The sequence below is a fragment of the Synechococcus sp. Cruz-7E5 genome (assembly GCF_024345995.1).
Classification (GTDB): Bacteria; Cyanobacteriota; Cyanobacteriia; order PCC-6307; family Cyanobiaceae; genus Regnicoccus_A.
The window spans coordinates 1-56,919 of sequence record NZ_JAGQCE010000010.1 but is presented as its reverse complement, the minus strand read 5'-3'; the positions used below and the strand labels follow the sequence as shown (position 1 = coordinate 56,919).

The 56,919-nt window shown below is 64.4% G+C and carries 52 protein-coding genes and 1 tRNA gene; 38 read left to right on the top strand and 15 right to left on the bottom strand.

Features of this window, described 5'->3' with window-relative positions:
- Positions 1-857: 857 nt before the first annotated feature.
- The 6 genes from KBY77_RS11565 to KBY77_RS11540 all read left to right on the top strand — a co-directional run bounded on the left by KBY77_RS11565 (position 858) and on the right by KBY77_RS11540 (position 5,854).
- Positions 858-1,880: a collagen-like protein gene (locus tag KBY77_RS11565; RefSeq protein WP_255104532.1), complete on the top strand. Its 1,023-nt coding sequence runs from the start codon at positions 858-860 to the stop codon at positions 1,878-1,880.
- Positions 1,880-2,296, top strand: coding sequence for a hypothetical protein (locus KBY77_RS11560; protein WP_255104530.1), 417 nt, complete (start codon positions 1,880-1,882; stop codon positions 2,294-2,296). Before KBY77_RS11565 ends, KBY77_RS11560 begins: the two co-directional genes overlap by 1 nt.
- Positions 2,296-3,204 carry a hypothetical protein gene (locus tag KBY77_RS11555; RefSeq protein WP_255104528.1) on the top strand — a complete coding sequence of 303 codons (909 nt, stop codon included), beginning with the start codon at positions 2,296-2,298 and terminating at the stop codon, positions 3,202-3,204. Before KBY77_RS11560 ends, KBY77_RS11555 begins: the two co-directional genes overlap by 1 nt.
- A complete protein-coding gene (locus KBY77_RS11550) occupies positions 3,201-4,442 on the top strand; it encodes a hypothetical protein (RefSeq protein WP_255104525.1) in 1,242 nt (413 codons plus the stop codon). Before KBY77_RS11555 ends, KBY77_RS11550 begins: the two co-directional genes overlap by 4 nt.
- Positions 4,439-5,707, top strand: coding sequence for a hypothetical protein (locus KBY77_RS11545; RefSeq protein WP_255104523.1), 1,269 nt, complete (start codon positions 4,439-4,441; stop codon positions 5,705-5,707). The genes KBY77_RS11550 and KBY77_RS11545 overlap by 4 nt, the downstream gene beginning before the upstream one ends.
- An 84-nt stretch (positions 5,708-5,791) precedes the next feature.
- Positions 5,792-5,854, top strand: a tRNA-Ile gene (locus tag KBY77_RS11540).
- Positions 5,855-5,866: 12 nt separating this feature from the next.
- On the opposite strand, the gene KBY77_RS11535 is transcribed toward KBY77_RS11540, so the two are convergent.
- Complete coding sequence (locus KBY77_RS11535) at positions 5,867-6,343, bottom strand: redox protein (RefSeq protein ID WP_255104521.1); 477 nt, start codon at positions 6,341-6,343, stop codon at positions 5,867-5,869.
- 269 nt (positions 6,344-6,612) lie between these two features.
- On the opposite strand from KBY77_RS11535, the gene KBY77_RS11530 reads away from it, so the two are divergent.
- Positions 6,613-7,467, top strand: coding sequence for a CsgG/HfaB family protein (locus KBY77_RS11530; RefSeq protein WP_255104519.1), 855 nt, complete (start codon positions 6,613-6,615; stop codon positions 7,465-7,467).
- Between the two features lie 28 nt (positions 7,468-7,495).
- Here the strand turns inward: KBY77_RS11530 and KBY77_RS11525 are convergent, their stop codons facing one another.
- From KBY77_RS11525 to KBY77_RS11515, 3 genes are all read right to left on the bottom strand, one after another.
- On the bottom strand, positions 7,496-7,672 hold the full coding sequence (locus tag KBY77_RS11525) for a hypothetical protein (protein WP_198949737.1): 177 nt from the start codon (positions 7,670-7,672) through the stop codon (positions 7,496-7,498).
- A gap of 100 nt (positions 7,673-7,772) precedes the next feature.
- Positions 7,773-8,588 (bottom strand): uroporphyrinogen-III C-methyltransferase, encoded by an 816-nt coding sequence (cobA, locus tag KBY77_RS11520; protein ID WP_255104516.1) that lies wholly within the window; start codon positions 8,586-8,588, stop codon positions 7,773-7,775.
- Positions 8,585-9,883, bottom strand: a complete 1,299-nt coding sequence (locus KBY77_RS11515; protein ID WP_255104514.1) for a CbiX/SirB N-terminal domain-containing protein — start codon at positions 9,881-9,883, stop codon at positions 8,585-8,587. The genes cobA and KBY77_RS11515 overlap by 4 nt, the downstream gene beginning before the upstream one ends.
- A gap of 118 nt (positions 9,884-10,001) precedes the next feature.
- On the opposite strand from KBY77_RS11515, the gene KBY77_RS11510 reads away from it, so the two are divergent.
- Positions 10,002-10,481 (top strand): hypothetical protein, encoded by a 480-nt coding sequence (locus KBY77_RS11510; RefSeq protein ID WP_255104513.1) that lies wholly within the window; start codon positions 10,002-10,004, stop codon positions 10,479-10,481.
- On the opposite strand, the gene KBY77_RS11505 is transcribed toward KBY77_RS11510, so the two are convergent.
- On the bottom strand, positions 10,405-11,985 hold the full coding sequence (locus tag KBY77_RS11505) for a ferredoxin--nitrite reductase (protein WP_255104511.1): 1,581 nt from the start codon (positions 11,983-11,985) through the stop codon (positions 10,405-10,407). The two genes, KBY77_RS11510 and KBY77_RS11505, sit on opposite strands and share 77 nt — an antisense overlap.
- A gap of 124 nt (positions 11,986-12,109) precedes the next feature.
- On the opposite strand from KBY77_RS11505, the gene KBY77_RS11500 reads away from it, so the two are divergent.
- The 7 genes from KBY77_RS11500 (at position 12,110) to KBY77_RS11470 (ending at position 19,448) form a co-directional block, all read left to right on the top strand.
- Positions 12,110-13,138, top strand: a complete 1,029-nt coding sequence (locus KBY77_RS11500; RefSeq protein ID WP_255104644.1) for an anthranilate phosphoribosyltransferase — start codon at positions 12,110-12,112, stop codon at positions 13,136-13,138.
- A complete protein-coding gene (locus KBY77_RS11495) occupies positions 13,135-13,590 on the top strand; it encodes a nitrate reductase associated protein (protein WP_255104509.1) in 456 nt (151 codons plus the stop codon). The genes KBY77_RS11500 and KBY77_RS11495 overlap by 4 nt, the downstream gene beginning before the upstream one ends.
- 194 nt (positions 13,591-13,784) lie before the next feature.
- Complete coding sequence (locus KBY77_RS11490; protein ID WP_255104507.1) at positions 13,785-15,095, top strand: CmpA/NrtA family ABC transporter substrate-binding protein; 1,311 nt, start codon at positions 13,785-13,787, stop codon at positions 15,093-15,095.
- 39 nt (positions 15,096-15,134) lie between these two features.
- Positions 15,135-15,965, top strand: a complete 831-nt coding sequence (gene ntrB, locus KBY77_RS11485) for a nitrate ABC transporter permease (protein ID WP_255104505.1) — start codon at positions 15,135-15,137, stop codon at positions 15,963-15,965.
- Between the two features lie 2 nt (positions 15,966-15,967).
- Entirely contained in the window at positions 15,968-17,995 is a 2,028-nt protein-coding gene (locus KBY77_RS11480; RefSeq protein ID WP_255104503.1) for a nitrate ABC transporter ATP-binding protein, read from the top strand.
- A 20-nt stretch (positions 17,996-18,015) separates the two neighbouring features.
- Positions 18,016-18,849: a nitrate ABC transporter ATP-binding protein gene (locus KBY77_RS11475; RefSeq protein WP_255104500.1), complete on the top strand. Its 834-nt coding sequence runs from the start codon at positions 18,016-18,018 to the stop codon at positions 18,847-18,849.
- 41 nt (positions 18,850-18,890) lie between these two features.
- A complete protein-coding gene (locus tag KBY77_RS11470) occupies positions 18,891-19,448 on the top strand; it encodes a Crp/Fnr family transcriptional regulator (RefSeq protein WP_255104498.1) in 558 nt (185 codons plus the stop codon).
- 3 nt (positions 19,449-19,451) lie between these two features.
- On the opposite strand, the gene KBY77_RS11465 is transcribed toward KBY77_RS11470, so the two are convergent.
- Complete coding sequence (locus tag KBY77_RS11465; protein ID WP_255104496.1) at positions 19,452-21,650, bottom strand: molybdopterin oxidoreductase family protein; 2,199 nt, start codon at positions 21,648-21,650, stop codon at positions 19,452-19,454.
- 154 nt (positions 21,651-21,804) lie between these two features.
- Between KBY77_RS11465 and KBY77_RS11460 the strand changes: the two genes are divergently transcribed.
- From KBY77_RS11460 to KBY77_RS11445, 4 genes are read left to right on the top strand one after another with little or no spacing between them, the layout of a single operon-like run.
- Positions 21,805-22,347 carry a phosphate-starvation-inducible PsiE family protein gene (locus tag KBY77_RS11460; RefSeq protein WP_399212748.1) on the top strand — a complete coding sequence of 181 codons (543 nt, stop codon included), beginning with the start codon at positions 21,805-21,807 and terminating at the stop codon, positions 22,345-22,347.
- Positions 22,344-23,117, top strand: a complete 774-nt coding sequence (locus KBY77_RS11455) for an alpha/beta fold hydrolase (protein ID WP_255104494.1) — start codon at positions 22,344-22,346, stop codon at positions 23,115-23,117. The genes KBY77_RS11460 and KBY77_RS11455 overlap by 4 nt, the downstream gene beginning before the upstream one ends.
- The gene (locus KBY77_RS11450; RefSeq protein ID WP_255104492.1) at positions 23,083-23,763 is read left to right on the top strand and encodes a molybdenum cofactor guanylyltransferase; all 681 of its coding nucleotides are present in this window, start codon (positions 23,083-23,085) and stop codon (positions 23,761-23,763) included. The genes KBY77_RS11455 and KBY77_RS11450 overlap by 35 nt, the downstream gene beginning before the upstream one ends.
- 34 nt (positions 23,764-23,797) lie before the next feature.
- Positions 23,798-24,874, top strand: a complete 1,077-nt coding sequence (locus tag KBY77_RS11445; protein WP_255104490.1) for a GTP 3',8-cyclase MoaA — start codon at positions 23,798-23,800, stop codon at positions 24,872-24,874.
- Between the two features lie 13 nt (positions 24,875-24,887).
- Here KBY77_RS11445 and KBY77_RS11440 read toward each other — a convergent pair whose 3' ends face one another.
- Complete coding sequence (locus KBY77_RS11440) at positions 24,888-25,541, bottom strand: cysteine hydrolase family protein (RefSeq protein WP_255104487.1); 654 nt, start codon at positions 25,539-25,541, stop codon at positions 24,888-24,890.
- Between KBY77_RS11440 and KBY77_RS11435 the strand changes: the two genes are divergently transcribed.
- The 4 genes from KBY77_RS11435 to KBY77_RS11420 all read left to right on the top strand — a co-directional run bounded on the left by KBY77_RS11435 (position 25,540) and on the right by KBY77_RS11420 (position 29,023).
- A complete protein-coding gene (locus KBY77_RS11435) occupies positions 25,540-26,952 on the top strand; it encodes a glutamine synthetase (RefSeq protein ID WP_255104485.1) in 1,413 nt (470 codons plus the stop codon). The two genes, KBY77_RS11440 and KBY77_RS11435, sit on opposite strands and share 2 nt — an antisense overlap.
- Positions 26,953-26,981: 29 nt before the next feature.
- Positions 26,982-27,170, top strand: coding sequence for a hypothetical protein (locus KBY77_RS11430; RefSeq protein ID WP_255104483.1), 189 nt, complete (start codon positions 26,982-26,984; stop codon positions 27,168-27,170).
- On the top strand, positions 27,133-27,495 hold the full coding sequence (locus KBY77_RS11425) for a transglutaminase family protein (protein WP_255104481.1): 363 nt from the start codon (positions 27,133-27,135) through the stop codon (positions 27,493-27,495). Before KBY77_RS11430 ends, KBY77_RS11425 begins: the two co-directional genes overlap by 38 nt.
- Positions 27,496-27,637: 142 nt before the next feature.
- Positions 27,638-29,023 carry an APC family permease gene (locus KBY77_RS11420; RefSeq protein ID WP_255104479.1) on the top strand — a complete coding sequence of 462 codons (1,386 nt, stop codon included), beginning with the start codon at positions 27,638-27,640 and terminating at the stop codon, positions 29,021-29,023.
- Here KBY77_RS11420 and KBY77_RS11415 read toward each other — a convergent pair.
- On the bottom strand, positions 28,968-31,286 hold the full coding sequence (locus tag KBY77_RS11415; protein ID WP_399212743.1) for an FdhF/YdeP family oxidoreductase: 2,319 nt from the start codon (positions 31,284-31,286) through the stop codon (positions 28,968-28,970). The genes KBY77_RS11420 and KBY77_RS11415 overlap by 56 nt on opposite strands.
- A gap of 9 nt (positions 31,287-31,295) precedes the next feature.
- Here KBY77_RS11415 and KBY77_RS11410 point away from each other — a divergent pair, with 9 nt between their 5' ends.
- The 8 genes from KBY77_RS11410 to KBY77_RS11375 all read left to right on the top strand — a co-directional run bounded on the left by KBY77_RS11410 (position 31,296) and on the right by KBY77_RS11375 (position 43,391).
- Complete coding sequence (locus KBY77_RS11410) at positions 31,296-32,585, top strand: MFS transporter (RefSeq protein ID WP_255104477.1); 1,290 nt, start codon at positions 31,296-31,298, stop codon at positions 32,583-32,585.
- A 718-nt stretch (positions 32,586-33,303) separates the two neighbouring features.
- Positions 33,304-34,344, top strand: a complete 1,041-nt coding sequence (locus KBY77_RS11405) for a hypothetical protein (protein ID WP_255104476.1) — start codon at positions 33,304-33,306, stop codon at positions 34,342-34,344.
- A 528-nt stretch (positions 34,345-34,872) separates the two neighbouring features.
- Entirely contained in the window at positions 34,873-36,120 is a 1,248-nt protein-coding gene (locus KBY77_RS16640; protein WP_255104474.1) for a cytochrome P450, read from the top strand.
- Positions 36,121-36,250: 130 nt separating this feature from the next.
- Positions 36,251-36,910 carry an EF-hand domain-containing protein gene (locus tag KBY77_RS11395; RefSeq protein WP_255104472.1) on the top strand — a complete coding sequence of 220 codons (660 nt, stop codon included), beginning with the start codon at positions 36,251-36,253 and terminating at the stop codon, positions 36,908-36,910.
- Between the two features lie 132 nt (positions 36,911-37,042).
- Positions 37,043-37,708, top strand: a complete 666-nt coding sequence (locus KBY77_RS11390; protein ID WP_255104470.1) for a hypothetical protein — start codon at positions 37,043-37,045, stop codon at positions 37,706-37,708.
- A 50-nt stretch (positions 37,709-37,758) separates the two neighbouring features.
- Complete coding sequence (locus KBY77_RS11385; RefSeq protein ID WP_255104468.1) at positions 37,759-37,977, top strand: hypothetical protein; 219 nt, start codon at positions 37,759-37,761, stop codon at positions 37,975-37,977.
- A gap of 146 nt (positions 37,978-38,123) precedes the next feature.
- Positions 38,124-41,453 (top strand): adenylate/guanylate cyclase domain-containing protein, encoded by a 3,330-nt coding sequence (locus tag KBY77_RS11380; protein WP_255104466.1) that lies wholly within the window; start codon positions 38,124-38,126, stop codon positions 41,451-41,453.
- 3 nt (positions 41,454-41,456) lie between these two features.
- A complete protein-coding gene (locus KBY77_RS11375) occupies positions 41,457-43,391 on the top strand; it encodes a hypothetical protein (RefSeq protein ID WP_255104464.1) in 1,935 nt (644 codons plus the stop codon).
- Between the two features lie 24 nt (positions 43,392-43,415).
- Here the strand turns inward: KBY77_RS11375 and KBY77_RS11370 are convergent, their stop codons facing one another.
- From KBY77_RS11370 to KBY77_RS11345, 6 genes are all read right to left on the bottom strand, one after another.
- On the bottom strand, positions 43,416-44,003 hold the full coding sequence (locus KBY77_RS11370) for an MOSC domain-containing protein (protein WP_255104462.1): 588 nt from the start codon (positions 44,001-44,003) through the stop codon (positions 43,416-43,418).
- Between the two features lie 15 nt (positions 44,004-44,018).
- Entirely contained in the window at positions 44,019-44,177 is a 159-nt protein-coding gene (locus tag KBY77_RS11365; RefSeq protein WP_255104452.1) for an MOSC N-terminal beta barrel domain-containing protein, read from the bottom strand.
- Positions 44,178-44,271: 94 nt separating this feature from the next.
- Complete coding sequence (locus KBY77_RS11360; protein WP_255104450.1) at positions 44,272-45,027, bottom strand: sulfite exporter TauE/SafE family protein; 756 nt, start codon at positions 45,025-45,027, stop codon at positions 44,272-44,274.
- A 3-nt stretch (positions 45,028-45,030) separates the two neighbouring features.
- Entirely contained in the window at positions 45,031-45,579 is a 549-nt protein-coding gene (gene moaB / locus KBY77_RS11355) for a molybdenum cofactor biosynthesis protein B (protein WP_255104447.1), read from the bottom strand.
- Between the two features lie 74 nt (positions 45,580-45,653).
- On the bottom strand, positions 45,654-47,231 hold the full coding sequence (locus KBY77_RS11350; protein WP_255104438.1) for a metallophosphoesterase: 1,578 nt from the start codon (positions 47,229-47,231) through the stop codon (positions 45,654-45,656).
- Positions 47,228-48,532 (bottom strand): diacylglycerol kinase family protein, encoded by a 1,305-nt coding sequence (locus tag KBY77_RS11345; RefSeq protein WP_255104436.1) that lies wholly within the window; start codon positions 48,530-48,532, stop codon positions 47,228-47,230. The genes KBY77_RS11350 and KBY77_RS11345 overlap by 4 nt, the downstream gene beginning before the upstream one ends.
- Before the next feature lie 92 nt (positions 48,533-48,624).
- Between KBY77_RS11345 and KBY77_RS11340 the strand changes: the two genes are divergently transcribed.
- On the top strand, positions 48,625-48,867 hold the full coding sequence (locus KBY77_RS11340) for a phage integrase N-terminal SAM-like domain-containing protein (protein ID WP_255104434.1): 243 nt from the start codon (positions 48,625-48,627) through the stop codon (positions 48,865-48,867).
- 95 nt (positions 48,868-48,962) lie between these two features.
- Here KBY77_RS11340 and KBY77_RS16805 read toward each other — a convergent pair whose 3' ends face one another.
- Positions 48,963-49,094 carry a hypothetical protein gene (locus tag KBY77_RS16805; protein ID WP_399212736.1) on the bottom strand — a complete coding sequence of 44 codons (132 nt, stop codon included), beginning with the start codon at positions 49,092-49,094 and terminating at the stop codon, positions 48,963-48,965.
- On the opposite strand from KBY77_RS16805, the gene KBY77_RS16800 reads away from it, so the two are divergent.
- The 6 genes from KBY77_RS16800 to KBY77_RS11310 all read left to right on the top strand — a co-directional run bounded on the left by KBY77_RS16800 (position 49,095) and on the right by KBY77_RS11310 (position 56,917).
- Positions 49,095-49,202 (top strand): hypothetical protein, encoded by a 108-nt coding sequence (locus KBY77_RS16800; protein ID WP_399212734.1) that lies wholly within the window; start codon positions 49,095-49,097, stop codon positions 49,200-49,202.
- 897 nt (positions 49,203-50,099) lie between these two features.
- Entirely contained in the window at positions 50,100-50,936 is an 837-nt protein-coding gene (locus KBY77_RS11330) for a restriction endonuclease (RefSeq protein WP_255104432.1), read from the top strand.
- 471 nt (positions 50,937-51,407) lie between these two features.
- Positions 51,408-51,875 (top strand): peptidoglycan-binding protein, encoded by a 468-nt coding sequence (locus KBY77_RS11325; protein ID WP_255104429.1) that lies wholly within the window; start codon positions 51,408-51,410, stop codon positions 51,873-51,875.
- A gap of 348 nt (positions 51,876-52,223) precedes the next feature.
- The gene (locus KBY77_RS11320) at positions 52,224-54,362 is read left to right on the top strand and encodes an HAD-IIB family hydrolase (RefSeq protein WP_255104427.1); all 2,139 of its coding nucleotides are present in this window, start codon (positions 52,224-52,226) and stop codon (positions 54,360-54,362) included.
- 74 nt (positions 54,363-54,436) lie between these two features.
- Positions 54,437-55,276, top strand: a complete 840-nt coding sequence (locus KBY77_RS11315) for an HAD family hydrolase (RefSeq protein ID WP_255104425.1) — start codon at positions 54,437-54,439, stop codon at positions 55,274-55,276.
- A gap of 207 nt (positions 55,277-55,483) precedes the next feature.
- Positions 55,484-56,917, top strand: coding sequence for an alpha-amylase family glycosyl hydrolase (locus KBY77_RS11310; protein WP_255104423.1), 1,434 nt, complete (start codon positions 55,484-55,486; stop codon positions 56,915-56,917).
- Positions 56,918-56,919: the final 2 nt, after the last annotated feature.

The window sequence follows — 56,919 nt, the reverse complement described above, 5'->3', positions numbered from 1 at the left end:
GGCGGTGAATGTTGCAACGCCGAGAAGGCCTGAGTTACTAAATCCTGCATTTCTTAGATGGGCAGTTATTGTTAGCTTAGCTTGGCAAGTCTTCTATGGACGCTGCCGGGCATAATCTTTCTTTCTGGTCTGCCCAACTTGTTATTGGATGGTTTCCGTGAACCACCGCTGAATGTCCACCTCTTTCCTCGAACCACGGCTCAAGGGCATTGGGCGCATGGCAAGAGCCTAGTCGCATCAAAAGCTTTCAGATTTACCTCTACAAGCTTGGCCGTGGTTCTCGGACCCGAGAACCACTTGATCATGGAGCTACACAATGTCTGCTGGGCCGCTGACCCCAAGCGGTCCACGATCGAGAACAGGTATTGATCTTGGTCGTTTCTACGCCTTGATTGCACATCAGATGCTGGATGGTGTGGATGTCCTGCTCGATCTACGCAGGTGCTTGGCAAGTTTTCATGTGTTCCCTCAGTGGCCCAGACCCTATGAGTGATCGTGCCTTCCGGTTGATGGAAAGAACGAGCTATCAACTCTTCTGATCAGCAGAGAGAGATTCGGGTAGCTGGATGTGATGGCAATAGATGGTGAAGTGACGCGGGACCTCGCCCTCGATGCCCTGGAATAACACCGGCTCTCTGCTTGGCCCTCAGGGCAGCCCTGGACCAATCGGACCAGTCGGACCCTCTGGACCTGGTGGCGCTCAAGGACCCGCCGGCCCCCAGGGAAATGCTGGACCGGCTGGTGATCCCGGGGGGACCGGCCCAGCCGGTCCAGCCGGAAGTGCTGGCCCTGTCGGTCCCGCCGGTCCGACCGGCCCGCAGGGTGCAGCGGGCACCGGCATCAACCTCAAGGGCAATGTGGCGCTGCAGGCGAACCTGCCGAGCAGTGGCCAGCTCGATGGTGATGCCTACGTCGTCGCGACGGTGCCGCCTGATCGCACCAATGTGCTGTTCGTCTGGGACACCGAGACAACCACCTGGGTGGATGCGGGCTCGATCAGCGGCCCTGCTGGCCCAACTGGCCCAGCTGGAGCTGCCGGAGTCACGGGCCCCGCCGGGGCCATCGGACCCGCTGGTGCCACTGGGCCAGCCGGGGCCCAGGGAATTCAGGGCCCGGTCGGTGCGGCCGGCCCTGCTGGCGCGGCGGGAAGCCGCGGCACGGGCTGGTTCGTGGGCACTGGTGCCCCGCCGCCGGACATCCCCGGCCAGATCGATGGGGATATGTACCTCGATACGGCGACGGGGAACGTCTACAAACTGACGGTGCTAAGCGGATACCCGATCGGCAGCCTGCCGTCGATCGGTGCTGCCTTTGAGGGCGGCATCTATGGCGGCTTGATTTCCCAGAGCGCGAATGGTGTGGCCACCCACGCGCTGATCATTGCTCCGAAGTCCACGGGCATGAGCTCGAAAGCAACCAAGACCTCGAACACCGCATCGAGCGGCAGCGCGAGCATGTTCGACGGTTACGCCAACAGCGAGGCGAGCAAGGATGCAACCCATCCGGCGAATCAATGGGCGCGGGCGCTCACGATCGGTGGCTACACCGATTGGTATGTGCCAGCGCTGTATGAGCTGGAGATTCTCTATCGCAGCTTCAAGCCGAATTCCGATGAGGGGAACAATGATGCCTATGGCACCAATCCTCACGCGGTTCCTCCGACCACCAACTACACGCTGTCAGTACCTGGCCTGACGGCGTTTACTCCGTTTGTGCTGGGTGGTGCCGAGGCGTTCTTTGACGGCCAGATGAATACCTCGACGCAGAACTCAGCGACACAGGTGATCCTGCAGGACTGGTTCTACGGGAACTGGGAAGGCAACAGCAAGACGTTTGCGCAGCAGACCCGGGCGATCCGCAAGGTGGCGGTGATCCCCTGATGCCGAGCTGGGTCGCGCGAATCGATCGACCGCGGCGCGAGCTGCAGGAGATCGTCTCTGGCCAGACGGTGGGACCGGCGGTGGTGATGCTGGCGTTCGATGAGCTGGGCTCCGATGCACTGGTGCAGGCGATCACGACGAATGTGGCTAGCTGGATCACGCTCTACAACTCCGAGGCGGCCTATCAGGCCGACAACCTGCGGCCTGTGAATCAAGACCCGGAGCCGGGCAGTGGGGTGGTCGCTGACGTGCGCTTCCCCACGCTGGGTGGTGGAGTGCTCCGGCTGGCGCCTGGCACGAGCTATTCCAATGCGGAGGTGCCAGCGCAGAACCGAATGCTGGCGCGGCTGCGTGTGGAGCAGACGGGCCTCGTGACGCCGGTGCTGGCGATTGATGCCGTCGTGTTGGTGGATTGATGGTGGCGACCCTCTACAACCTGCCGCCGGCCGGGCCGACCCTGGACTGGCCGGATCTGGCCCGCCGCGCTGCGCCGCAGCTGCAGGCGTGGCTCGATCTGGTGAACCCGCGCTACCCGCTGCAGCCAATCACAGTGCTCAAGGAACCAGCGCAAGACTCAGCCTGGTGCGGCTGGACGCTGCGGCTCGAGAACAAGTACAGCCCGATGGTGGCCCAGATGTTGGCCGGCGGGCCGCTGTGCCCGGTGGTGGACCGCCAGAACCGCTTTGATGTGTGGTTCGGACGCGCAGCGGATTACGACCCGCTGGACACCTCGCGGGGCGTGCATGGGGTGGTTTATACGACCGTCACGACTGATAGCGGTGGCTCAATTGCATCAATCACGAGCAACACCACTGGGCTGAACAATAAGCTCAGCCCAACCGCAGGGCCAAACCCGCCGCACCTGGAGGATTACTTCATCTTCTCAGGTGAGATCGCTGGCCAGGAGTATTTCGGAATGTCGATGGTCAGCTCTGGCGGCTTTCAGAATAACCTGCTGTTTCTGATCACTCGCGAGATCACAGAAGGCCAGTGGCTGGTGATGAGCTATCTGCAGAATGGCTGCACGATGATGACGGGTCGAGCGATCGCACCGGGCTTCCGTCAACTGATCCGCCTCACAACGCAGTGGTTGTGGCAGCCGGTGCTCACCAATCACTTTGGTTGGCCTGTGCTGGTGAACTCCACGACCTACGCGCACCAGAGCGGGCCGGTGAGCCTGGAAGCGCCGCTGATCTTGCCGTCTGAGTTTCTGGCGCGCGCCCGTTCGGCGCCGCTGTGGACGGCCCAGGTCGAGGGGCTGCCGGTGGGACAGTTCTGCGTGACGGTCGGCGGCAATCTGGCTGTGCTGATCCCGCCGCCATGACGGTGATGCTGGCGGGAGTGCGGACCTCGTCTGCGCTGGACTGGCAGAGCAGCGGCGGCTCCGCCGCGTACTCCCAGTTCTTCTCTCGCCTCCTGGCGTTCATCGCCACGGTGAATGCCACACCAGGGAACGAATCGTGCCAACTGGCGGTGCTCAAGCGGAACACCGACGCCACTGATGTGAGGCGGGGGATGGTGCTGCGGCTATCAACGCCGCTGGAGGACTGGGTGCTCCATTGGGTCCATCCGGTGGAGCTGTGGCAAACCCCGACGCTGCTGGTGGGTCGTGCCAAGAACTGGCTCGATGACGGCAGCAACGGTGGCTACGGCAGCTTGCTGAACGTGAGCGCGACGGACCCGGCGGTTGATTGCCGCAACGGGGGCGGCAGCGTGATGATTCCCAGCTCCTGCTCGCCTGGGGTGCTGCTCTGGGCGCAGGACACGACGCCTGGGGCGGAGTGGTGGCTGTTCCATGCGGATTCGACGGTGATGCCGTTCGATCCGAACGGTGAGGCCAATGGCCGCCCGTGGACCTTCCTGCTGTTCCGCCAGCCCGGCACCGATGGCTGGTGCGTGCTTTTCCCGGGCACAACCCCGGTCGGCTGCCTGCTGAACACTCAGCTGCACTACGAGGCACTGAGCTCGAGCACGCTGTCGCTGTCTGGTTCGTTTGGCTTGGCGCGTTACGCGGCCCGCGGCGCGGTGGTGAGCAGCAACATCCGCACGGCGGCCGGTGTGGTGAGTGTGAGTGAGCGGCTGTGGCCGCTGCCGCCTGATTTCTGGATGGGCAGGACCACCACCGGCAGTGATTGGGCCTATCCAGAGAGGTTGCTGCAGCAGTTCCGCACGATCGATCTGGATGGCTCCAGGTTGTTCCTGATCGGCCGGCCCTGGTTCCAGATGACCTGGTTGCAGGTCCAGCTGGCTGATCTGCCGCTTGTGCCCACGGCTTCGGGCTGGACGACGTTCTCGGCCTACAGCGGCTGGACAGCTGGCATGACCGATCTGGTGCTGGTGGATGGCTTGCCGGTGTTCGAGTACGACACGATCCAGCCGTTGAACGGCACGGATCAGGCGGCCTACGTACCGGCGGCGCAGGCGATGCTGCATCCGCTGCAGCGAGCGGCGTTCATCGAGCTGCTCGAGCAGCAGGGCGGCCCTGGTGATGGTGGCCCTGGTGGAGAAGGTGGTGGCAGGCCTGCCGCTGGGGTGCTGTGGCCCAGGGGGGCAGGCACATGAGCACCAGCGCCGGAGTGAAGCTGCTGCCGTCGCTCAACTGGCGCGGCATGGAAGCTACTGATCCATTCCCGCTGCTGATCGAGCGGCTCTCTGCGTTCATCGCCACGGTGAATGCGGCGCCGATCAATGCGGACCAGCCGTTGACGCTCTTGCGGCAGCCGAGCAGTTCCACAGCCGGTGTGAGGCGGGGCCTGGTGCTGCGTTTCGGCGGGCCGATCGAGAGCTGGATCTGGTACTGGACGCAATCGACCACCGCTGAGGACTCGTCGTCCGTCACCTGCCATGGCGGCCACAGCTCGCTCTACGACAACGGCACGGGGAACGATGGCTACGGGGCGATGAGCACCACCTTCGGTGGCTCGTCTGAGTGGCAGCGCTGGGACCTGCGCGGCTCAGAGGTGACGGCCTCGGTGGTGTGCGACTCGATGCAGGCCCAGGCCGGCGCATCGGCGCTGGTGTTCGCGCAGGACACAACGCCGGGGGCGGAGTGGTTCCTGTTCTGCGGTGATGCTGCTGCCGCCCCGATGGTCACGCATCAGAACCCGAACCCCTGGACCTTCCTGCTGGCCCGTGATGGGGCCAGCGGGCTGTGGACGGTGTGCCTGCGGCAGCTGCAGGGAATGGCGCCCAATCGCCTTGGGCGGCTGGGCCGGATTACCTCGGTGAGGCCTTCGTTTCAGTTCGCCACGGTGAGTGCGCTGCACCAGCGTCTGCTGAGCCGGGTGGCGCTGCTGCCTGAATCGAGGGTGCTCACGCCCACCTCGGGCGCACCGAGCTACAGCGACACGGTGGACCCGAACCCCCTCTGCCTGCCAGCGCCGTTCTGGATCGGCCCGGTGGACACCAATAACACGACCTACCCGGGACGCAACATGCACGTCCATGGCCGCATCGACCTGGTGGATGGCAGGAGCCTGTTCCAGCTGGGCCGTGGCGTCAGCCCTGACTGGTGGGTGAGCTTCCCCACGGCGGCGCTGCCTGCAGCGGTGGCTGGCTGGACCTCGTTCACGGACTTTGCCTGGCGTGCTCGCACGACGGCGCTTGCGCTGTTCGAGATGCCGGTGGTCAGTGGCGGCTTTGCCGACCTGAGCGATGCCCGCAGCCAGCCCTACGCGGCGATGGCGGCCCTTTACCAGCACCGGGTGATGCGGAAGGCTGCGGTCGATCTGCTGGAGAGCCAGGGCGAGGTGATCGAGCCAGGCCCCGTTGAGGGTGGCCCGGTGCGGCCTGGCGCGGGTGTCCTGTGGCCCCGTCGCCAGGGCTGATTTGGGGCAATGAGGCGGACAAATTAGGCACGATTAGTCCGCTGCTAGGCACCGGCTAGGCACATAGCCCCTCAGAAGTGCTGTGCTGCAATGGGTCAGGGCGGACTCATAATCCGCCTTAGGCGAGTTCGATCCTCGCGACCCCCATCATTCAGTTCTTCACCAGCTCACGCCGTGCAGCTTCGGCAGGGGCGCCGTCTGGCTGGTGACGGCGAACAGCCGGGGGATGTCGTGGCTGTTGTAGACACGGAACTCACGCACCAGCGAGGCCCCCTTCTCGCGCACAGCCTGGTTGAGCACCAGTGAGCCATCGGGGTCGGAGACCGAGCGGTGGAAGGTGCCGGGAGGGATGCGCAGGATGTCGCCACCGGTGTCGAGGCGGACGATGTGGAAGGGGTAGTTCCAGCCCAGGTTGACCAGAAAGAAGGTGCGGCCGCCGTGCATCGCCAGCAGGTTGTCCTCCTGGTGGGGATGGAGGTAGAACTGCCAGGCACCGGTCTCAGGGTCGTCTGGGGGGCTCACGGCCGGACCGGTATGCACCACCAGATCCCGGGCGTTGGAGGTGGGCACCGTGATGTCGAAGAAGCGCACAGCCGGGGTGTCCCGGAACTTCTCGTAGGGAATCAGTTCAAACATCGGAGCCGGCCTGGGCCCTTTCTGTTCACTGTTACCGAGCAAAGATGCGGCCATGGAGGCAACCGCCGGCACTGACGGCCATGCGGCGTGAAGTCCCTCCATTCAACAGAGCCTCTGACCCCACGGACGTGCAGGACGCTACGGAACCGGCTCCCTGCGGACAGATGCCGATCCGGTCATGACGGCAAGGCAGCGGGCAGGCAGCCTTCATCGGGCGTACCCCTGGAAATCCTGGCCATCATCGTTTGAATGGACCTTCACTGGGATCCATGGCCTTGCCCGATCGCCCCATCTTTCTCACCGTTGTGTCTCTGGCCGCTGGGCTTGGGCTGGCCCTCGCCGCGCCCCCGGTTCTGTCGCAGCCCCGGCCCGCGGGCCGGCCCACCGTCTCGGTGCCGGATTTCAAGAACACCGTCACCCAGCAGACCTGGTGGTGGCAGGGACCCGTGGCCACCGATCTGGCGGCGATGCTTTCGAATGAACTCCAGGCCACCGGCGACCTCCAGGTGGTGGAGCGCAACAACCTCAAGGCGGTGCTTTCCGAGCAGGAACTCGCTGAGTTGGGCATCGTTCGCAAGAGCGCCAATTCCGCTCAGCGTGGGCAGATGACCGGGGCCCGCTACATCGTGCTCGGTACTGTCAGCTCCTACGAATCCAACGTCGAGAGCAAGACCTCCGGCAGCAATTTCGGCCTGCTGGGCTTCGGCACCAACAAGCAGCAGGCCGAAACCAAGGACTACGTGGCGATCGACGTGCGGGTGGTGGACAGCACCACCGGTGAGGTGGTGGGCCAGCGCACGGTGGAGGGGCGAGCCAGCAACACCGCCTCCGCCCGTGAGGACGGGGTGAATCTGCTGCCGGCAGCCGGTCTGGCGCTTTTCCTTGCCCCCAACATGGGGCGCACCGGCCAGGGCCTTACCGGGGCTGCCGGCACCCTGCGCTTCGGCTCCAACAGTTCCGAGGCCCAGCGCACCCCGGCTGCCAAGGCCATCCGTGCCGCGCTGATCGATGCCTCCAGTTATGTGAGCTGTCTGCTGGTGCCCAAGGGCAACTGCATGGCCAGCTTCGAGGCTCAGGAGCAGCAGCGGCGTGAACGCACCCGCGGGGTGCTGCAGCTGGAGTGATTCCGGCCGCTGGTGTTGGGCCGGTTGGTCAGCGGGGCTTGATGTTCAGCAGTTTGGCGCCGTAGTCGGCCGTGAAGTCGGCCTGGAGCTGCCAGGCGCGCAGCAGGGTCTTGGCAACCTGGCGCAGCTCCTCGATGTCGTTGCAGTTGTCGATGGCCCGTGAGTGCACGGCTGTGGAGAATTCGCGCGAGAGGGAGGTGTTCATGAAAGGTATTTTTACATAACGTTACAAGCTGTGGGCGGTCCCCTGTGGGCGGCTTGCCGTACCCCGTCCCACGGCAGGGCGTTCTGCCAAGCCATCCGGTTCAGAACGGGATCGGCATCTCCACATCCGCTGGTGGGGGCGCGCAGGCCGCCACCCGCTCGAGCACCACATGGCCGATCACCACGATCGAGGGGGAGCCATAGCCCTCGGCTTCGGCCGCATCAGCCAGCTCCCCCAGGGTGCTCACCAACTGCCGCTGGCCGCTGACGGTCCCCTGCTGGATCACCGCTGCGGGGGTGTCTGGCGCCAGCTCACCGGCGATCAGCTCATCGCAGATGCGGCGGAGGTTGTGCAGCCCCATATAGATAACCAGTCCATCGCTGCTGCGGGCCAGGCCCCGCCAATCAACCCCGGGCCGCCCCTTGTCGATCTCCTCATGGCCTGTCACGAAGGTGACGCTGGAGCCCGCTTTGCGGTGGGTGACCGGGATGCCGGCGTAGGCAGGTGCGGCGATGCCGGCGGTGACACCCGGCACCACCTGAACCGGCACCCCATGGCTGGCCAGGTGGGCCGCTTCCTCGCCGCCCCGGCCGAACAGGAATGGATCGCCGCCTTTCAGACGCACGATCGTGCGGTGGCGGTGGGCCAGGTCGACCAGCACGGCGTTGGTGCTCGGCTGGGGGACGGAATGGTGCCCCCGGCGCTTGCCCACGAAGTGCCGCTCGCAGCCTGCCGGGGTCAGATCCAGCAGGGCCGTCGGCACGAGGGAGTCGTAGACGAGGGCATCACAGCACCGCAGCAGCCTGTGGGCCTTGAGCGTGATCAGCTCGGGATCGCCCGGGCCGGCACCCACCAGATACACGGTGCCCAGAGGCTCGACAGCTGGCTGCGCAGGATCTGCCGTGCCTGCGCTCATGGCAGGGCCTCGAGCTGATCGAGCAGCAGGGCCTGGAAGCGTGGACGTTGCAGCAGCGGGGCCCCCAGCGCAGCGGGCAGGCTCTCGGTGAGCCGGTTCGCGGCCAGGGCCAGGGGCAGGGCAGCGCCGCGGATTGCCAGAGTCAGGTCCTCGAGATCAGTCGCAGTGTATGGAGCTGCTTGACAAGTCGCTGAACAGCGGCGCGCAAGGTGCGCCAGATAGCGGTCAGCCAGGCCCCGCTCTAGCGGGTGGTGCAGCAACAGCGGCGGCGATTCCTGGCCGTGGCTGGCCGCCAGATCAGCCAGTTCGGCGGCGATCGCCGCCTGCCAGCTGGGCCAGGCCCCCAGGAAGGGCATCCGCCGCAGCGGGCCGCGGCGGCGCCAGGCCGCCGCGATCGCCGGGATGTCGTGGCGCACGTGGGTGCCGGGGAGCAGCAGCAGGGGCACCAGGGTGAGCGGCCGCTGGGCGTTACCCAGCCCTGGGGCGGCGGGATCGGGCTGAGCCACGCTGCCGCTCAGTGGCTGCAGACGCACAGGAGCGCGCCGGCGACGCTCCAGGTTGAGGGCCAGGGCCTGCAGCTCCTCGGGGATCACCCCCCCGGCGCGTCCATGAACCACCAGCAGGAGCGGGCTGCGGGGCAGGGCCGCCAGCCGCCGCCGGGCCCGGGCTTCGGCCCCAGGGTCGAGGGGTCCGGCCAGCACCTGCTCGAGCCCCTGGCGGCCGCTTGGCAGGCGGGCGAGCAGATCCACGGCCTGGGAGGCGAGCGCTCCATCGAGGTCGCTGCAGAGCTCCAGCAGCAGCTGCTGCAGCGCCGCCTGGGGCCAGACGCTCAGTCCCACGGCCAGGCCTTCCAGGGCGGCGCGACGCAACGGAGACGGGCCGGGCTGACGGGCCAGATGTTCGAGACGGGCAAAGTCCTGGCTGTCGCGTTGGTGCCCGAGCAGGGGCAGCAGGGACACATTCGGCCGCTCAGCCACGGCGCCTCGCAGCTGGGCAGCGCAGGCGGGATCACGGCGGCGACCGATCAGATCGAGCAGCTCCTGTCGCTGGGCCACCTCGGCGGGCTCGCTGGTGTCGGGCAGGCTGAGCCACCAGCGCAGCAGACGGGCTGATCCAGCTCCATCGAGCTTCTCCACCAGCACCGCCATCAGGTCACTGGCCGCAGGCAGCAGGCCCTGTTCCAGCGCATCCAGCCAGGGGCCTGTGGCCACCGCTTCCGACCGCCTGAGACGCTGCAGCCAGGGCCAGCGCTCCTGGCTGCCTTCAGGCGGCAGCTGGGAGGGAAGAGGTGTCACTGGGGCTGTTCCTGCGCCATCAGGTGCCGCCCGGAACCTGCCCTGAGCGGCAAAGTGTCTCCATTGATACGTTTCATGGGTCAGGACTGGCGTGGTGCCAGAGCCCCTCTAGCAAGGAATGAGATACAGCCGTCAGGACAAGGACGCCATGGACAACGCCACCACTGAACTTCCGATGGATCGAGGAGCCTGTGTCCGCACCGGCGCCGGGCCAAGGAGTCAGTCGTCGGCCAGTTTCTCCGAGCTCAAGCAGCAGCAGCTGGTGTTCACCCTGGTGCGCCAGTTGGCCGAAGCCCAGTTCGTGCGCGCCGACCGGGAGCTCACCCGCCGGCTCTGGCAGGAAGTGGCGGCGCTGGAGATCGACCCTGATCGCATCACCGCCCTGCTCTACGGCGGTCAGTCCTGCGACGACCGCCAGGGCCTGATGGCCCTTGATGCGAGCTGGAGCATGCAGGCTGCCGTCGAACCCCGGCGTGGGTTCCGCTGGGGCTGGGGTGGCGGGGCACCCCGCCGCGGCGTTCTCAGCTCACAGCCACGCGCGGGCGGGCGCCGTAGTGCTCCACCAGCAACGCCTCCAGCACGTCTGGGAGCTCGCTGAGGGGCACGCCCTTGTCGTGCAGGGCCGCCAGTTTGGGGTTGGCGTCCATGGCGCCACCAAGGAATATCTTGGCGGCTTCCACCATCTGACCATCCACCCGGGTCTTGGCGCCCATCAGGCCGATCTGGCCCATATAGGGCTGGCCGCAGGCGTTGGGGCAGCCGGTCCAGTGGGTGCGCACCCCATGGGGCAGCTCCAGACGCCGCTCCAGTTCGTCGACTACCGCCTGGGCCGTGCTCTTGGTGGGGATGAGAGCGAAGCTGCAGTAGCGGTTTCCAGTACAGCTCACCGCCTCTGCCTGGAGGGCCCCTGGGGTCACCTGGAAGCGTTCCAGCAGGGGTTCCACCAGCAGGGCATCCAGCCTGCCCTCGGGCACATTGGCGATCAGGGCGTTCTGGCTTTCGCTCAGCCGCAGTTCGCCTGTGCCGTACTCCCGGGCCAGACGGGCGAGTTCCACCATGCCGGCGGCCTCCAGCCGCCCCATCGGCACGTGCAGGCCAACCCAGTGCAGTCCCTCCTGCTTCTGAGCGTGGACCCCGCAGATGTCGCGTGGGGCCTGGCACACCAGATGGGAGCCGTCATGGGCGGGGGTGGCGGCGGCTTCCTCCACACCTACGAACTCGGCGAAAGTGTCCAGCACCTGGGAGCGGTAGTTCTCCAGCCCGAGGGCGTCGATGAGATACATCAACCTGGTCTTGTTGCGATTCTCGCGGCTGCCTTCCCGCTCGTAATGGCGCAGCACCGCCAGGCTGAAGGCAGGCAGTTGCTCGCCTCGCAGCCACAGCCCCAGGGGAACGGCCAGCTCGTTGCGCTGGGCGGAGAAGAATCCGCCCACCATCACCGTGAAGCCCAGCTCACCGCCGTGATGGGCCGGCAGGAAGGCGAGATCGTTGTGCAGCAGGAAGCTGTCGGGCGCCCCGCCCACGGCCACGTTGAACTTGCGGGGCAGGTTGCGAGGGCCGTCTGGTCCCAGCAGAGCCTCCTGAATGGCGTCCACCAGGGGGCGGGTGTCGAGGAATTCCTCCGGATCCAGACCCGCCAGTGGATTGCCGGTGACGTTGCGAGGGTTGTCGTGGCCTGACTGGCGGCTGGTGAGCCCCACTGACTCCAGGGCGATCATCAGGGGGGCCATGTCCTCCAGCAGCAGGCCCCGCAGCTGAATGTTCTGCCGGGTGGTGATGTCGGCACTGCCGTGCTCGCCGCAGCGATCGATGACGTCGGCCAGCACCTCCAGTTGATCGGCGCTGATCACACCGTTGGGCAGCCGCAGGCGCAGCATGAAGCGTCCCGGAGTCACGGGCCTGAAAAAGATGCCCAGCCATTTGAGATGGATGGTGAGGGTGGCCTCATCCAGGGACTCCCATCCCGCGGCTCCCAGTTCAGCCAGGCGCGGGGCCAGATCCAGCCCGCATGCCTCTGCCTTGGCCTTCTCCACCTTGTTCAACTTTGCGCTGCTGGAGGCCTGGGACGCTGGCCCCTCGGCGGATGCTTGAGCTGCGCTCACGGTGGCTCCCGAATGCTGAGACCTGACCCACTAGCGTCTCAGCACGAGCCCCGTCATCCTGTTGCAAGCTTTACCAAACATGGCTCCACAGGGGATCCGTGGGGAGTTGCCAAGGCGGCCGCCGATGCCTGCCGAGGCGGTGCGTTTCCGTGAGCTGCTGGCCAAGGTGGGCAGCGGCGAGCACACCAGCACGGGGCTGACACGCGCCGAGGCCCGCGAGGCCATGGACCTGATGCTTCTGGGCCAGGTGAGCGATGCCCAGCTGGGGGCTTTTCTGATCGCCCACCGCATTCGCCGACCGTCACCGATCGAGCTCACCGGCATGCTCGACAGCTACCGCGCCCTGGGGCCCACCCTGGTCACCCCGGGGCGCAGCCCTCTTTGCTTTGGCGCTCCCTACGACGGCCGCAACCGCACGGCACCGGTGCTGCCGCTGCTGGCCCTGGTGCTGGCGTCGGCGGATCAGCCCGTGGTGCTGCATGGCGGCGGCCCCATGCCGGTGAAATACGGCGTCACCCTGGCGGAGTTGTTCGCCGCCCTGGGGATCGAATGGCGAGGGCTGAGCCTGGAGGCCGTGCAACAACGGCTGGATCGCCATGGCCTGGCCCTCACCCACCAGGCTGATCACTTCCCGCGAGCCGAGCGTCTGCTGCCGGTCCGCGACGCCATCGGCAAGCGGCCGCCGGTGGCCAGCCTGGAGTTGCTCTGGACGCCTCACCAGGGGCCGCACCTGCTGGTGAGTGGCTTCGTGCATCCCCCCACGGAAAGCCGGGCCTGGGAAGCCCTCGGCCATGCCGGTGAAACCGATGTGTACACGGTCAAGGGCCTGGAGGGTTCCACCGACCTGCCCACCACCAGGGCAGGCATCTCGGCCCGGCTGCGCCACGGCACCATCACCCGGATCCTGTTGCATCCTCGCGATCACGGCATCACCGCCCAGGAGGTGGCCTGGCAGAACCTGGAGATCTGGCGCGATCAGGCCCTGGCGGCTCTGGTGGGGGTGGGTCCCCTGGCCGATGCCCTGCTCTGGAATCTGGCGGTGTACTGGTGGCAGGCAGACCGCTGCGACTGCCTCGAAGCCGGACTGGAGCAGGCCAGGGGGTTGCTGGCGGCCCGCAGCGGCGAACGTTTGCGTCAGGAGCTTTCGGCATGAGCCTGCACGACCGTTGCTTCGCGTTCGAAGACGATTTCGTTGCTGATCTGCGCTGCCTGCCGATGGCGGTGCGCCGCAAGCTCGATCTGGCCGGCGTAAAACTCCGGCTGAGCCACTGGAATGCCCTGACGGCGGGTGAGCGGGCCGAGCTGTTGGCGTGGCCGGATCACCCCGGAGCCATCAGTGATCTGCGGCTTTGGTTGCAGGGGCGAACGGCCACCCTTGCCGATGGCCCCGCCCGGGGGATTGAACCGGCCGCAGGCCTCGACTGGCAGCAGGCAGAGGTCATTCCCGAGCGGCTGCAGGCCGCCTGCGCCCAGCTGGGTGCGTCCCTCGAGCCCAGCCAGTGGCAATCCCTGGATGAGCTGCAGCGTTTTGCCCTGGTGAAGCTCAGCCATCCTGGTCATGAGCACCGCAATCTTCCCCGGGCCCTGCGGGAGTTCGGCCTCTAGCCAGGCGCAGAGAACCGTCCTCATTCCCTGTTGTTGGTATCAATGAACACCCCGAGGGGTGGTCGTTCGTGATGATCTGAGTGCGTTGGTCAGCCTGAGCGCCAGCATTTCCCCGGTTCGGTGCGCTTGATTGCGAAGCCCGTCCGGATTGCGATTCATCGCAGCCCGACACTTCCCCAACCGTTCCAGGCTCCATGTCCAATCTTTCACGCCGTAGATTCCTTGTTACCGCAGCCGGCACGGCAGCTGGTGCGGTCTGGTTGAGTGCCTGCGGTGGTAAGAAGTCGGAAACGACCACCGCTCCGACTGCTGCTGGGGGAAGTGATACAGAGGTGAAGGGGGCCACTCTGGGCTTCATTGCCCTAACGGACGCCTCACCGCTGATCATCGCCAAGGAAAAGGGCTTCTTTGCCAAGCACGGCATGCCCGATGTGAAGGTGGTGAAGCAGACTTCCTGGGCCGCCACCCGGGACAACCTCGAGCTGGGTTCTGATCGAGGTGGTATTGATGGCGCCCATATCCTTACGCCGATGCCCTACCTGCTCACGGCGGGGACCATCACCAAGACCAGCAAGCCGCTGCCCATGTATCTCCTGGCACGGCTCAATGTGAATGGCCAGGCCCTCTCTCTGTCCAATGAATTCCTTAAGGAAAAGGTTACGCTTCAAAGTCCCAAGATCAAGGAGATCGCCGACCGAAAGAAGGCTGAAGGCAAGCCGCTCAAGGCTGCCATGACCTTCCCTGGCGGCACTCACGATCTCTGGATGCGCTACTGGCTTTCCGCCAACGGTGTCAATCCGGTCTCGGAGGCGGATCTGGTGGTGGTGCCTCCGGCCCAGATGGTGGCCAACCTTCAGACCGGCACCATGGACACCTTCTGCGTGGGTGAACCCTGGAACCAGCGGACCGTCAACAAGAAGATCGGCTACACCGGTGCGATCACCGGTGAACTCTGGAAGGATCACCCCGAGAAGGCCTTCTCGATTCGCGCTGACTGGGTCGACAAGAACCCCAAGGCAACCAAAGCAATGCTGATTGCTGTCCAGGAAGCCCAGATGTGGTGTCAGGATCCTGCAAACCTCCAGGAACTCTGCGAGATTACGTCGAAGGATAAGTACTTCAAGTGCAATGTGGAAGACATCAAGCCTCGCCTGGCTGGTACTTTCGACTTTGGTGATGGACGCAGTGTCACCGATTCACCCCTGAGGATGCACTTCTGGAAGGAGACCGATTCCCACTCTTTCCCCTACAAGAGTCACGACCTCTGGTTCCTCACCGAAGACATTCGCTGGGGCTATCTCCCCCAGACCACGGATACCAAGAGCCTGATCGACAAGGTCAACCGCTCCGATCTCTGGAAGGAAGCTGCCATCGCCATCGGTCAGGAGAAGGCCATCCCCGCCTCCGATTCCCGAGGCAAGGAAACATTCTTTGACGGTGTGGTCTTCGACCCGGAGAATCCCAAGGCCTACCTCGACTCGCTCAAATTCAAAGCTCTGGCCTGACCTGATCGGGATCCTGCCCGACTCACCAACGCCTAATTCATGACTCTCACTGCTCCCCTCGACCGGCGGCGCCCCCGCCCGTTCAGTTCCGCCATTCTCAAAGCAGTGGTTCCCTATGTGATCTGCATCGGGGCCTTTCTGATCAGCTGGCAGTTGCTCTCAGGCATCCTTGGAGCGGCCCGGCTGCCAGGACCCATTCAGGTGGTGGCGGACACCTGGGATCCCTACATCAGCGATCCCTTTTTTGATGACGGGGGGACCAGCAAGGGCCTTGGCTGGCAGATTCTGATCTCCTTGCAGCGGGTGGCGATCGGCTACGGGCTCTCGGGAATCGTGGGTATCGCCATCGGTGGACTTCTTGGCCTCAACCGCTTCATCGGTAAGGGGTTTGACCCGGTGATTCAGGTACTGCGCACGGTTCCACCTCTGGCCTGGTTTCCCATTGCCCTGATGGTGTTCCAGGACGCCAATACATCGGCAGTCTTCGTGATCTTCATCACCTCGATCTGGCCTGTGATCATCAACACGGCCGTGGGCATCCGCCAGATTCCTCAGGATTACACCAACGTGGCCAGGGTGCTGCGCCTGCGCAAACGCTCCTACATCCGGGAGATCGTGATTCCAGCTACCGTTCCTTATGTGTTCACCGGCCTACGCATTGCCGTGGGTCTGGCGTGGTTGGCGATCGTGGCGGCGGAAATGCTCAAAGCTGACGGTGGAATTGGCTATTTCATCTGGGATGCCTACAATGCTGGTGGAGATACAAGTGCCAGTCAGATCATTCTGGCGATTGTTTATGTCGGGATTGTAGGCCTGGCTCTCGATCGCCTTGTGGCCTTCGCGGGCTCGAAGGTCAGTGGAGGACACTGACGATGCCTGCTCTGTTCACCGTTGACAACGTCACTCAGGCCTTTCCTCTCAAGGATGGTGGCACCTACGTAGCCCTTAAGGATATTTTTCTGAACGTTGCTGATGGGGAATTCCTCTCTCTGGTGGGTCACTCCGGCTGCGGCAAGTCGACGCTGCTCAATCTGCTCGCTGGCCTCACTCGTGCCAGCGAAGGTGGCATCCTGATGAATGGCCGGGAGGTGACAGAGCCTGGGCCAGACCGGATGGTGGTGTTCCAGAACTACTCACTTCTCCCCTGGAAATCCGTCCGGCAGAATATAGCTCTTGCTGTCCATAATGTGATGCGTGTCTCCTCCAGAGAGGAGCGTGAATCCATCATTGATTACAATATCAAGCTGGTGGGTCTGACGGCTGCTGCCGAGAAATTCCCCCATGAAATCTCTGGAGGAATGAAGCAGCGGGTGGCAATCGCCCGGGCCCTTGCCCTGCGGCCAAAGTTGTTGCTTCTGGATGAGCCCTTCGGTGCCCTTGATGCCCTCACTCGGGGCAATCTCCAGGAGCAGTTGATGCGCATCTGTGAGGAGGCCCAGGTCACCACGGTGATGGTCACCCACGATGTCGATGAAGCACTGCTGCTCTCCGACCGGGTGGTGCTGATGACCAATGGGCCAGAGGCCTATATCGGTCAGATTCTCGACGTGCCCCTGCCCCGGCCCCGCACCCACCTCACCGTGGTGAAGGATCCCCGCTACTACAGCCTGCGGGGTGAGGTGGTTCAGTTCCTCACCCAGCAGAAGGAAGCCCGCAAACAGCGCCTCAACCCCTCGGCGGCCATTGCCGCCAATGACCTCGAGAAGATCAACGTCACTCTCGGCTTCATTCCCCTCACCGACTGTGCCCCGCTTGTGGTGGCACACGAGAAGGGATTTTTTGCCAGGTACGGCCTGGATCAGGTCAGCCTGCGGCGGGAAACTAACTGGAAAACTCTTGAGGCCGACCTGCGCCAGGGTGTGATCGATGGTGGTCAGATGGTGGCCGGCATGCCCCTGGCCATCACTCTGGGAAGCAAGGGAACGTCGCCGCTGCCGATGGTCACGGCCCTCACCCTTACTCGCAATGGCAATGCGATCACTCTGCACCGCCGCTTCCATGAAGCCGGGGTGCGCAGCCTGGCCGATTTCAAGGCCTGGATCGTTGCCCATCCCCAGCGCAAGCCGGTGCTGGCGATGGTGCACCCCGCGTCGATGCACAACCTGATCATGCGGGCCTGGCTGGCCTCGGGCGGCATCGATCCAGACCGCGACGTCAGCCTGATCGTGATCCCGCCGCCCCAGATGGTGGCCACGCTCAAGGCGGGCAGCATCGATGGCTTCTGTGTCGGTGAACCCTGGAACACCCGTGCCGTTCAGCAACAGCTGGGCACGGTGATCGCCACCGATGCCGATCTCTGGCCCGGCCACTGCGAAAAGGTGCTGGGTGTCCGCGAAGACTGGGCCGCCGCCCATCCCCGCACCCACCAGGCCCTGATCAAGGCGTTGCTGGCGGCCTGTCAGTACTGCCAGGACCCCGACAATCGCCCGGAGGTGGCCGCACTGCTGTCGCGTCGGGAGTACGTGGGCACTGAGCTGGACACGCTCCTTCCCGGCCTTGTCGATCCTTACGACCGCGGTACCGGCACCCCTGAGCTGATTCCGGAGTTCAATCAGTTCTTCGGCGCCCAGGTCAATGCTCCCTCCAGTCGCGACGGCCTCTGGATCCTGACCCAACTGGCCCGTTGGGGGATCAGCGCCTTCCCCGAGAACTGGAGAGACGTGCTCGATCGCGTCCAGCGACCGGATCTCTTCGCCCAGGCCAGCGCCGACTTCCCTGCTGAGCCCAGCGCCAATGGCCAGCGTCTGCTGCCTGTGCCGCTGTTCGAAAACCAGCTCCTGGATCCCAACGATCCGATCGCTTACCTCAAGCAACTGCCGACCGCCGGACCCATCCGTTACGAAACAGTCCCGTTGCCCGCCAGACCCAGCTCCCTCGAGCCAGCTGCGTCGCTCCGCTGAGCTCCTTAACCCTTCAACCGATGCAGACTCTTCCCTCCACGACAGCAGCCACCACCAAGGGATCGGAGCCGTTCCTGGTGATCGATGGGGTCTCGAAGGTGTATCCCACACCCAACGGCCCTTATACCGTCCTTGATGATGTTCACCTCGAGGTGCGTGAAGGGGAGTTCATCTGCGTGATCGGCCACTCCGGTTGCGGCAAATCCACCCTGCTCGACATGGTCTCCGGCTTTCGCGAGCCCACCACGGGACAGGTGCGGCTGGAGTCAGAACCGATCGTGGAGCCAGGCCCCGATCGCATGGTGGTGTTCCAGAACTATTGCCTGCTGCCCTGGCTGTCGGCTTACGACAACATCGCTCTGGCGGTGAACAGCGTTTTCCCTGAGCTCAAGCGCAACGGCCAGGCCAGGGCCCTGGTGGAGAAGCATCTGGCGATGGTGGGCCTCACCGAAGCCGCAGCCAAGAAGCCAGGGAGCCTCTCCGGTGGCATGAAGCAGAGGGTGTCGATCGCCCGGGCCCTGGCCCTGCAACCCAAGGTGCTGGTGCTTGATGAACCCTTCGGCGCTCTTGATCCGATCACCAGGGAGGAGCTCCAGGAAGAGCTGCTCAAGATCTGGGCCGAGCACAAGGTCACCGTCCTGATGATCACCCATGACATCGATGAGGCCCTGTTCCTGGCGGATCGGGTGGTGATGATGACCAATGGACCGGCGGCGAAGATCGGCGAAATCCTTGACCTTCCCTTCCCGCAGCCCCGCGATCGAGCCCGGCTGATGGAGCTTCCTGAATACTTCGACTACCGCAACCGAGCCCTTGATTTTCTCTACCGCCGTTTCGCCCACGACGACACGTGAGGACAGCACTTCCCGATCAGCCGCCGTTCTGCCAGCTGTCGATGGCGGTCGGCCAGACTCTCCTGCTTGATGGCGGCCACGCTGCCGCCACCTCGCCGATGCGGGTCCTCTCCGGCATTCTCCGGGTGTTTCTGCTGGCCTCCTCTGGCCAGGAAATCACGATCGGCTTTCTGCAGCCGGATGATGTCTGCGATGCCCTGAACCTTCGTCGCGATTGGGTTGGCCTTGAAGCCCTCACCCTGGTGCAGATCGAGCGGGTCGAGCGCAGGGAAGAGCTGGGCGATCTCACGGATCTCAGCACCTGGACCCTGGAGCTGTTGATGATCCGCCACCACCCCGATACCGAAAAGCGACTGAGGGCGCTGCTGGCTTTGCTGGTGGAGCGGATGGGACGACGCAATGGCCTCTGGTACGAGCTGCCGATCCGGATCACCCATGAGCGCCTGGCTGAGTTGATCGGCAACACCCGCGTCACCGTCACCAAGATGTTCACGCGGTTGCGTCAGTCGGGCTTGGTGGACGACCATCCCGCCGGCAGTGGCCCTCCTGTGTTGCGCCTCTCGCCTGAGCTGGTGGAGGCGATGCTGCCGATCGGCTGATTCCTAGCCAGCTGTCTCGGCCCGCTCCACCCGCACGGCGGCGGCCTTGAGTTCGGGTTGTTTCGAGATCGGGCAGCCCAGGGCATGCATCAGCCGGTTGGCTTCACAGGCCTGCTCCTGGGCGGCACCCCAGTGCATCGGCAGGAACACTGTGCCCGGGCGAATCCGATCGCTGATCTGCACCTTCACGCTCAGATCGCCGCGGCGGGAGCTCACCCGGGCCAGACTGCCATCGTCGAGGTTGCAGCGCTCGGCGTCAGCCGGGTGGATCTCCAGCAGGGGCTCGGGGTGGCTGCGGCGCACCCGCTCCACATGGACGGTGCGGGTCATGGTGTGCCAGTGGCCCAGGTAGCGCCCCACCGTGAGCACCAGGGGGAAGCCGGTATCCGGCGGCTCCCCCAGCCCCAGGGGTTGCTGGGCCACCAGGCGGGCTTTGCCGTTGGCCGTGGGGTAGACCCCCTGGGTGTGCAGCCGCGCCTGGCCGCCTCCCGCCGCCGTGCCGGCCGGGAAGGGCCACTGCTGGGGTCCGTGCTCGGCCAGCAGGCTGTGGCTGAGACCGCTGTGGTCACAGACCCGCCCGGCGGTGATCGCCGCGAACTCGGCGTAGACCTCAGCTGAGGAGCCGTAGGCGAACTGCTGGCCAAAGCCCAGCCGCCGGCCCACTTCCGCGAAGATGGACCAGTCGGGACGGGCTTCGCCCGGGGGTTCCCGGAAGGCCTGGCACAGGGTGACCCGGCGCTCCGAGTTGGTCATCACTCCCACCTTTTCGCTCCACTGGGCGGCCGGGAGCACCAGATGGGCCACCGCTTCGGTTTCGGTGCCGGCGTAGGCCTCGCTCAGCACCACCATTGGGCAGCGGGCCACTGCCTGTCGCACCCGATCCAGCCAGGGCAGGCTCACCAGCGGGTTGGTGGCCGCCACCCACCACAGGCCCAGCTCGCCGCGTTCCATCGCCTCGATCTGCTCCCACACTGTGAGGCCATCCCGCTCGGAGATCGTGCCTGGGGGAAAGCCCCAGTGCTGCTCGATCTGGGAGCGGTGGCTGGCCTCATGGATCGAGCGGTACCCAGGCAGCAGTGCGGCCAGACCGCCGGCTTCCCGTCCGCCCATGGCATTGGGCTGCCCGGTGAGCGAGAAGGGGCCGGCGCCGGCTCTGCCGATCTGGCCGCTGACCAGATGCAGGTTGATGATCCCAGACACGGTGGCGGTGCCCTCCACGCTCTGGTTCACACCCATCGACCAGAGGCTGAGCACCCCGGAGCTGGCGGCCCAGAGCGACGCCAGACGGCGCAGCGCCTCCTCCTCGATTCCGCAGAGGGCGCAGACCCGCTCCGGTGTCCAGCCGGCCCAGAGGGCCGCCAGCTCAGCGAAGCCGTCGGCCGTGGCTGCCACCCGCTCAGGGTGAATGGCGCCCCGCTCCAGCAGCAGATGACCCACTCCGTGCAGCAGCACCAGATCCGTGCCGGGGCGAATGGCCAGGTGCAGGTCGGCCACATCACTGGTGGCGGTGGCACGGGGATCGACCACGATCAGCTGCAGCGCCTCCTTCTGGCGGCGCTTGCGCTTGAGCAGCCGCTGGAACAGCACTGGATGGCATTCGGCCGTGTTGGTGCCGATCAGCACCACCGTTTCGGCCAGGTCGAGGTCGTCGTAGCAGCAGGGGGGGCCATCGGAGCCCAGGCTGAGCTTGTAGCCCGACACCGCGGAGCTCATGCACAGCCGTGAATTGGCATCGAAATTGTTCGTGCCCAGGGCCCCTTTGATCAGTTTGTTGGCGACGTAGTAGTCCTCGGTGAGGAACTGGCCGGAGCCATACATCGCGATGGCGCTGGACCCCCGCTCAGCCTGAATCGCCTGGATCCGCTCCACCAGAATCGTGAAGGCCCGCTCCCAGCTGATCGCCTCAAAGGGTTGGTCGCGCTGCTCGCGCCACAACGGTGTGGTCAGGCGGTTGTGGTGCAGGGTTTCGGCCACGGTGGCCCCTTTCACGCATACCTGGCCGAGGGAGGAGGGATGCTGCCGGTCACCCCGGACGGTCCAGATCGCCTCGGCTGGGGCTGCGGCTTCGGCTGGGGTGTCCGGATGGTTGGTGTCCGTTGCCAGTGGTTTGAGCTCCAGTCCACAGCCGACCCCGCAGTAGGGGCATTGAGCCTTGGATGGAGCGGGCACTGGGCAGGTGGTGCAACGGGAGTCGCTCTCCATGCTGACCCATGGGCTGCGTTGGAGACGGGCGAAGTCGGAGTGAGCGCAAGGCCTATGGCGCCAATCAACGAAGCTCATCAATTGCCGGTTGACCCATAAGAAAAATGCCGCCTAAGGTTCGCCCACTGATCCCCGGCACGAGAGCCTGAACCCTGTGAGCACGAGCATCCCCAATGCCGTCGATCCGATCACCGTCGAGCGGCCACTCGCCCCACCCCCCAGCGTGGTGCCCTGGTACCAGCAGTTCCGCCGTGTCCAGATAGTCCAGTCGCTCGAGGCGATTCAGGATCTGATCGCGGTCTCGCTCTGTGTGGGCCTGTTCTGCGTGATGGTGCTGCAGATGCGCATCCTCTTCTCCACGTTGCTCTCGGCGCCGCAGTTCCACGCGATCACAGCCGACATCCTCTTCATCCTGATCCTGGTGGAATTGTTCCGCCTGCTGATCATTTATCTGCAGGAGCAGAGGGTGTCGATCGGCGTGTCTGTGGAGATCGCGATCGTGTCGGTGCTGCGGGAGGTGATCGTGAACGGTGTGCTGGAAACCGACTGGCACCAGATCCTGGCGGTCTGCATGTTCCTGATCACGATGGCCGTGTTGATGGTGGTGAGGGTCTGGCTGCCGCCCACCTTCGCCGGGGTGGATCCGGAAGCCAAGGTTTCCGAACGGATGAGGTCGGGGCCCTTCTTTAAACAGTGAGCTGCCAGCCCCTCGGGGGCCCGGTTGGTCTGCTCCTGCTGCATGGCTTCAGCGGCAGCACAGCCACCTTCAGCGCCCTGGAGCCAGCCCTGATCCAGATCGGAATCGCGGTGCAGGTGCCGATGCTGCGCGGCCACGGCTGCGATTCCCCCCAGGCCCTCTCGGGAGTCAGCTGGCCTGACTGGCTGGAAGACGCCAGGACTGCACTCAATGACTTACGCGCCCGCGCCGGGTCGGTGATCGTGGTGGGCCACAGCATGGGTGCCCTGCTGGCCGCACTGCTGGCTGCCGAGCAGCCGGAGCTGATCGACAGCCTTGTGCTGGCGGCGGCACCGATCCAGCTGGCCTCCCCCCTGGCGCCTGGACGTCCCTTCGAGTTCCTGACGCCACTGCTGGGGCGCCTGCTGCCCCGCTGGCCCTTGCCCAGGCATTACGCCGACCCTGCCCTCGCGTCCAGCGACACCAGCTATCCCTGGGTGCCGATGGATGCCCTGCTCTCCTTCCTGCAGCTGAGTGTGGTGGTCCGCCGCCGCCTGGCTGATGTGCACCTGCCGGTTCTGATTCTCCACAGCCGGGCTGACCGCGTGGTGGCCCCCGCCGCCGCGGATCTGCTCGCTTCAGTACTGGGAACTCCCGAGCAGCAGGTGCGCATGGCCTGGTTCGAGCGCAGCGGCCATGAGCTCTTCCGTGATGGCGAGCAAGGAGCCGTGATCGCGACCGTGCTTCAGTTCGTCCATGAGCGGATCAGCCGGCGGCCCGTCGCGCCTTGACCCCAGACCGGAGCCGGCCCCGCTGCGGGCCTGCCTGCTCAGCGGCGGCGACAGCCGGCGCATGGGCACCGACAAGGCCCTGCTGAGCCACCCCGACGGCGGCACCTGGCTGGAGCAGGCCCTGCGGCTGCTGGCCGGCCTCGGGGCGCCGCTCACCCTGGTGAGTCGCCATCGCGCCCACGGCCACCTTGCCCGTGAGTTGAACGAGCGGCTCGGGCTGGAGATCGAGGTGCTGCTGGAGCCGCCCCCCCGGGAGGGGCCGCTGCTGGCCCTCACCAGGCTGATGGCGCTGCACCCCGGCCAGCGCCTGCTGCTCGCCCCTGTCGACATGCCCCGGCTGGAGCTCGAGAGCCTGCGGGCCCTGGTGGCGGCTGCCGAGGCCGGCTTCGATCCCGACACCATTCATCTGGCCCACGATGGCCGCCGGCTGCAGCCTCTGCTGGGTCTCTATCCGGCCACCCCCTCCAACCGGGCGGCGGCGGAGGCCTTCACCGGCCGGGGCGGGCGCAGCCTGCTGCGCTGGCTCGAGCAGACCCGCTGCGTCAGTGCCGTGGAGCTTGATCCAGCCCAGCTGCTCAATGCCAACACGCCTGGGGATTGCCAGCCAGGGCCAGGCGACGGTTTCAGCAGGTCTGCGCCAGGCTGAGCCACCGGCAGCCGGCCGCCCAGGCCGGGCAGATGTGGCAGCTCCGACCCCTCTCCTCGATCAACTGGGCCGCCCGCCAGGAGTGTTGCGTCTCTCCCTCACCGCCCGCTGCAACCTTGCCTGCCCCTACTGCTGCCCGGACAGCCATGACCCTCCGGAGCTGCTGACCCACGCGGAGCGGCTCCGGCTCGTGAGCGCGGCGGCGGAGCTGGGCTTCAGCAGGTTGCGGCTGACCGGCGGTGAGCCCCTGCTGCACAGGGGTCTGGAGGAGCTGGTGGAGGCCCTGAGGCCCCTGCGCGGAGCCCGGGACGGCTCAGGTTCGCCGGGGCTGAGCGAGATCGCCCTCACCACCAATGGGGTGTTGCTCAGCGCCCAGCGGGCCCGGGAACTGCGGGCAGCGGGCCTGGATCGGATCACCGTGAGCCTCGATGGCACTGATGGCGCCAGCGTGGCGCGCATGGCGGGCCTCGCCGGCGGGGCAATGGCCGGAGAGGCCGTGCTCGAGAAGGTGCTCAGGGCCCTCGACCATGCCTCTGGCGCTGGTTTTGATCCCGCCAGTGGTGCTCTCAAGCTCAACGCCGTGATTGCCCGCGGCCGCAACGAGGATCAGCTGCTGCCCCTGGCACAGCTGGCCCGGCAACGGGGGATCGAGCTGCGGCTGATCGAGTTCATGGACGTGGGCAACCGCAATGGCTGGCAGCCGGATCTGGTGCTGCCCGCAGCCGAGATGGTGCGCCGGATCGGCGCCCACTGGCCCCTTGAGCCCCTGGGTCGCCAGGCCCATGGCACGGCCAGCCGCTGGCGCTACCGCGATGGTGGGGGGCATCTGGCCGTGGTGGCCTCGATTTCGGCCCCCTTCTGCGGCGACTGCGACCGGCTGCGCATCACCGCCGACGGGGTGGCCTACACCTGCCTGTTCGCCTCCAGTGGCCTGGATCTCAAGCCCTGGTTGCGCTCGCCTTCAGCCGCTGGGGAGACTCTGAGCAGGGCCATGCGGAGTCTCTGGAGCCGACGCCACGACCGTTACAGCGAGGAGCGCGCCGAAGAGCATTCTTCAGGGCCTGCCACAACCCAACGCTCCCATGCAGAAATGGCCTACCTGGGGGGGTGAATGAGGCTGGGATTCAAGCCAACGTGCTGATGAACTCAGCCACGCAGAGCTGCCTGCAGTAGCCCCGAAAGCAGCTGAGGGCCGCCCGGTGCCGCTCGGCTGATTCGGCCATGCAGGCATCGATCAGGCAGATCACGTCGTAGCCGCGATCTGCGGCGTCCTTGACGGTGTGATCGATGCATTGATCGCTGAGCAGGCCTGCCACCACCAGCTCGGTGATGCCGATGTTGCGCAGCAGGTAATCGAGGCTGGTGGAATTGAAGGGGGAGGAGGAGCTCTTCGGCAGCACCAGTTCATCGGGCCAAGGAGCAAGGGCCTCGATCACCCGGGCCTCCCAGCTGCCCGGGGCAAAGCCCAGGCCGGAGCGCTTGTAATCGAGGCTGCGGTCGCGGCCGTCGGCGGTGAGGTTGGCGATCACGGTGTGGATCACCTCCAGGCCGCTCGAGCGGGCGTGGCCCAGCGCCTGCTCCAGCCGGGGCAGGACCGCCGCCTGGAAGTGGGCGTCGAAGCCGGGCGGCCGAGCTGGCTGCCGCGGTTGCGGCAGCGTGGCGAGGGGAGTGGCTCCAGCGCTGCTGGTGGGACCGGCCGGTCCGCAGGTGCCGTTCTGGATGTCAACCAGGAGCAGGGCCGTGGGAGCCAATGGAGCAGGGACCGCGGCCTCCACCATGGCCTCTGTCACTGAATCGGGCAATGATTTGCGGGCCCGTGGCTGCCTTGCCGTGCCGGACCTCCCCAGCGCCACTGCCCAGATCACGGAACTGCTGGAGCGCGGCCTGCTCCGGCTGGCGATCACCTTCGTGAATCACGCCGGATCGGTGCTGGTGAAGGGGGTGCCGCTGGAGCGGTTGGCGCTGGTGGCAAGCCAGGGAGTGGGCTTTTCACCTGTGGCCGATGCCTTCGGAGCCACCGGCCTGATCGATCCGCAGCAGAGCCTGGCCCGCCCTGATGGCGACCTGCGCCTGAAGCCCGATCTCGCCGCGCTGCGCCCGCTCGACCCTGCCTCCGGCTGGGCCTGGGCTCCGGGCGTCCGCCATGGCCGCGATGGTGAGGTCTATGCCCTGGATCAGCGCGGCTTCTGCGCCCGGCAGCAGGCGGCTTTTGCGGCTGCCGGCCTGAGCGCCCTGGCCGGTTTCGAGATCGAGTGGATGGTGGGGCTGCCCCAGCCGGTTGGCGGTGCCGGGGGCTGGAGTCCGGCGGTGGTGGGAGGCCCCTACGGCGCTGATCGCCTGGTGCAGGGCTTCGATTACCTCGCTGCCGTAGCCGAGGCCCTTGATGCGGCCGAGCTGCCCTGGCTGCAGCTGCACCCGGAGTACGGCGCCGGCCAGTTCGAGCTGTCGCTGGCGCCGGCGCCGCCGCTCGAGGCCGCCGATCGCCTGGTGGCGGCGCGCCTGGTGATCCAGCAGGTGAGCCGTCGCTTCGGCTGGATCTGCAGCTTTGCCCCTGTGGTGACGGCTGATCTGGTGGGCAATGGCGGCCACCTGCACCTGAGCGTGGCGGACCAGGGTGTGCCCCTTCTCGGTGGCGGCACGGGCACCGCTGGCCTCACTGCCCGGGGGGAAGCGCTGCTGGCGGGTCTGCTGGAGCAGCTGCCGGCCCTGATGCCCCTGGCCTGCGCCCTGGCGGTCTCGTACAAGCGGCTGGCCCCGGGCCGCTGGGCGGCGCCTTTCCAGGTCTGGGGGGTGGAGAACCGGGAGGCGGCCCTGCGCCTGGTGCCGGCCGGCGGGGGCGAGCCCGGCCATCTGGAGCTCAAAGTGGCCGATCTCAGCGCCAACCCCTATCTGCTGGTGGGGTCTGTGCTGGCGATGGCGCAGAACGCCCTGCAGCAGCCCAGGCCCCTGCCGCCGCCGCTTTCGGGCGATCCCGCCGCCGCGTCTGCCGCCGTGGCCCCGAGGCTTCCCCAGACCCTCTCGGAGGCGGTGCGGGCGTTCGAGGCCAGCCCGGTGCTGAGGGAGGCCATGGGGGAGGCTCTGCAGCGCACCGTGGCGGAGTCACGCCGGGCTGAGGTGCGCCGCAGTGAGGCCCTCCCCGACGAGGCCTTGATCGCCTCCACCCGCGCCTGGCCCCTAACCGGTCTTTGAGCATGAACGAGCCGAGCCTCACGACCAGCTTGAGTCCAACGACCACACCAGCCGAAGAGCATCTGGCCAGCAGCGCGATCGTTGACTGGCGCACACCCGTCGTGCGATCACTGGCGCGGCAACTGGGCGATGGCACCCAGCTGCAGGTTGCCGAGCGTTGCTTTCTCTGGGTCCGCGACCGTGTGCGCCACAGCTTCGACGGCCTCGGAGGTGCTTGAGCAGCGCAGCGGTATCTGCTTCGCCAAAAGCCATCTGCTGGCGGCCCTGTTGCGGGCGAACGGGATCCCGGCTGGCTTCGGTTATCAGCGCCTCTGTCTCGACGACAGCGGCCCGCCCTTCGCCCTGCATGGCTTCAACTGGGTGGCGCTGCCCGGTTTCGGCTGGCATCCGCTCGATGCTCGCGGCGATCGCGAGGGCGTGGCGACCCGCTTCGAGCCGCCGGCATTCTCTCTGGCCTACTCGGCGCGCCTCCCCGGTGAGCGCACCGATCCGCATGTGTTCGCAGAGCCCCTGGCTGCCCTGCGCCAGTCCCTGCCCGACTGACAGCCATGAACCACGCCTGGTGGGACTACACAACTAGCTGGGGGAGGTGTTCTGCAGCCAAGACGGAAGGCATTCTCACCAGCGAGCAGACTCGCCCAAGCTGGGAGCCGGCTCGGATCCCGCGCTGATCTCCAGGTGCTCGATGTCCTCACCCGACCAGGCTGCGGCCCCACCGGCCCCGCCTTCCACCCTGCTGCACATCCTGGGGGTGAGCTTCGGGATCGCCGGGGCGGTGGGGGGCACCGTGGGTGCCGGCATCCTGCGCACGCCGGGGCTGGTGGCTGCGCAACTGGGCAGCGCCCCGTTGATCGTGGCTGCCTGGGTGGCGGGTGCGCTCTATGCCCTGCTCGGTGCGCTCGCGGTGGCTGAGCTGGGCGCCAGCCTGCCCCGTGCCGGCGGCTGGACCGTATATGCCCGGCGGGCCCTGGGGGATCAGGCCGGCTTCTCCGTGGGCTGGATCGACTGGGTAGGGCACTGCGCCGGCCTGGCCTGGGTGGCTGTGACCATTGGCGACTACACGATCGGTCTGCTGCCGGCCCTGCCCGTGGGCAGCAAAGCGGTGGCCCTGCTGGTATTGCTGGCCTTCGCCCTGATCCAGCAGCTGGGCCTGGAGGCCGGCAGCCTCAGCCAGAAGATCCTCAGCCTCGGCAAGGCCATCGCCTTCCTCGGCCTGATCACGGCCTGCTTCCTGCATGCCCCTCTCAGAGATCTGGCGGGCCTGGCCGAACCGCTGCTGGATGCCACAGGCTCCGCTGAGCCGATTGCGGCCTCAGGCATCAGCCTCGGCATCGGCGTGGTGTTCGCCATGCAGGCCGTGATCACCACCTACGACGGTTGGCACAGCCCGATCTATTTCGCCGAGGAATTCGCCGAGCCCAGCTCGGATCTGCCCCGCTCCCTGGTGGGTGGTGTGCTCAGCGTGGCGGGGCTGTATCTGCTGGTGAATCTGGCGCTGTTGCGGCTGCTGCCGGTCTCGCGGATCGCCGGGTCGGTGCTGCCTCTGGCCGATGCGGCCGAGGTGATCTTCGGGGCCTGGAGCGCTCAGCTGATCGTGGTGCTGGCCCTGATCTCCTCGTTCGGGCTCGTCAATGCCGTGGTGATGGGCGCGCCGCGCATCCTCTTCGGCCTCAGCCGCGAGGGCTTGTTCCTGCCCCAGTTCGCTGCGGTGAGCGCCAGCGGCACCCCCGTGCTGGGGCTGGTGGTGACCACGGCCAGCGCCGGCCTTCTGGTGATCTTCGGCGACTTCACGATCCTGCTGGGCATTGCCTCCTTTCTCTACGTGCTGCTCTACCTGAGCGGGATCACCTCCCTGGTCCTGCTGCGCTGGCGGGAGCCGGATCTGGAGCGTCCTTTCCGCGATCCTGGCTATCCGATCAGCGCCGCGATCGTGTGGCTGGGGTCCTTCGCCTTCCTGATCGCCGCAATCCGCAACGACACCGCCAACAGCGCCGGCGCCCTCGGCCTGATCCTGCTCAGCTTTCCCCTGCACCGGCTGACGCGGCGCCTGACGCCATCGCCGCCGGCCTGATCCCGCCCCGCACCAGCACCGGCACCCGTTTGAAGGCCGGCGTGCCGCTGCGGGGATCCACCGGGGCTCGGATGATCGCATTCACCTCCGGGTAAAACATCAGTGCGGCGCCCTCGCGGATCTCGCCGGGGATGATTTCGATCCCCTTCAGGCTTCCGGCTTCGCCCTGTACTGTCACGCGCTGGTGGGCCGTCAGGCCTGAGCGGGCCAGATCCGCCCGGTTCATCAGGATTGTCTGGCGGTGCGGCATGCCCCGGTAGGCATCGCCCGGCTTGTAGACAACCGTGTTGTGCTGTGAGTAGCTGCGGGCGGTGATCAGGGCCAGCACCAGGCCGGTTTCTCCCGGCGCCAGGCCGCCGAACTGGGCCGGCTCAGGCAGCGTCAGCGCCGGCAGGGGTGTGGGGGCCATCCGTGCTTTCCCTGATGGGGTCGGGAAGCTGGGCCGCTCGAACACCCGCCCTTCCACACTGAATTCGCGTCTGGTGGCATCGATCGTGGCGATCGGGCCGTAGCCGGGCACGGTGCGGGCGATCAGCTGGCGCACATAGACGGGATCCTGCAGCTGGCCCCAGTCGATCGGGTCGGTGCCCATCAGACGCCTGGCCAGCTCGGCCAGGAAGCCCACTTCACTGATCAGATCGGCTCGTTTCAGGTGGGTGTGACCCGGTTCGTTGAGGCGCACGAAGTTGTTGCCCGCTTCGGTGGTGGTGCGGTGCGGTGTTTCGAAGCGGTTGAACACCGGCAGCACCAGGGTCTGGCGGGTGCCAAGCCCATGGAAATGTCCCTGATTGGGCTTGGTGGCCAGATAGATAACGGTGTCGATACGGCCGAGGGCGCGGCGGGCCTGCTCCGAATCCGGGTTGGCGCCCCAGAGGTTGCCGCCCAGGCAGAGCAGGGTGTCGACCGCACCGGCTTCGGCGGCCCCGATCAGGGCGCGGGTGTCGTAGCCGGGTACGCGGCTGAGCGGGCGGCCCAGCAGCGCCTCAAGAGCTTTCTGCATCTCGGCGCGCAGCTTCACCGTGACGCCCATCGAGCCGAAGCCCTGCACGTTGGAGTGACCGCGGATCGGCATCGTGCCCGCTCCGCTCCGGCCGGCGTTGCCGCTCAGCAGGGCCGTGTTGGCGATGGCGTGCACGTTGTTGGTGCCGTTGGCGTGATGGGTGATGCCCATCGCCCAGGCGAACACCACGCCCCTGGCGCGGGCGATCACGGCGGCGGCGTGCTCGATCTCCTCACGGCTGAGGCCACAGCAGGTGGTGATCGTCTCCCAGGCGGTGGCGCGCAGCTGCTCCAGCACCGCCTCGGACCCTTCGGTGTGGGCGGCGAGGAAGTCATGGCGCACGTGGCCGGTTTCCAGCAACGCCTTCTGGATCCCAACAAACACGGCCGTGTCGCTGCCCGGCACCGGCTGCAGGAACAGCGAGGCGATCTCCGATCCCCGCAGCATTGATTTGATCGGGAAGGCGGGCGAGCCGAACTTGAGCAGCCCCACCTCCAGCACCGGGTTGATCACGATTACGCTGCCGCCGCGCTCACGCAGGCGGATCAGCTCGTTCATCAGCCGCGGGTGGTTGGCCGGCGCGTTGGAGCCCACCAGCACCACGCAGTCGGCTTGCTGCAGGCTCTCCAGGCTCACCATCGAGGTGCCCGAGCCGAACACCTCGCCCAGCCCCACGGTGGAGGGGGCGTGGCATAGATCGGAGCAGTCAGCCAGGTTGTTCGAGCCCATTGCCCGCAGCAGCAGCTGCAGCAGGTAGGCGGCCTCGTTGGAGGAGCGGCCGGAGCTGTAGGAGGCCAGCCGCTCCGGCGGCACCTTGAAGGCGGCCTCGGCCAGCTCAAGCACGTCGTCCCAGGCGAGGCGTTCGTAGTGGCTGCGGCCTTCGCGCAGGATCAGGGGGTGGCTGAGCCGGCCGAGCCGGTCCGCCTCCAGGGAGCTCAGGCCCTGGAGCTCGCTGATGCTGCGGCCGGAGAAGACGGATTCCGGCACCGCGGGCTGCAATTCGGCGCTGATCGCCTCCACGCTCTTGAGGCACCTCTGCAGCGGTTCACCCAGCTCATCGACGAAGCCGCCGTTCTGACCGCCGGTGCCCCAGGCGCAGGAGAGGCAGGCGCTCTTGTGCAGCAGGGTCTGCCAGAGCAGCGGGCCGCGGGGCGAGAGGGTGGCTTTGGCCCAGCCCTCGATCACGGGCCAGCCGCCGCCCACGCTGGGGTTGCCGCTGGATCCGGGCGGTTCTGCCTTCACGATGCTCGCTGCGACGGCCACTCCTTCAGGATGGCGCGCCCCGGCACCCGCAGGGCCCAGTCGCGGGTTTCGGCTTGTTGCCGCCGATACGATCAAGCCCCAGCCGCAGGATCCGGCATCCCCCCAGTCGCAGCGCACCGAAGCCAGATTCTCTACGGCTGCGCCGGCACGTTCCTGGGCCAGTCGGGGCTGTTCATCGATCTGCCCTCGCTGCCGCTGATGGCGCGCGACTTTCAGGTGAGCGCCGCTGGCAGTCAGGAGTCGATCACCGCCTACGCGTTGGGCTATGGCTTCTCGCAGTTGGTCTGGGGCCCGCTCTCCGATCGCTGGGGACGCCGGCCCACGGCTCTCACGGGGCTCGCTCTGTTCAGCCTGGCCAGCCTGCTGCTGGTGGTGGTCTCGGGCTTTGCTCCATTCCTGATCATGCGCCTGATCCAGGGCATCGGCGCCGGCTGCGGCACCTCGGTGTCACGGGCCTGCCTGCGCGATGTCTTCAGCGACCGGCTGCTGACCCGGGCCATGTCGTTCGTGGCCATGAGCTATGCGATTGCCCTCGGCCTGGCGCCCTTCCTGGGCGGATTGATCGCCCGGGTGGCCCCGTGGCGCGTCGATTTCCTGCTGCTGGCGCTCCTGGGGACAGCCACGGCAGTGTTGCTCTCCCGTGGGCTCAAGGAAGCCCGCCGCCTGGCCCCGGCGGAGCGGCGAGCAGGCTTGCGCCTGGGCGAGATCGCCCTGGGCTATGGCCGCCTGGCCCGTGATTCCCGCTTCCTGGTGCCCACCTTGATTGCCACCTTCGGCACCGGACTGATGGTGGTCTACGGCGCGGTCAGTCCATTTGATTTCGAGAAGGGATTTGGCTTCAGCCCGTCTCAGTTCGGTGCCATCTCCCTCAGCCTGAGCCTCCCCTATCTGCTGGGCGCCGCCGTGGTGAGCCGCTGGGTGATGGGCCTGGGCCAGGAGCGGTTGCTGCGGGGCGGGCTTGGCGCCGTGCTGGCCGGTGCGGGGTTGATGCTGGGACTGGGGTTGGCGGGCCGCTTCGATGCCGCCTCCCTGCTGCTGCCGATGCTTGTGGTCACCCTGGGGGCGGGCCTGCTGGTGCCGATCGGCCTGGCCATGCCGATGCAGGCCTTCCCCGCCCAGGCCGGACAGGCCACGGCGCTCACGGGCTTCCTGCAGCAGGAGGGAACGGGCCTGCTGGTGGCCATGGCTGTGGGTATATCCGTCAGCTCCCAGGTGCCCCTGGCCCTTGCCCTGTTGGCCCTTGGCGGGATCCTGGCGCTGCTGGTGCGCGCTTACGGCCGCCTTGCCCCGGGTCGATGACCGTGCCTCTCCCGGTCGAGCAAGTCCCCCGATGGCACTGGATATCGCTGTGATCCACGTTTCTCCAGAAACTTTGTTTTCTCAATTCAGCCATGGTTTCTGTCTGAGTAAATGAAATCAGAGATGTTGGTTGGACGATTTAAGCGAAAGCCCCCGGCCCTGTGCCTAGCTGGCCTGAAGATTGCCGCTTCCCTGCCATTCCCGAATGGTCATGAAACTCGACCATCTTGCCTTTAAAAGAGATAATCTAACGAGGCTCGTTCCCCAAAGCATTTGCCCATTGATTTACTTGCGGCCGATACGGTGAGTGGATTTTTTTAGATTGCCCACGTAGGTTTTGGCCACCTTCTGCTGGATGAAGTCCGCTGCAATCAGTTGCGTCGCAACAAGCGTGGCAATCCTCACAAGGGCATGATCGCGAATCCACAGAAACAAGGAGTTAAATTCGAGGAATGTGCCGTAATGGCTAGTGCCAACGGATGGGAGAAGCGCGACGCCCTGCCGAGCGTGGCGATCGTGATGTCCGCGAATCTTGCCGATGGTGGGCGAGGACGATGTCCAGATTCAGCCCTGGCTTTCACAGGATGTCCGCTTGGCGAAGGCCCCGGCGGCGATTCAACATCATGATTTCCGTCATCCATCGATGACCCCTGACTGGACGCATCAGTGCCATTCTCAGCTTGGATCTCTACGCTGAGTGACGCAAGGATCCGCTGCCGTGACGCTCGCCACCATTCCCTTCCCGGTCATGCCTACGGCAGCCAGAGCCATCTCGCGTGGGCTGTGCGGATTGATGGAGGTCAACGGCGGACCGACCGCTGAGCAGCAACGTGTCTTCACGGCCCTGGCCACCCATCTCCTCGGGCAGGAGACGAGCACGCTGGCCACGATGGAACCCCTCACCCCCGACCGGCTGGCTGGGGAGCTTGTGGATTCCGACTGGCGGCGATTGTTCCTTCAGATGGCCATCATCCTGGATCTTTGCCGGCATCCCAAGAGCGAAGCTCAGCTGAAGCGTCTGGAAACCTATGCGGAGGCCCTGCGGATAGATCCACCGCAACTCGAGATCGTGCGCGACTTCGCCCATCTCTCTGCAGCGGAGGCAACCGCCAAGTTCGTTCGCATGTACGACAACTACATGCCAGAACTCTCCGAGCATCAGGATCATCAGACTGGCAGCGGCAAGCAGTACTTCGACGATTCCTTCTTCGAAGCCATCGAACGATTGGCCGAGATGCCCTACGGCAGCCTGGGGTGGGCCTTCACCCAGCTCTATGAACGCAACGGCATGACCGTGCCCAGTCGCAGCACGCCGAATCCTGGCTACTACGTCTGCCATGACATGAATCATGTGATCACCGGCTATGAACCCACAGGCCCAGGGGAAATCGCCCTGGGCGCGTTCAAGCTGGCGCTGAACAACAGCGATGCCAACTGGATGGCCTCTCTCACGAATTTCCTGATCCATGAGGTGGGTCTGTTCAAGCACGGTACCGACCTGCAGTTCATCCCCTACGGTGGCGGCGGAGAGCCGTATCACGGCGTCGACGGCCGCCGCGGCGCTCTCGATCTTCCCGGCTCGGCGGAGCTCTTCGCGGAGTCTCTTGTGCGGGGAGCGGCCTGCAAGGGAGACTTCAGCCAGTTGGATCACCTGGCCATCGCCGCGGAACCGCTGCTTGAGATCCGCCGCCGGTTTCATGTTCTGCCGATGCGGCACCCCATGATCGATCAGCCCGATCTCTGGCCCAGCGCCTACTGAGGTGGGCCCGCAGGACGCTCCTGGCGATCGATGAATGTGGCCAGATCCCAGGCCTCCTGATCCGTGAGTGCTCCACTGAAGCGATGGGGCATGTTCGTCGGTTGAAGGAGTGGGGCCCAGGAGTGCCGGGTAGAAGGCGCACTTCTGCCTGAAGATGTCCTGACCTTGTGCTGCATCCCCGCTGAGGGAAGAAAGTGGCGGGATGGAGGTGCCAGGAGACTGGATCCATCGAGCGGTTGCCTGCTCATCGAGTCATTGCATGGAGGCGTTGAATGCGTGCTCTTTAGGCCCCTTCCCCGAGTGGTGGACGATAGCTCTTATGCTCCTCGGCGTAGGTAAAATATGTGCAAAGATGCCTTGTTGATGATGTCTGAGTTAGGGCGCTTTTTAGGCAAACCTCAGTATGGAAAGTTCGACGCGATGTCCCGGCTGTGATCACCACCTGCCAATGAGGCTTCTGACCGCGCCCGCCAGAGGACGCACGAGGCGAACGCTTCGAGCGGAGCAGTCAGTTCCCAGCCAAGATGGGTGGCTGTGGTGTTTGATGCCGCCGCCCTCATGATCCTGGCCTCCGCCGACCGCGCAGCGTTTCAGCTCAATCCCTGTCTGCCGGGCCATCACGACCCCTACCCCATCTATGCGGCCATGAGCGCCGAATGCCCGCTGCAATGGTGTGAGGGGGCGCAGATGTGGATCATCCTTGGCCACCCTGAGGCCGTGGCCCACATGCACGATCCGCGCTATAGCCGTCAGCGCCATCTCGACAAGCTGATCGAGCGCTTCGGCAGCGGCCATATCTTCCACGACCAGAAGCTCGACATCCCCTACATGGACGGCGAGCCCCATGCGCTGGTTCGTCACCATGTGATCGACGCCTTTTGCGCCATCGACATCCCGAGCCTCGAGATGTTCACGCGGAACTTCATTGCCGAGAGGCTGGAATCGATCTCCACGGGCGAACCCTTCGATCTTGTGCCCCTGCTGGCTGATCCGCTGCCGGTGGCCGTCACCAGCGAGCTCATCGGTGTTCCCCCCGATCTGCAACAGGAGGTGCTCAGGCATGTCCCCTCCTTCGTGCGCTCCCGCGGTCTCACGCAGACCGAGCAGACGACCGCCAGCGGCGATGAAGCCATCGACGTTTACCGGGAGTTCTTCCTCCCCCTGATCCACCAGCGCCGCGCCAACCCCCAGGACGATCTGCTCAGCCGCTTGATGGTCGATCCCCGCGATGGCACGCACATCAGCGATGAGCAATTGCTGCTGTTCATCTCCAGCAACTTCTACAGCGCCAGTGTGTTCACCCTGCGCCTGCTCGTGGGCACGCTGGCCTGCGCGATGGCGCGCCACCCCGAGGCTTTCGAGCGGCTGCGGGCCGACGGCTCCCTGGTGGGGCCGGCGCTGGAGGAAGTGCTGCGCTGGGATCCGCCGGCCCAGGCCCTCAATGCCAGTGCCGCCACCGAGCCGATCGAACTGGCCGGACACACCATCGCTGCCGGCGATTCGGTCACGGCCCTGGTGGGAGCGGCCAACCGTGATCCCCGCGTGTTCGACGATCCGCATATGTTCCGGATCGAGCGGGATCCCAATCCCCACCTCAGCTTCGCTCCGGGGCTCCATCAGTGCCTCGGACGCCAGCTCGCCCGCCTGCAGGGACGGGCAGTGCTCGACGCCTTCCGCCAACGTTTTCAGGCCATCCACTGTCACGAACAAGCCTCGCATCGGTTCATGGGTGACCGATTCCGCGGCTTCGATCGTCTGATCCTGGAGGTGCAATGACCATGTGGATCTGAGCCGGTCAGATGGGAGCGCAGTCGTTGGGACGCTGAAGCCATGGGCGAAAGGCGCCAGAACTGCGCGGCATCCACCGTCAGGGCCGGTACGGTGAGCCGAATCCCTGGTCAGACGGATGGCGAGCGGCTCCGACCCACCCGAGCCGGCCAGGCTCCAGCAGGCCCCGGCAGCGCCACTGCCGGCCCAGCTGATCCAGCGCTACCTGCGCCTGTTTGCCTTCTACGACCGCGATGGCGATGGCCGTCACACCCTGAGCGGCGACTTCGAGCCGGTGGCGGCTCGCATAGACGCTCGCTGGCAGGGCCGTTCAACCCCTTTCCCGAATCTGCTGCAACTTCTGCGCGACACCTATCAGCACGAAAATGAGCGCCGGGACCGCGACCATGACGGCCAGGTGGATCGGGAAGAGTTCGTGGTCTCCCATACCCGCGTGTTCGCCGCCTTCAGGGCCGATCCGAATGGCGCAAGGCGGTTCATCGCCCGCTCCGCCGGCGGTTTCTTCGATGTGCTGGACCTCGATGGTGACGGCGTACTCGACCTCGACGACCTGGCGGCCTTCGCCGCCGCCTACGGCCATCCCACCGGCGGCATCGCCGCCAATCTCGATCGGATGCTCACCGTCCTGGGCCTGCCGCCCGGTCTGCTCCCGCGGGACGCCTTCCTCACGCTGGTGGAGCAGTACTGGTTCGATCCCTCCCAGGAGGCGCCTGGCCGCCATCTCTTCGATGGGGTGAGCCTGGCTGAGGGATGTCTTCAGCGATCGGCAGTTGAGTAGGGAGATGAGCGACATCTTTGGGCAGGGCCTTGGCTCCAGTCCACAGCAGTTCGGTGCGGTCTCCCTCAGCCTGAACCTGCCCCATCGACTCGGTGGGCCAGCCGCTCGAGGCCGCTGAAACATGGGCCGGCGTTGCACCGATCTGATCGGCTGGCCGGGCTGCTGATCGGCGTGGCCGAGTGGCACTACCAGTGGCTCTCGGAAGCGGGGTTCTGGCTGCAGGCGCTCTGGCCCCTGGGCGGCGGTGCGCCGCGATCGCCCCTGCTGGCGGCCCTGCCCCTGGTGGGCACGGCCCTGTTCATGGCGCTGGCCTGGGGACCGTTGGCGGCTGGACGCGGCCGCGGCATCACGGGCATCCTGGTGCTGCAGGACAACCAGGAACAGCCCCTGCAGGAACGGGCTCTGGCGAGTCTGTCCGTGGGTACCGAATTCCCTTCCGCCGCCCTCGGTGCTTCGATCCTGCTGGCGCCGCTGCGGAAGCTGCCACCGGCCCTGGTGGCGGCCATCGGCGAGGGCGCTGGGCTCGGAGCGGCTTTTTGCTCCCCTGCTCGGGGCGGCCCTGCAGGGAGAGGACGGCGCCATCCCCTGGTGGGCCGCCCTGCCCCGGCTGGGGGGGCCTGCCGCCCGAGCAGCGTGCCGCCCTGGCGGGGGTGCGGCCTGTTCGTGTTCAGTCTGCAGAACGAGCCCAGCCTGCTGGCGCTGCTGCTCACCGGATCGGCCGGCGGCGCCGCCCTGGGCCGCTGGCTCGGGGGGATCACTTGGAACGAAAGCCAGTTGGACACGTTCCGGCGGGGCTGAACCCATGACAGCCGCCACCACCGTGCGGCTGCGCCACGGGCAGCGGCACGGTGCAGGACGGGCCGTTCCCCGACACCAAGGAGCAGCTTGGGGGTTTCTTCCTGATCGACGTGGCTGGAGGCGGAGCTGGCCCGCTCGCCGCTCCTACGAGAGGCTGGTGGCCTGGCTCACGGCCCGCCGCCGGCGCCGACGGGCAGGCCATCGCGCTGGCCACGGCAACGGGAGCCGGAGAACCGCTCCGCCTCTCCCCAGACACACCCGTCCAGTAACAATCAATACCGGGAAAGGCGGAGACTTGTGGATATTGCAAAAGCAAGGGGGCATGGAGCAGGGACACCCCAACTAGGGTGCGGACCGGCTCCATATCCCAGGGCCAGATTCCCGGGCAGGGATCAGACCATCTTCGCCAGCATTCATGAAGTGCCCCGGCTGCAAGGCCCACAATCCCCCCGGCAATCGGTTCTGCGGTCAGTGCGGCACAATCCTGACGATTGCCACCTGTCCGGGCTGCGGTGATCCGGTCAAGCTGGATCAGCATCTCTGCATCAGCTGCGGTTGGTTGATGCGTGGCGAACGCCGCCAGGTGACGGTGGCCTTCTGCGACCTGGTGGGCTCCACCGAACTGGCCGCCACGCTTGACCCAGAAGACCTCAGAGACTTGATCAAAAGTTACTACAGTCTCTGTGTTGAAGTCGTCGAAAGTCTGGGTGGACATATCGCCAACTTTCTCGGTGATGGCGTTCTGATCTACTTCGGCTATCCCACCGCCCATGAAGACGCTGCCGAGCGTGCAGTGAATGCGGGGCTGGATATCGTGACAGCTGCCTGTTCGCTGGCTACGGGAATGGGTGAACCCGTCCATGTGCGGGTGGGGATTGCCACAGGTCTGGTGGTGGTTGACGGCAAGGGCCAGATTGAAGATGGAATTTATGGCGAAACAACCAATCTGGCCGCACGCCTTCAGAGCGCCGCAGAACCGGACACGGTGGTGATCGCCGATTCGACGCGACGTCTGATCGGCCACCAGTTCAACCTCCTGGATCTGGGTGAAGCCCGCTTGAAGGGATTCTCCGCACCGATACGCCACTGGAGACCACTGCAGCCGAGATCGAGCCCGACCCGGTTCCGGGCCCTCGCCACGGACTCCGCAGTTGCTCCGCTGTGTGGCCGGGAGAAGGAGTCCGCCACATTGGCGGTCTGCTGGCAGGAAGCGTGTTGCGGCCGACCGCAGGCCGTCCACCTGATCGGTGAGGCCGGGATCGGCAAATCCCGTTTGGTGCAGGACTTCCTCGATCGGCTCCGCTCAGAGCAGGGACGGCACGACCGCTGCGTCCTTCAGTGTTCCCCCCTGCAGGCACAGAGCGCGCTGTTCCCCGTCAAGGAATGGTTGCGCCGCCAAGCCCTTGACACCCTGATTGATCAGGCACTCCCTGCAGACGACATGGCGCTGCCATTGCTGTCGCTCCTGCTGAACCTGGAGACGAGCATCCCCGCAGCGCTCCTGGCGACGACACCGGAAAGCCGGCGCCAACAGACGCAGCAACGGCTGAAGGCCCTGCTCCAGAGCCGGCAGGGCATCCCCCGATTGATCGTGATCGAGGATCTGCACTGGACGGATCCATCCACGCTCGACCTGCTCGACGCTTTGGCGGCGACGCTGGAGGGTCAACCGGTCATGGTGCTTACGACCATGCGTCCGGAGCAGCGACCACCGGAGTGGAGCGGCCCGCAATCCCGGCGGCTGTCGCTGGATCGGCTCGACCATGACGCCGCCCTGGCCGTGGCTGGTCACGCCAGCGGGGAGGTGGCTCTGCCGCCCGAGCTGCTGGAGCGCATCGTCCAGCAGACCGATGGCATTCCCCTGTTCGTGGAGGAGATGGCACGCTCCGTCATGGAATCCTGGTCGCCGGCGGCGACGGAACGGATGGCCCGCAGCGGATTCGGTCCAGAGCTGCCGATCCCCGGATCGCTCAACGACTCGCTGCTCTCCCGGCTGGACCGGATGGTGCAGGGTAAGGCGGTGGCTCAGATGGCCTCGATGCTGGGACGAGACATGAGCCACGAGATCCTGGCGGCCATCTGGCCCGGAAATCCCGATGTGCTCAGTACAGGGATCACCCAGTTGGTGAAAGGCCAGATTCTCCTGAGCCAGGAAAGCGAGAACGAAAGAACCTATTCGTTCAGGCATGCATTGCTCCGGGATGCCGCCTATGAATCCATCCTCAGGAGTGTCCGGATTGAGCAGCATCGCGCGATTGCGGAAGTGCTGGAACGCGAGTTCCCCGCCACGGCCTCGCAGCAGCCAGAGATTCTGGCGCAGCACTTCACCGCCGCCCAGTGCGGCGAGAAAGCCTGCGCCTACCGCATTGCTGCTGCCCAGGCAGCGCTGCAACAGAACGCCCACCTGGAAACGATCGCCCACGTGAAGAGCGGTCTGGAGCTTCTGCCCTTGATCGCCGAGGAGAATCGACGGATTGGCCAAGAGCTTGAGCTTCGGGTCAGCGCCATCCCTGGCCTGATCGCCGCCAAGGGGTATGCCGATTCTGAGGTTCAGAACTTCTGTGAACGCTCCTTGGAACTGTGCAACCAGCTTCCTGATTCACCGAATCTGGTTGTGGCGCTGTTTGGGCTGTGGACGTTTCACGTGGTCAGCGGGAACCATCAGGAATCCCTGGATCTGGCACGACGCTTCCTGAACCTTGCCGAGACCTCGGGGAATGACGATCTTCTGCTCGAAGCAGACCTGATCAATGGGATCGCCCTCTTCTTCGTGGGAGAGACCAGCACAGCGTCCCGTCACCTTGAAGCCGTTGTCGGACGCTATGACAAGGAACGTCATTCCTCCCACCGCTATCAGTTCGGGCAGGATCCCGCTGCTGTGGCACTGGCCTACCTGAGCTGGATCCACTGGATCTTCGGGCGTCCGTCAAGAGCACTGCTTCACGCTGAACAGGCGCTCGAACTGAGTGATTCACTCGATCACCCCTTTACCCACTCCTTCGTTCTTTCCCTCACAGGCTGGCACGCCTTGTTCAGCGGTGATTTCGAACGTGCCGCCCAGCTCATCGCTGCCGATCTTGAACTGTGCACGGAGCAGGAGATCCTGGTGTTTCTGGCGCACGGCAAGGTTCTCGAGGCCCTGCTCCAGCAGCTACGCGATGACGCTGACTTTCCAACCCACCCGCTGGAGGCTGCCATCGAATTCTTCCGAGCAACCGGAGCCCGATGCTTTCTCACCCATTGGGAAGCCGCTCTTGGATTAGCGCGCGCCGGGCAGGGTGATTGGGATGGTGCTCACCAGAGCCTGGATCAAGCCATGGCTCGCCTGAAATCCAGCTGCGAGCGCTGGGCAGAGCCGGAACTCCATCGACTGCGCGGAGAGGTGCTGAAGAAGCAGGGATCAGAGCCGGCCGTCTATGAGTCGGAATACCGCAGGGCCATCGCCTCCGCTGCCGAACGGGGATCCCCAGGGTGGGGACTGCAAGCGTCCCTGAATCTGGCGCATTCACTGAATCAGAGGCAGCATGGGCGGGAGGCGCTCGACACACTGGAGGCCGCCCTGATTCCATTCCCGCCTGAGGAAAGCGGCGATCAGGCGCTCCGCGAAGCCAGGGCGCTGCTGGCCGATCTGCAGCGAAGGTTCGACAACCGAAAGAACCCTGCCGGCCAGGCAGAACCCACTGGCTGCGGCAGGCCCGTAGACCAACGGGGTTCCAGCCTCCAACCCACCCACAGGACCGCATGAATCATGGGCGACACCACCACAGAATTCAGCTCGTTCTACTCACAGACACTGCGCAAACTGGAAGTGCTCTATGACGAAGCGGAGTTTCTGTATGCCAACGATGCTCCCTGGCCCCAGGCCTCTTTCGATTATCCCTACGGGCAGGCACCGGAGGTGACGAATGTTCCCGCGGCTGAAATGGCTGACTGGGATAAGAACGTGGCCCAATACTATAAAGACAATGCGCTTGGATCCCTGCATACCGGACTGACCCCGTTTGGCATCCAAGCCGCCGAATTCGCCGCCGGCTGCCTCGAGAGAAACGGCTTGCGGGGCTATGACGAGATCAACGACGATCAGTTCGCTGAGCTGCTCTGCGAAGGGCTCTACAGCAAATTCCTGGAACCGCTCAATGCGCAGGATGACGCTCAGTTCGCGAGTGATCTCACCGACACGGCCAACTACGAATACTTCAAGTCAGATTACAGTTGCATGGCCGTGGTGCGCAACACCTGGCCCGGCGAGTATGCGGCCCCTTCGATCGCCCTTGTTCGCAGGCCCCGTGATCCGGGCCAGCGCTACGCCTGGGAAGCCATCGCGATCGCCCTGAGCCACAAAGCCGATGTCGCCAGCGACTACCTGCCGATCCGGGAAGCCCCGATCTTCAGGCCGGCCGATGCGAACTGGTGGTTGGCTCGGTATTTCGTGCTGCAGGGTGCGATTCACCGCATCAACTTGATCGATCATGTGAAAGTGCACTTCCCGAGCGATGCCATCAATGCGATCAGCAAGACGGTGTTGCCGAAGTGGCATCTCATCCACAAGCTGCTGATGCCTCACTTCCGGCTGACGCTCCCGGTCAACAACGCGGTTCTCGAAGGCCAGCGCTCCCTGATCAACCGGGACACCTGGTATCCGTGGAGCCCGTTCGTGGCCAAGGGGGCGGAAGTGCGCCGCCTGCTGCCCTTCGCCTGGGCCGGTGCAGCATTCTATGGGATGGATGAAGCTACGGACTCCTTCCCGCCCTACCGCTTCAGCCTCGACCCGGAAACGATTCCGGATCCCCGCGATCCGGATCATGCCACAGTGCCGAGTTTCATTGGTCTTGGCCTTTCACGATACAGCGAATTCCAGCATGACTACTACAAGCCGGTGCTCGATTTCGTTCGCCAGGTGGTGGACCAGCTCCCTCACCCACCGGCCAACCCGGCCAACCATGACGATCTGGAATGGCTGGAGTTGCAGCACTGGGCAGAGGAGTGCAGAAAGTTCACGCCTGGTTTCCCAGATTGGCAGGCCATCTGCAACCGAGACACGCTCTCACGGGTGCTGGCCTATCTGATCTGGAATGCCGCCATAGTGCATACCAGTGATCATGCAACTCTGCACAAGATGATGAGCGACAGCCCCGTTCCCTTCGTGTTGCGTACAGCTCCGCCGGAACAACCTGATGTGCCCGTCACCACAGAGGTTGTGCCGAAGAGTGTGCGGACTCTGCTCAACCACCTGAGCGAATCTCTGGAAGATGAAGGTGGAGTCGTGGCGCGCTTCGGTGCGTGGCTTGAGCAGAAGACAGGGGATGTGACGCATTCTGAAAAACTGATTCCCCTTGGCACTCCCGGTGATCTCACCTACGCCAAGATGGCCGACCTTCTCTTCTACCTTCCCCATAACACCACCCTTTTCTACGATTGCGACTACGCGTTCTCCAGCGATGATTCCAACCTCGTCATCGAGGGACAGCATCGTCCGCTGCTCGGCAGGTCAAAGCAGGTGGCGCTGGACCAGGCGATCAGGGACTTCCAATCCAACCTGGAGATCGCCGATCAGCGCCACCAGGACGCCATCGCCCAGTTCGGCTTCCCGAAACTACGTCCGGATCCCAGTCTCTCGAAGGACAGTGCGGAGTACAAACGGCAGGCCCAGCAGGAGTGCATCGGCGCCGGAATCCAATACTGAATTCCGGCGCGATTCAGGCGCAGCTCACCGCTGTTCTGAGCCGGGATCCAGCAGCGTCACCGGATCGCCCAGCGCCACGGGCCCGGGGGTGAGCACCGAGAGCCGGATGCCCGCCACCACCTTGTTGTGGCGGGCGGTGGCGCGCAGGATCTTGATCTCCTGCGGCACGCCGCCCTGGGCCAGGGTGGTGACGACGCAGCGGGGGCAGCCGTCGTCGACCCGAAGCACCAGGCTGTCGCCGATCCGGAGGGTGTGGCCGATCCAGGCCTCCTCCACGAAGCCCTCGGCGCCATCGGCAGGGCGGATCAGCAGGTTGGGGCGGAAGCGCTCCACCGCGAAATCCAGCTGGGACTCCAGCTGCCGCAACCGCTCCAGGGTGGCGGTGGTCATGGCGTGGATCGGGCAGGAATCGAAGAACGTGCCACCGGGAAGCACCAGTTCATTCACCACGTCCTGGAAGTCCCGCTCCTTCACATCCGGCCAGTACTGATAGAGGCTGGTGCGCTCGGGGGCCTGATCGAGCAGGGTCACGGGGCGGCCGAGCAGGGCGGTCGCGGCGGGCTGCGGCGGGTCCACGAACGTCGCGCGGAAGCCCAGCAGGGCCTTCCACACCAGCGGGTTCTTGGATCACGCCACCCGGCCGGTGGCGTGATCCAAGAGGGCGTAGGCACGGTCGCCGAAGACACCGCGCTCGGTGACGGCCATCCCCTCGAGTCTCTCCCCCAGCATCGACTTGACCGGGTAACGCCACAGCGCCTCCACCTCACCCACGATCCGCTCGGTCATCCCGTCCCCCGGCCCGCGGCCGTCGTGCTGCACGCCCCATCCAAGGCGGTAGTCGCGTTCCGCACCGTTCAGCCCACACCATCCGGCCGGCCGCTCAGGCGCCCAGACCCAGCAGCTTCAGACCGGCCACCACGAGCACCAGGGCCAGCAGCCAGCGGATCGCGGCCACCGGTAGGTGGCGGCTGCCGAGCCGGGCTCCCACGCCGCCGGCCACCACAACGACCGCCAGCAGGGGCCACAGCGGGCCCGGCAGCACTGGACCCACCCGCCCCAGCGGGCTGAGCAGCAACCCGGCGAGACCGGCCAGGGAGTTGCTCAGGATGAACAGCGCCGACACCGCCCCCGCCTGCCGTGTAGTGCACCAGCTGCGCAGGAGTAGCAGCGGCGTGAGGAAGATGCCACCGCCGGTGCCGGTGAGGCCGGCCAGTAGACCCAGCCCGCCGCCGCTGAGCAGCAGCACGGCCGGCCGCGGCTCCCGCAGGCAGGTGGGATCGCTGGGCTGGCTGAGGAAGCGGAGGGCGGAAGCCAGCAGCACCAGGCCCACCAGCCGCTGGAACCAGACGACGGGCAGATCGATGGCACCGCCCAGGAAGGCCATCGGCACCGACAGCAGCCCCACCGGCCAGAAGGTGCGCCAGCGCAGGTGGCCGGCGCGGGCGAACTGCCAGCTGGCCAGGCTCGCCACCGCCACGTTCAGCACCAGGGCGGTGGGCTTGATCACCACCGGATCCAGTCCGGCCAGGGCTAGCACTGCGATGTAGCCCGAGGCTCCAGCATGGCCGACGCTGGCGTAGAGCAACGCCACCAGGGCCAGGGCGGCGAGCAGGAGCGGATCGGCCAGGATCGGCACCGATCAACCGTGCGGGGGAGGCGCCGACACGACGGCACCATCGGGCGACTCGCCCAGCCGCGGCAGCAGCTGCACCAGATTGCAGGGGCGGGTGCCCGCGTCGAGCTGGGCGCGGATCAGGCGGTCCCAGGCGGTTGTGACGGCATCAAGGGAGCCCGGCAGCACGAAGATCACGGTGCCGTTGGCCACGCCGGCCAGGGCTCGGCTCTGCAGGGTGCTGGTGCCGATCGACTCGAATGAGAGCACGCGGAAGAGCTCACCGAAGCCCTCGATCGTCTTGTCGAGCAGGGGGGCGACGGCTTCAGGGCTGCCGTCGCGGCCGGTGAGGCCGGTGCCACCGGTGCTGATCACCACCTGCACGGCGGCGTCGGCGATCCAGCCGCTGATCACGGCGCGGATGGCGTAGCGGTCGTCGGGCACCAGGCGCCGCTCGATCAGCCGGTGACCGGCTGTCTCCAGCCGCTCCTGCAGGGCGTCCCCGGAGGGATCGCCGCTGGACGGGTCGGCGCTGCGCCGGTCGGAGACCGTGAGCAGGGCGATGGCGAGGCTCAAGACCTGAGAACGCGGCGGGATGCTCATTGTGATCGGCCTTCCCACCAGCAGCGGCGGGGAGGTGCCCTGCGGCCCTACAGCTGAATCGCCGGCAGCCGGCTCGACTGCCAGCGCCCTTCGGCCTTTTCGGTCACCAGCGGAGTGAGGTTGATCCGCAGCGGGGTGCCGTCCGCCACGTCGACGCGCAGGGCGGAGTAGGCGCGGCGCAGGGTGGAGCCGCGGCCGCTGCGGCCCACGAACAGGCGGGAGCGGGCCACGACGCGATCAGCGCCGGGTGGCCCCTCACGCAGCTCCGCACCCTCCGGCCGCTGCCGCCGCAGGCTGTAACCGCTGCCGCCGCAGATCACCCATGGGATGCCGGCATCGCCATGGCCGGTGTCCGCCACCTCCACCACCTCGAGGCAGTGGGCATGGCCGCTGAAGGCCAGATCGAGCAGGGGCCGGCCGGCCGGGCGATCGCCCAGGTCGGCGGCTACGCGATCGAGCACGCGGCGCAGCTGGGCGCGCACGGCCAGGGTCTGCCCCTGATCCCACTTGGTGGCTTCGGTGACGAAGGGTGGATGGTGCAGCACCAGCAGGCGACCGCGCACCGCCGGGTTTCGCCAGGAGTCGATCAGGGCCGTGGCGAACCAGTTGAGCTGGGCGTCGTCGAGCTCCGGTGCCTGGCCAGTGCGGGCCCGGAGCCCGCTGGCCAGCTGCTTGTCGATGTCGCGGATCTGCTCGTCGAGCTGCTCCGCCTTGGCTGCCCGATCCTCCCGGGCCTCCACCTCGTTGTCGCCGGGGTCGCGGACGAGATCGCTCAGCAGGGCCAGGCGCTCGGCTGCGAGGGAGCGGCGGCGGTGGTTCAGGGCATCGTCACGGCGGGTCGCTTCTGCCAGGTCGGCAGGATCGGGCGGCAGGGGTTGGTTGAAGGTGTTGGAGTCGAGCGCGAACACATCGATGCCGGCCCAGCGCATGGCGTAGTAGCGGTTGGGCAGACGAGTGAAGGCACCCGGGCGGTAGAGCAGGCAGCGGGCCCCGTCGACCACGGCGCTGCGGGTGCGTAGGAGATGGGCACTGAGGCGAGCCTCCGGCACGGCATCGAGCATGTCGAGGAAGGCGCGCGACCAGGCCTGACCCACGAAGGAGCCATGCCAGCCCACGTCGAGGTCGATCCAGGAACGCAGCAGCCGGCGCAGCGGCGCCGTGAGGCCGGCGAGCAGGCTGAGCGGCAGGGGGAGGTCGTAGTAGTCGTGGTTGCCGAGCACCGGCAGGAAGGGCACCTTGAAAACGAGCTGGTCGTAGCGGAGACGGCGCCAGGTATCGCCCCCCACGAGCCACTCGCGGTAGGGGCGGATGAAGTTGTCGCGGTACTGCTCGCTGGAGCCCGTCAGGTAGACGACGTCGCCGGTGTGGAGCAGGAAGCGGGCATCGGCCCCATGGCTGAGCAGCAGCTCAGCCACCTGGCGTTGGGGGCTGCTGCGGCGGTGGCGCCCGGTGCCGCTGTCACCGAGTACGAGAAAGGAGAAGGCCTCGGGAGTGCCCGGATCCCCCTCGATCGCCAGGCGGCAGGGATCGATGCCCTTGCTTGCGAATTCGGGATGGCCCCAGCGCACCCGCGCCGCCATGCGGCGGATCTTGGTGGCGATGCCCGCCTCGGAGGCGAGATTCACGGAAGCGGCAGCGGGGCGAACACCGTGAGGGCACCTGGCAGGCAGGTGAAGGTGACGGGATCGGCCTCCAGCATTTCTCCATCGATCACCAGCTTCTGGGGTGGATCGGTGGTGATCGTGATCTGTCGAGCGCGCAGGCAGAGCAGGTCGGGATGGGTGGTGGGCGACTGCACCACGGCGGAGGCGAGCAGGGAGGCCAGGGCGTTGAAGCCCTGGAGGCGAGTGGTGGGGGAGGCAATGGTGACCTCCAGCAGACCGTCGTCGGGGATCACCTGGCCGAAGCCCTGGGCGAGCACGGAGGTGGCGGGCGCCACATTTGCCACGGTGATGGCGGCGGCCTGCACCACGGTGAGGGCCCCGTCGATCTCGATGCGGGCCTGGAAGGGCTGCTGGGTCACGAGCTGCTGGGCGCCGGCGAGCACGTAGGCGATGGGACCCAGCATGGTCTTGAGCTCTCGGGTGGCGCGATCCACCATTCCGGCCTCAAAGCCGAGGCCGGCCAGCAGGATCATCGGCACGTCGTTGCAGCGCGCGGCGTCCACCACATGGGTATGGCCAGCCAGGATGGTGTAGCAGGCACCGAGCAGGTCGGTGGGTATGTCGAGCGCCGCCGCGAAGGCGTTGGCGGTGCCGCGGGGGATCACACCGAGAACAATCCCTGTGCCAGCAACTGCTCCCGCCACGGCCGAAACGGTGCCGTCGCCGCCGCAGGCCACGATCATCACGTCGCCGGGATCGCCGGCTGGCCGAGCCTGCAGGATGTCGACGAGTTCGCGCGTCTGCTCGGCCGGATCGAGATCAGGGCGGGTGAGCAGCACGGTGACCAGCAGCTGCGGCTCGAGAATCGAGCGGATCAGTGCCAGCTCAGCATTGGGATCCCCCTGGCCGGCCACCGGATTGAAGAGGAGATAGGCCATGCGTCCATGGGCCAGACCGCGCAGGGCCAGGTCGGCGCTGGCCGCGTTGAGCGCCAGGGGCACTGCGGCCAGGTCGCAGGCGCGGAGCAACAGCGCCGTATCGGGGGCGGAGCCCGGCGGGTCGCAGGGGTCAGCGAAAGCGATCACCGCCACCACCTCGCCGGCTAGCACACGCGCGGCGGCCATGATGTCGCCCCCATCAGCCAGGGCGGGGAGCTCGTCGAGCGGATGATCGCCAGCTGGGACAACCTCACGCAGGCGGCGGGCGAGTTCGGCGGTGGCGAGCAGGGGAAAGCCGGCCAGGGATCGGCCATGCCGATCCAGCCAGTGGAGCAGCTCCTCCACGCGCGACGCGCTCGCCAGCAACACCAGGGAGTGGGCCATCGCAACCCACGCTACGGCGGCGCGCAAGTTAGACGAGCGCTGGCGTGGATGGTCCACCAGGCCGGGGAAGTCGCCTGAGCCCTTCCATCCGAGTGGATGCCAGCGGCATCGACTGCGGCACCTGCTGGCAGTTCGATCCGACCCACTTCGCTCCCAGGTGCAACGTGCTGCTGGGCGTCGCGCAGGAGCTCAATGCATTTCTGACGCATCTGGCCACGCTGGGTCAGGTGAGTGCCTACACGCAGAACCAGGCGCTGGCGGCATCGTTGTTTCTATGCAGGAAGGTGCTGGGCGGCGCTCGATCGCCTCGATGGTGTGGAGAAGCTTTGGCGTAGTTGCTGTACGGCAGTGGCTTGCAGTTGATGGATGCGTTGCGGCTCCGGATTGAGGATGTGGACTGTCAATCCAGGCAGCTGAGGCCACCGCAGCTTCAGAGTGGGCTTGGCAATGGGTAGTTCCGCAGGTTCGCCGCTGCTGAGATCGGAAGGATCGAACCGATGGCAGGCACCACATCGATCCATCCCTTGCCACGCACCTGCTGGAGCGTGGCAAGGATATCCATATGATCCAGGAATTGCTGGGCCATCAGGATGTGAGCAACGCCATGATCTTCACCCATGTGTTAAACCGTGGACCCCTGCGCGTGAACGGCCCCGTAGACTTTGTGTAGCAGATCGAACATGTGGTTCTCTGATCAGAGAACCACATGCGGGTTCTCCTTATGGATCAGGAGGACCTAGGCTGCTTCAGGTTTTTAAAGGATTCGCATCCATTTGATGGCCTGGGTTCACAGAAGCAACGGCGTGAGCGGGGCTGGTTCTCAGAACCGACCAATGACAAGTTATACGGATCCCATACAACTATCTATGATTTCGTCTGATAAATTTCTTGCCATGATGACTCGGGGTATTTCCCATGGGCGTACGCGACATGACTGCTTATCCACTGCATCTGGGTCTTGGCGCAACTGCCGAGGTTGAACCATTTTTCACAGGCGCAATGGATTGGTACGAGGACTACATTTCTCGGCATGCAGGGGATGGCGCTGAGGGGCGTCTCGTAAGCATGCACAAATTCAACGTGTCGTGGGCCATGTGGGAAATGCACCCGCATGGAAGCGAAGTCGTTCTATGCACGTCCGGATCAATGATTCTCCACCAAGAGGATCCTGATGGTGCCCGTTCGGCCGTAACTTTGGGCCCTGGCCAGTACGCAGTCAATGCACCTGGCATCTGGCACACGGCTGACGTGGAGCACGAGGCAACAGCAGTGTTCATTACCGCAGGCTTGGGCACTCAGCACCGGCCGCGATAAGAAGGGTGACTCACACATGCGGGACTTATCCCATGGTCGATTCAGGCGAGAAATCAAGTGCCGTATAACATCAAGATACACCTGGCACGCCTCCTATGGAGCTTTGATTTCTACCTGAGATTCTTGCGTTCAGGTGATCTTGCCGTTAGAAGTACAAGGGAGGAGGCTGAGCTAACGGCAGCTACACTCATGAGGAATCCCGTTATTAATGGCCAAGAAAGCCCAAGCTGAGTTCATTCGGTAGTTCGGCCCCTTGCTTGATGCCCTTCGGGATCTTGGCGATTCAGGTCGGCCAAGAGAAGTGTCTGCACGCATCTCAAAGAACCTCAACCTGCCTGATGAATTGCTTGATCAGACACTCAAGTCAGGTGGAAGTAAGTTTCATAATCAGGTTGCTTGGGCAAGGCAGTATTTAGTGTGGGAAGGGCTCCTGGATTCATCCAAGCATGGAACCTGGACACTGACAGAGAAGGGGCGTAATGCACATCTTGGTGACAAGGAAGCACGAGACATATTCCTGAAGTGGGTTTCCATTCACGCCGAGAATCGAAAGCAGAAACGAGGTGCGCAAGAAACTGAAGAGGAAGTGCTCCCGACTGGTGCCATCTCAGATGATCCAGAAGAAGATCAGAAGCTCGATCTTTTGAGTACCCTGAGGTCCATCAGTCCTACAGGGTTTGAGAAAGTCTGCAGAGAGCTTCTCAGAGAGTCAGGCTTTGAGAACGTTGAAGTCACAGGTGGCTCTGCTGATGGAGGGATCGATGGCTATGGAACACTTGAGATCAACCCATTCGTGAGCTTTAGAGTCCTCTTTCAATGCAAGCGCTACGCCAAAGGCAACCTTGTATCTCGCTCTCAAGTCGGTGATTTCAGAAATACCATGCTTGGTCGCGCTGAAAAAGGAATCATCCTCACTACATCAGGGTTTAGCAATGCGGCCATCCAGGAAGCGAGCAGGGAGGGTGCACCTCAAGTCGAACTTGTCGACGGTGACAAATTGGTTGAGATGTTCCAGAGGGTTGAGCTGGGTGTAGTCAAGCGAACTGTTTATGATGTAGATCCTGCTTACTTTGAAAAGTTTAAGGTATGACTTCTAGCATCGCCATTCACCTGAGCCGCCGTCGTATGAGCCCTGTGCATCCCATTTTCACCTTGCGACTAGATGATGTCAAGCACTAAAGGTCTATGGCAAAAGACAGATCTTAGCTAAGATCTATGGATTATTCAGGGATAATCTCCTGCACATTCCGCCATAATCTTAGCCGGCTCACATCCGGCCATGCAGTCGTGGTCAGTGCCCAGGTGGCGTAAATTCTGATCGAATCCCTCGGGCTTGGATTGCCTGCGGGCAGGCCCTGAGCATGGTTGCTGAAATTGTATTGACCAAAGCTCGATGAGCGTTGCGATGCCATCGGCTGTGACGACATGACAGGCAGACCCACTTCAGACTGGCCAGCTGCTTACGCAGAACAAGGCCTCTCATCCTTCGAGCATGGCTTCATGCTCCTTCACGGTCTCTTGTCTCAACCCTGCATACGATCAGGTGATCCGCCGGAGAGCCATGGCCATCACCGTTCTGCGCAGAGGCTCTCAGGGCCCCGAAGTTGTCGATCTGCAATACCTTCTGCACTTTCGTAGCCCAGTGTCCGTCGCTGTACTGGGTGGCTTTGATGGCGATTTCGGCCCGAAGACCGAGCAGGCCGTCCGCGACTTTCAGGCCAATCGAGGGATCACCGTGGATGGTGTCGTGGGTGCTCACACCTGGGGGACACTGGCGCCCAAGCCTTCCGGCCCTCCCACCTGGCCCCGGCTGCCTGGCGAATTTCTGCGCCAGGGTGATCAGGGGCGCGATGTGCTTCGGCTCCAGCAGGGCCTGAATCGCCAGGGTTTCGACGCCGGTCCGGAGGAGGGCATCTTCGGCCCACGCACGAAGGCGGCTGTGATTCGTAGCCAGAGCTCCGGCGTGCCGGTCTCCAATCAGGAGGGGGTGCTCGGCCCCCTCACCTGGGGAGCGAGCATCGCCGATTGAACCGTCTCCACCCGTCGAGCCAGCTGTCGGATCTGGGCTGTCCCCAGCCTGACTGCGACTGAGGCTCCTCTCTGGTGGACGACCATCAGGCTTTGTTGTCCTGCAAGATAGTCCTGCAGTTGCAATAATCACTTGACCAAATGCCTGGCGATGTGTATTATCAAGTTATTGGCGAGCTAATGAAAATGAGATGCGCCCCTTCGTTTATGCATATTTTGCTTTAGAGGATTCACTTCTGAGTGCTTTTCTGTGTCAGCGTTTAGATCGCCTGACGTGCACGGCTATTCACTTTCTGTCATGCCAGGCTAGTTGCTGTGAGTTATTGAATCACTTTTCTGCTAGACGATTATGGTTGATGCGGCCAACCCCAGTCGGCTCTACGTCCTGCTCATTAGTGTGCATGGATTGATTCGAGGCAAGAATCTCGAGCTCGGCCGTGATGCCGACACGGGCGGTCAAACGAAATACGTGGTGGAACTGGCCAAGGCCCTTGCTATCCAGGAAGGTGTCGAGCGGGTGGATCTGGTAACACGCCTGATTGTAGATGATCGTGTCAGCCCCGACTATGCTGTTCCGATTGAAAAGCTGGCTGAGAACCTTCAGATTGTCAGGGTCAAGGCAGGCCCGAACGACTATCTGCCCAAGGAGCAGCTCTGGCCCCACATGGACAGCTTTGCTGACCACCTCTCCACATGGTTGGCGGAGCAGCCCAGGATGCCGGATGTGGTTCACACCCATTATGCCGATGCAGGCTACGTGGGCGTGCGGCTCTCTAATCTCACAGGTTTGCCACTGATTCATACGGGCCACTCCCTCGGTCGCGACAAATATCGGCGCTTGCTCGCCGTTGGTATGGGCATCGATCAGATCGAGCAGCGCTATCACATGCAGGCTCGGATCAGCGCTGAGGAAGAAACGCTCAGTTGCGCTGATTTGGTGATCACCAGTACGCGCAACGAAATTGAAAGCCAATACGAGCTCTACGACTACTACACACCTGAGAAGATGGCAGTGATACCGCCGGGTACTGACCTCCAGCAGTTTCATCCGCCTAGCCAGGATCAGTCTTCAGCTGTCACCTCGTTTCAGTGCATCCTCAGCCAGTTCCTGCGCAATCCGAATAAGCCGATGATTTTGGCACTCTCGCGGCCAGATGAACGCAAGAACATTGTCTCGTTACTGGAGGCCTATGGCCAGAGCCGTCGTTTGCAGGAGTTGGCGAATCTGGTGATTGTGGCTGGGAATCGTGACGACATCCGTGAGCTTAATGATGGCGCCCAGTTGGTATTGACAGAACTGCTCTTCGTGATCGATTACTTCGAGCTGTATGGGCATGTGGCTCTGCCTAAGCACCACAGTGCTGAGGAGGTACCCGAGATCTATCGTCTCGCAGCGGCCTCCAGGGGGGTGTTCGTCAATCCAGCCCTGACTGAACCATTCGGTCTCACCCTGCTCGAGGCCGCCGCCAGCGGACTGCCGCTGGTGGCCACTGAGAATGGTGGACCGGTTGACATCATCGGCAATTGCCGCAATGGCTTGCTGGTGGACCCACTGAACCGGGAGGCCATCGCTGAAGCCATCCTCTCCATCCTGGATAAGCCCAGGCGCTGGGATGAATTTTCCGGCAATGGGCTGAGAAACATCGCCCGCTTTTATTCATGGGAAGCACACGCCAAGGCTTATCTGGCCATGCTCCAGCCGGTGGTGTCGAAGCCGAAGCCGCTGGCCCAGCCACCAGCGACCCATCAGTTCAGCAGTTACAGGAATCGGGCTCTGTTCACGGCCATCGACAACACCTTGATGGGTGATGCTGAGGCTCTTGACCAGTTCGCCAAGGTAGTTCGCGCCCATCGCCGTCAATTTCTGTTCGGGATCGCTACAGGCCGGCGGCTTGATGCCGTTCTGACCATCCTCAAGCGCAACAATATCCCCGCCCCCGATGTGCTGATCACCAGTCTGGGAACGGAGATCTATTACACCTCTGAGTTGTTTGCGGATATTGCCTGGAGCCATCACATTGATCACTCCTGGACCCCCCAGGTTCTACGCCGGGTGCTGGAGTCGCTTCCGGGGCTGTCCCCCCAGCCCAAGACTGAACAGAGTCGCTTCAAGGTGTCGTACTACTACGACTCCGAGTTGGCGCCCTCTCTCGACGACATTCATGCTCTGTTGCGTAAGCAGGAGCTTTCAGTCAATGCCACTCTCTCCTTCGGGCAATACCTTGATGTTGTTCCTGCCCGGGCCTCCAAGGGTCAGGCGTTGCGCTATGTCGCCAATCAGTACAACATCCCGCTGGAGCGAACCCTGGTCACCGGTGGATCTGGTGGAGACGCAGACATGCTCCGTGGTAATACCCTGGGGGTGGTGGTTGCTAATCGGCACCAGGAAGAACTCTCCAATCTAAGTGAGAATGAGCAGGTATATTTCGCCAATGGAGCCCATGCCTGGGGCATCCTTGAAGCGATCAGGCATTACGGCTTCTTCTGATCACCATTATTTGAATCAGGACTGATCGGGTCCTGATTCACAGAGCTTGAATGGACCAAATCATCCCCTCAGCCATGACGCGACTGTTGCTTTGCACAGATCTGGATCGCACCCTTCTCCCTAATGGAGAGGCCCCGGAGTCGCCGGTAGCCCGCGATCGCTTTGCGGCGGTCGTGGCCCGGCCTGAGTTGACCCTGGCCTATGTCTCAGGTCGAGATCTGACGCTGGTGGAGCAGGCGATCGAGCAGTACGGGATTCCCAGGCCCGATTGGGTGATCAGTGATGTCGGCAGCCGGATGTATCACTGGCAGCTCCCAGGGGGATGGCTGGAGTCGACGGCCTGGCAAATGGAGATTGCCTCTGACTGGCCAGGGCTGACCAGTCGGGACATCTTGGAGGCCTTCACCTCAATTGAGGGCCCCATCCTGCAGGGACAGGATCGCCAGAGCAAGTACAAGCTCAGTTACTTTCTGCCCCTGGGTGTTGATCTGGTCAGCCTGCGTCAGGTGATGGAGGCTCGCCTCAAGGAGCTGCATGCTCTCTCCAGCTGGATCTACAGTTTTGATGAACAGGCTCAGATGGGCTTGCTTGATATCCTGCCTGAACGGGCTACCAAGTTGCACGCTGTGGAGTTCCTGATGCAGCAGCTGGGATTGGGGAGCAACAGCACGGTTTTCGCTGGAGACAGCGGTAATGATCTCCCGATTCTGGTGAGTTCCGTTCCCTCTGTTCTTGTGGCCAATGCCCATCCTGATGTGCTCAAACAGGCCCACGAAGCCTCCAGGCAGCGGGGCACAAGCTGCCAGCTATATTTGGCCCAGGGAGACTTTCTGGCGATGAATGGTAATTACAGCGCCGGAATTCTTGAAGGTCTTGTGCACTTTCATCCCGACACCATGGCCTGGATCACGTAGTGCCAATCGTTGGGCTCGGGCTGAGTTTTCGCAGGGCTGCTGCCTGGTCGACATTGTTGATTGACCTCTGATCGTTCAGCTCAGCAAGCCAGCAGCCGAACTCCTGAAGTGTGAGCTCTTCGTGCTTCTCCTGACACGTCACTTCCGACAGGCTCCCGGCAATCACTTCCCAATCTTCTTCCACCCTTTACTCACGACCTGATCCTGATGTACGAGCAGATCTCCCATTCCCTGCTGAACTCGATTCTGGATGAACTGAAGCCAGAAATCAAGCGCCAGAATCTCCGCTATTTCTATACACGACTGGGTGCTAACTTCTACGCAATCCATTCGCTTTTCTCGGCGCTGTATGGAGAGCGATCTGATTTTCAGGCACAGATGGTGCGGTTGGTGGAAGCTATGGCTGAGGGCTACATCAATCGATCGGAGCAGTCTGAGCGGATTGACATGAGCCGCGAGCAGGACCACAACTGGTTCCTCTCTCAGAAGTGGGTAGGCATGGCGCTGTACACCAACGGATTTGCCAACGATCTGGCGGATCTGGCTACCAAGATCGCCTACTTCAATGAGCTTGGCATAAATATGGTTCATATCATGCCTATTCTGAAGTGCCCGGCTGGCAAAAGTGATGGTGGCTATGCCATCAGCAGCTTTCGGGAAATCGATAGCCGTGTTGGCGATCTCAATGATCTCCAGCGCATCTCTGAGCAGTTCAGGAAGAATGGCATTCTCCTGGTTCTAGATATTGTTCTCAACCACACATCTGACGAGCATGAGTGGGCATTAAAGGCCAAGGATGGTGATCTGCGTTTTCAGAACTACTACCTCACCTTTGAAGACCGTATAGTTCCGGATGTGTTCGAGCAGGGTATGCCCTGGGTGTTCCCGGAGACTGACCCAGGCAACTTCACCTGGAACGAGCAGATGAAGCGCTGGGTCATGACCGTGTTTCACGATTACCAGTGGGACCTGAACTATCGCAATCCGGAGGTCTTTATTGAGATTCTCTCGATTGTACTGTTCTGGGCCAACCAGGGTGTGGACGTGCTTCGGCTCGATGCAGTTGCCTTTCTCTGGAAAAAGATGGGATCAAGCTGTCAGAACGAGCGGAAAGCTCACTTGATTCTGCAGCTGCTCAAGGACTGTTGCCAGGTCACGGCACCAGGAGTCCTGTTCATCGCCGAAGCCATTGTTGCTCCAGGGGAGATGGCGAAATATTTTGGCGAAGATGCGATTGTGGCAAAGGAATGTGAGATTGCCTACAATGCAACCTTGATGGCGTTGCTCTGGGATGGGATCGCTACCCGCAATACCAAGTTGTTGCGGGAAGGCATCAAGAGCCTGCCCAGCAAACTGGATCGCGCGACCTGGTTGACCTATGTGCGCTGCCATGACGACATCGGTTTTGGTTTTGATGACAAAGATATCTCCGCAGCTGGCTATGAGCCTCACTCCCATCGAAAGTTTCTGATTGACTATTTCAGCGGAAACTATGATGACACTGCCAGGGGTATTGAGGGAACCTCGAAATATTGCGATTATCGAAGCAGCCTTGAGAACACACAGTCTCGTCCTCTGCACGTGCAGATTTGCCAGATAACTGACATCCATAACTTCAAGGCGGGGCGATTATCCAGCTAACT

What these genes read in the sequence shown, in the direction of transcription:
- KBY77_RS11560 (WP_255104530.1), top strand. Translation starts at nt 1,880, where the DNA reads ATGCCGAGCTGGGTCGCGCGAATCGATCGACCGCGGCGCGAGCTGCAG.
- KBY77_RS11555 (WP_255104528.1), top strand. Translation starts at nt 2,296, where the DNA reads ATGGTGGCGACCCTCTACAACCTGCCGCCGGCCGGGCCGACCCTGGAC.
- KBY77_RS11550 (WP_255104525.1), top strand. Translation starts at nt 3,201, where the DNA reads ATGACGGTGATGCTGGCGGGAGTGCGGACCTCGTCTGCGCTGGACTGG.
- KBY77_RS11545 (WP_255104523.1), top strand. Translation starts at nt 4,439, where the DNA reads ATGAGCACCAGCGCCGGAGTGAAGCTGCTGCCGTCGCTCAACTGGCGC.
- KBY77_RS11535 (WP_255104521.1), bottom strand. Translation starts at nt 6,343, where the DNA reads ATGTTTGAACTGATTCCCTACGAGAAGTTCCGGGACACCCCGGCTGTG.
- KBY77_RS11530 (WP_255104519.1), top strand. Translation starts at nt 6,613, where the DNA reads ATGGCCTTGCCCGATCGCCCCATCTTTCTCACCGTTGTGTCTCTGGCC.
- KBY77_RS11525 (WP_198949737.1), bottom strand. Translation starts at nt 7,672, where the DNA reads ATGAACACCTCCCTCTCGCGCGAATTCTCCACAGCCGTGCACTCACGG.
- cobA (WP_255104516.1), bottom strand. Translation starts at nt 8,588, where the DNA reads ATGAGCGCAGGCACGGCAGATCCTGCGCAGCCAGCTGTCGAGCCTCTG.
- KBY77_RS11510 (WP_255104513.1), top strand. Translation starts at nt 10,002, where the DNA reads ATGAGATACAGCCGTCAGGACAAGGACGCCATGGACAACGCCACCACT.
- KBY77_RS11500 (WP_255104644.1), top strand. Translation starts at nt 12,110, where the DNA reads ATGCCTGCCGAGGCGGTGCGTTTCCGTGAGCTGCTGGCCAAGGTGGGC.
- KBY77_RS11495 (WP_255104509.1), top strand. Translation starts at nt 13,135, where the DNA reads ATGAGCCTGCACGACCGTTGCTTCGCGTTCGAAGACGATTTCGTTGCT.
- KBY77_RS11490 (WP_255104507.1), top strand. Translation starts at nt 13,785, where the DNA reads ATGTCCAATCTTTCACGCCGTAGATTCCTTGTTACCGCAGCCGGCACG.
- ntrB (WP_255104505.1), top strand. Translation starts at nt 15,135, where the DNA reads ATGACTCTCACTGCTCCCCTCGACCGGCGGCGCCCCCGCCCGTTCAGT.
- KBY77_RS11480 (WP_255104503.1), top strand. Translation starts at nt 15,968, where the DNA reads ATGCCTGCTCTGTTCACCGTTGACAACGTCACTCAGGCCTTTCCTCTC.
- KBY77_RS11475 (WP_255104500.1), top strand. Translation starts at nt 18,016, where the DNA reads ATGCAGACTCTTCCCTCCACGACAGCAGCCACCACCAAGGGATCGGAG.
- KBY77_RS11470 (WP_255104498.1), top strand. Translation starts at nt 18,891, where the DNA reads ATGGCGGTCGGCCAGACTCTCCTGCTTGATGGCGGCCACGCTGCCGCC.
- KBY77_RS11465 (WP_255104496.1), bottom strand. Translation starts at nt 21,650, where the DNA reads ATGGAGAGCGACTCCCGTTGCACCACCTGCCCAGTGCCCGCTCCATCC.
- KBY77_RS11450 (WP_255104492.1), top strand. Translation starts at nt 23,083, where the DNA reads ATGAGCGGATCAGCCGGCGGCCCGTCGCGCCTTGACCCCAGACCGGAG.
- KBY77_RS11435 (WP_255104485.1), top strand. Translation starts at nt 25,540, where the DNA reads ATGGCCTCTGTCACTGAATCGGGCAATGATTTGCGGGCCCGTGGCTGC.
- KBY77_RS11440 (WP_255104487.1), bottom strand. Translation starts at nt 25,541, where the DNA reads ATGGTGGAGGCCGCGGTCCCTGCTCCATTGGCTCCCACGGCCCTGCTC.
- KBY77_RS11420 (WP_255104479.1), top strand. Translation starts at nt 27,638, where the DNA reads ATGTCCTCACCCGACCAGGCTGCGGCCCCACCGGCCCCGCCTTCCACC.
- KBY77_RS11410 (WP_255104477.1), top strand. Translation starts at nt 31,296, where the DNA reads ATGGCGCGCCCCGGCACCCGCAGGGCCCAGTCGCGGGTTTCGGCTTGT.
- KBY77_RS11395 (WP_255104472.1), top strand. Translation starts at nt 36,251, where the DNA reads ATGGCGAGCGGCTCCGACCCACCCGAGCCGGCCAGGCTCCAGCAGGCC.
- KBY77_RS11380 (WP_255104466.1), top strand. Translation starts at nt 38,124, where the DNA reads ATGAAGTGCCCCGGCTGCAAGGCCCACAATCCCCCCGGCAATCGGTTC.
- KBY77_RS11375 (WP_255104464.1), top strand. Translation starts at nt 41,457, where the DNA reads ATGGGCGACACCACCACAGAATTCAGCTCGTTCTACTCACAGACACTG.
- KBY77_RS11365 (WP_255104452.1), bottom strand. Translation starts at nt 44,177, where the DNA reads ATGACCGAGCGGATCGTGGGTGAGGTGGAGGCGCTGTGGCGTTACCCG.
- KBY77_RS11345 (WP_255104436.1), bottom strand. Translation starts at nt 48,532, where the DNA reads ATGGCCCACTCCCTGGTGTTGCTGGCGAGCGCGTCGCGCGTGGAGGAG.
- KBY77_RS16805 (WP_399212736.1), bottom strand. Translation starts at nt 49,094, where the DNA reads ATGGATATCCTTGCCACGCTCCAGCAGGTGCGTGGCAAGGGATGGATC.
- KBY77_RS16800 (WP_399212734.1), top strand. Translation starts at nt 49,095, where the DNA reads ATGATCCAGGAATTGCTGGGCCATCAGGATGTGAGCAACGCCATGATC.
- KBY77_RS11325 (WP_255104429.1), top strand. Translation starts at nt 51,408, where the DNA reads ATGGCCATCACCGTTCTGCGCAGAGGCTCTCAGGGCCCCGAAGTTGTC.
- KBY77_RS11320 (WP_255104427.1), top strand. Translation starts at nt 52,224, where the DNA reads ATGGTTGATGCGGCCAACCCCAGTCGGCTCTACGTCCTGCTCATTAGT.
- KBY77_RS11315 (WP_255104425.1), top strand. Translation starts at nt 54,437, where the DNA reads ATGACGCGACTGTTGCTTTGCACAGATCTGGATCGCACCCTTCTCCCT.
- KBY77_RS11310 (WP_255104423.1), top strand. Translation starts at nt 55,484, where the DNA reads ATGTACGAGCAGATCTCCCATTCCCTGCTGAACTCGATTCTGGATGAA.